Origin of the sequence: Parafrigoribacterium humi (assembly GCF_040227205.1) — a bacterium.
GTDB classification, from domain to species: Bacteria; Actinomycetota; Actinomycetes; order Actinomycetales; family Microbacteriaceae; genus Parafrigoribacterium_A; species Parafrigoribacterium_A humi.
The window spans coordinates 57,672-115,342 of the sequence record NZ_JBELOA010000003.1; the positions used below are offsets into that span (position 1 = coordinate 57,672).

Sequence of the window (57,671 nt, forward strand, 5' to 3'; positions counted from 1 at the left end):
GCGAATAAATGGAACGCTTCTGGCGCATCCACTTTCGGCCGGACGCAACGGGGTCCCAGAGCACCAGTCCGGCCGGTTCAGGATCCAGCGCCGCCGCCAAGGAGGCCACCAACGCTCCGCTGCCGAGTCCGACGTAAGCGACCGACGTGCAACCGACACCGAGAAGAGCGTGCACAGCCTCGCGCGCCCCGCGCTCGAACGAGTTCGTGTCGAGCGGCACCGTGGAATCGCCGAAACCAGGGTGCTCGTAGCGGATGACCGGGAGCCCGGATGCCGCGATCTGGTCGGCAAGGTAGCGGAGGCTCCGGTACGCAACCATGTAGTCGTACCCGATGGGCGGACAGATGACCACGCCGGTGGAGGCGGCGTCGCGAGGCACATGAACCGTCGCGAGGACGGCCCCGTCGTCGAGCCATGTGTCGAATATCGTCACCGGGGTGGGCGACGATGCCCGAGTTGCAGGTCTGTGTGTCGACACTATTGAGGTCGTGCTCCGAGTCGCAGCTCGGTGAGGACTGCCGCGGGCCACGAATCCACGTTCGTGCCGTGAGTGCGAATCAAGGCGAGGACGATGCGTTCAAGACCCCACCCGAGGCACGCACTGTGTGCGGGAGTGCCACCGGGATTCTTGATGTCGAAGGCTGTACCGAAATGGTCCCCGTGCTGGTTGGCTGAGGCGACCGCGGTTCCTTCGTCGAGGTCGCCGTAGATCTTCACGACGACTTCGAGCTTTGCTTCATCGGCGATCTGGTTGCGAGCGAGGAATCGCCCCGTGCGGCCAAAAAAGGGATCGTTCGCGGCAACCAGTTGGGCATCGAGGCCGAGCAAGCGAAGGCCCGCAATCTGGCGCTGGCACATGTCGTCGCGAAACGATCGCGCTGCGGCTGCGTCACCGGCGAAGACGAACTCCTGCATGCGGAAGACCTGCAGGCGCATCGGATCTCGAGACGGCTCGTGTCTGAAGCAGAAGCCCGTGAGATCGAAGGTACGACCACCTTCCGGCAGAGTTCCACGCAAGCGCTCGTAGAGGGGGTGGCAGACGGCGGGCACGAGAGCGGTCTCCGCCGGGCTGAGCCAGGAATCCCAGGCCTGGCCCTCCGCGCGGGCTGCAACGAGTTTCTCGTGTTCTGCGGGGGTGCCGAAAAACCCGTTGACCGTTGCGCTGAGCTGCGGGAAAGACACGATGTAGTCAGTTTTCTCAAACTCCGCACGCGAGATGACCGGGGCAAACCTCAGTCGCTCGGCGTGCTGGTCGGAGTACTGACGCGCCGCGTGTGACCTGACCGCGTCGACCAGGTCGTCGAAGAGGCCGGAGCGACCATAGAGTCCAGGCTGGCCCGCATCGACGAGCAGGCCTGCCGCAAGGACCTCAGCGCGAAACTCGTCACGAGCGACATCGAGTTCACTGCGTGATTCGGCCGATTCACCGTGCGCCATACTCGCCTCGCTCATTCGGATGTGTGCTTACGCTGCATCAGTGAAAGCTGGGCATTATTTGCCAGGATTCGATCATTATTCACCATGACTGCTGTGCCGTAGGCATCGCGCAGAAGTCGGCCGAGGCTGAGGTCGGAGTCCTGGCGATAGCCGGCGATCCCCGCGACCAGCATGGCCTTGGAGACAATGTCGATGACAGCATCCGAGGCCGTGATCTTGAGGGCGTTGAAGGCAATCGCCGACCCGATAGAAGTCAGCGAGCGGGAGTCGTCCCTGCGACTGTCAAACGATCGGGTAGCATCCGCGACGACCGAATCAAACGCTGACATCGCGCCAAGCAACTCGGCGAGACGAGTTGCCGCGGGAGGCAGGGTGCCGATCGTCTTGCGAGCAGCGCTCTGCACGGCACGCGTGGCACGGTCAGCAGCCGCGTGCGCGATACCGAGCCACACGGATGCCCACAGCACATGCGAGATCGGCAGCATCGTCTCCGCCGAAATGGTGGCGTACTCGACGGGAAGCACGTGGTCGACAGTGACCTCGGCCTGGAGTTCAAAGCCGGGAGAACAGGTTCCGCGGAAGCCGAGCGTGTCCCACTGGCTGATCTGCCTGAGCGTTGTACTCGCCGCAGGACAGATCACGAGAACCTGGTCCGACGGGGCAGCATCGGCAGCTCGTCGAGCAGTCGCGAGCACGAAGTCGGCGTGGGCGCCATACGAGATGACCGGCGCGGTCTTCGCCAGGGTCACTCGGTCACCATCGTGGACCTCGACGGCACATCCGCTCTTGCGCGTGTCACCGCCGATGTTGATCTCGGTGGTTGCCGAGGCAAAGAGCGTTCCGTCGTTCACGAGACTCTCGAGTGCGCTGCGCGCCGCAGGAGAGTCTCCCCCGTGCCGGATCACGCAGGCGACCTGGATCTGATGCATGGCGAAGATCATTGCGCTGGAGGCGCAGGCCTCCGCGAGGATCATGGCCACCTCGCCCAGCTCAGAGACGGCAGCGCCCTCGCCGCCGAGATTCGATGGCACCGCCGCCGAGAGCAGCCCGGATTCCCGCAATGCGGCAATTGTCTCGTGGGGAAAGCGCGCGTCGGTATCGACATCCCCGGCGTGCTCTGCCGCAACGAGTGCAACGCGACGGGCGCGCTCGGAGAGCGAACCCGTGTTATGTGTGGAATCGCTCGCGAGCGCACTCATCGGGTGGCCCCCGATCCCGTGCCGACGATGCCCTGAACGACGGCGTCGAGAGCGGCGATGGTCGCAAAGGTGTCGCGCCTGAGCAGGTCGTCGGAGAACTCGATGCCCAACTCATCCTCGAGCGCCAGCATGACGTTGACCGTCGCGTGCGAGCTCAGGCCGGCCTGGTACAGGTCATCGGTATCCCCGATGTCACCGATGGACTTCGTCAGGTGCCCGTATGTGGCAAGTGCGTGTCGAATGATTTCATTCATGGTTCGAGAGTCCTTTCGGCTGAAGATTGTGAGTGCGGTGGCGATCGCGCGTCCCGTGTCATGACCAAGTGAAATCGAGATCCTGCCGATGCCCTGCGCCGAAGCCGCGTCTTTGGCGCGGCCGTGCAGTCTCACCAGGGGCGCTCCCGTTGGGGCGGTCGCGATCTCGATGTCTCGGTAGGGGAGAGCGGATGAGGATGGGAGCCGCAAGACTTTCGCAACGGCCTCCTTGCCAGCAAAACGCGCTGCCAATCGTTCGGATATCCGCGCGCTCTGACGGAGTTCCAGCGGGGTGAACAGGCGGTTCAGGTAGCGATCGCCAAACGCGGCAACCGACTCTTCGAGGACGGACACCGCGAACAAGTCCGTCCCGACTCGGGTCAGCGGGAGCATGAGGTGTGTCCCCTCGATTCGGGAAACATCAAGCCGTTCGGTCAACTTGACAGATTTTAATCATAGACCGATACGTCTCGCCGGTTCATAGCACAGCATGCCCCATTCTGAGGGACACACACGAGCGGGACTTCGACTCGACAGCGCATGTCGCGGCGGGAACGGTCTGGTGGAGCCGCCTGTCAGAATCGAACTGACGACCTTCTCATTACGAGTGAGATGCTCTACCGACTGAGCTAAGGCGGCGTGTGCTCGTTGCCGAGCGCACAGCAAGAAAGCTTAGCCGATCCGAGCGGGCGCACCGTCACCGAGTGGCACGCGGCGCATCAGGTCAACAATGCGGATCGGATTCCGGCACTGTGCCGTCGACCAGGAAGTCGTCCACAGCGTTGTTCACGCACGAATTCGACTTGTTGTACGCCGTGTGGCCCTCGCCCTTGTACGTGACGAGGTGACCGTTCTGAAGCTCCTTCGACACGTTCACCGCCCACTGATACGGGGTCGCCGGGTCATTCGTTGTGCCCACCACGAGAATCGGCGCAGACCCCTTCGCCGCGATCGGAACCCGATCGCGAGTGGACTGGAACGGCCACTGGCTGCAGGTGTCTCCGTACGACATCTGGGGGCCGAACACGGGGGCAAGCTGGGCCAACTTCGCGGCCTCCGCGCGCAGGGTCGCGGCGCTGCCATCCGTCTTGTAGTCCAGGCAGTTGATCGCGATGAACGCCTCGGTCTGGTTGTCTGCGTATGTACCGTTCTGGTTGCGGTCGTTGTAGCTGTCCGCGAGCTGAAGCGCGTAGTCTGCGTTGCCCTTCATGACATCCGTGAACAGCTCACTGAGGTAGCTCCAGTTGCTGCGGCTATAGAGGGGAAGGATGATCGCGCTGAACATCGTGGCGCTGCCGACCTCGCGACCGTCCGAGCCACGGAGCGGGCTGGCGTCGAGGCTCGTGAGCAGCGCACGGATCTTCGTGAGCGCCGCGTTCACCCCGCTGGTTCCTCGGCCTGAGAACGGACACTTTGTTCCGGTGATGCAGTCGGCCAGGTAGGCCTTCAGCGCGTTCTCGAACCCCTGCGCCTGCATCGCCGTGACCTGGAAGTCGGTGGTTGCCGGATCGACGACGCCGTCGAACACCAGGCGTCCGGTCTTCTTCGGGTAGAGCTCTGCGAAGGTCGACCCGAGGAGCGTGCCGTAGGAGTAGCCGAGGTAGTTGAGCTTCTTGTCGCCGAGGATGGCGCGCAGCAGGTCGAGATCCCGCGCCGCGCTCACCGTATCGACGAATCCGAGCAGCTTGCCCGTGTATGTGAGACAGTCCTCGCCGAACTTCTTCGAGGTCGCGTTCTGGGCGGCGAGCCAGGCATCCGATCCGATCGTGCCCGGCGTGATGTCGTACAGGAACGCATCCATGTCTTTGGGGTTCTCGTAGCACTTCACCGCGGATGACTTGTTGACGCCGCGGGGGTCAAAGCCGACGATGTCGTAGCTGGCCTTGAGCTTCGCATCGACCGCGTAGTCGAGGCTGTCTGCCACGAAGGAGTAGCCGGATGCGCCCGGGCCGCCCGGGTTCACGAGCAGCGACCCGAGCCGGTTGCCTGTCGCGACGTGCCGGATCAGCGCGAGCTCGATCGAGCCGTCCGACGGGTGCTCCCAGTCCATCGGGGCCGTCGCCGTCGTGCACTGGAATGCGCCCTTCTCACAGCTCTTCCAGGTCAGCACCTGCGCGTAGAACGGCTTCAGGTCTGGAGCGACCTTCTCCTTCACAGGAATCGAGGTGGTCGGAACCTGCTTCGGCAGGAACGCGGACACGCACCCGCTCAGTGGCAGCACCACGGCGACCGCGACGGCGACAATCGCCAGCCGCACACGATTCCTCACGAACTCGCCCCGCCCGCCCGCGCCGTCGTGCGCGTTCTCGTGACCGCGATGAGCATGGCCTCGAGGGCGAGCGTGGGGTTCACGTTGCCGTCGATGCGGCGACGAGCCGTGGCAATGGCATCCATCACGGCGAGGATCGACGCGGGCGAACTCGACCCTGCCGCGTCCGCGAGCCGCGCGTGGATGCTGAGGTTGATCGGTTCGAGCGGCGACCCCAACTGCATGAGCAGCACGTCGCGGTAGAGCGAGAGCAGGTCGACGAGGATGCGGTCGATACCGTCACGCAGGCTCCTGGTGGCCCTGCGCTTCTGATCGTCCTCGAGTGCCTTGAGCTGGCTGCGCAGCGCGGGCGGGATCGTGCCGCCCGGAGCGATGCCGAGCGAGCGCAGGGCCGCCTCGCGTTCCTCCGCGTCCTTCTCCTCGGTGATCGCCTTGGCATCCGCCCCGGCGAGTTCGATGAGGCCCGCCGCGGCGACAACGGCATCCGACACCGAGCGGATGCCGAGTGCCATGTCGAGGGTCTTCTCGCGTCGCTCCCTGGCCTCGGCGTTGGTTGCCAGGCGATGTGCCATGCCGATGTGGCTCTGGGCTTCGCGCGCCGCCCGGGTGGCGGTCGGCAGGTCGACGCCGTCGCGGCGGGAGATGAGCTCTGCGACATCGTCGACGGATGGCACGCGCAGCCGCACGGTGCGCACGCGCGAGCGGATGGTGGGGATCAGATCGGCCTCGCTCGGCGCGCACAGGATCCACACGGTGCGCGGCGGGGGCTCCTCGAGCGCCTTGAGCAGCACGTTCGAGGCGCGCTCCTGCATCCGATCCGCGTCTTCGATGACCATCACGCGGTACCGACCGAGCGACGGGGAGAACTGTGAACTCGAGACGATCCCCCGCACATCATCCATCTTGATGATGACGCCCTCGGTGCCGAGCACGCCCAGGTCAGGATGTGTGCGCGCGGCCACCTGGCGCTCGGTCGCGGCGTCGCCGTCCGCCCCGGCCGGACTCAGCAGAGCGGTCGCGAAGGCGAAAGCGAGATTGGAGCGGCCGGAGCCTGGAGGCCCGGTGATGAGCCAGGCGTGGGTCATCGCGGACTCGCTGATGGAGGTGTCGGCGGACGAGTCTGCAGCGGCGGCCTTGAAGACCGCGATCGCCTCGGCCTGGCCGGTCAACTCATCCCACACGGTCACAGGCCTAAGCATAAAGGTCGCGGCTGACGGCTGGTCGCGCGCCTGTCATTGCGCGCCCGCTCGCGCCCGTGCTCCCGTCGCGCTCCGTGCTCCCATCGCGCCCCGTGCATCCCGTCGCATCCCGTTTCTGGCCCCTTACGCTCGATCATCGCCCAAATGAAGGAGTGGAGCGCTCCCACGCAGGAGCCACCCACGGAAACACGGGGCTCCGCCGCGGCAACTCCTTCATTTGGGCGGCAACAACCGCGATACACAGGGCGAGACGGATGCGGGTGCGCGAGCGGGGGAGGGGGAGCGGAGAGAGAGTCGCGGGCTCGGTCAGCGGGCGAGCAGGGGCTCCACGCGGACGCGCACGGCAGCGGCGATGGACTCGACCGAGTCGGTGGCGTCGAGCACGAGGAAGCGCTCCGGCTCCGCGGCGGCCAGCTCGAGGTAGCTCGCCCGAACCCTGGCGTGGAACTCGATCTTCTCCGCCTCGAGGCGGTCGTAGCGCGTGCGCGCCCGGTCGAGCCTCGCCCGCCCGACGCTCTCATCGAGGTCGAGCAGGATCGTCACGTCGGGAAGCAGCCCCTCGGTCGCCCACAGCGAGAGGTTGCGCACCTCCGCGCCGTCGAGGATGCGCCCTGCGCCCTGGTACGCGACCGACGAGTCGAGGTAGCGATCCTGGATGACGACCTCTCCTCGCTCGAGCGCGGGCCGCACCTTCGTCGCGATGTGGTGTGCTCGGTCCGCGGCATAGAGCAAGGCCTCGGCACGAGGGGCGATGTCACCGCGGCGGTGCAGCACGATCTCCCGCAGCTCGACGCCAAGGTCTGTGCCGCCCGGCTCGCGCGTGCGCATCACCGTGTGACCCGCATTCGTCAGCCAGGCGGAGAGCAGCTCCGCCTGGGTCGACTTCCCCGAGCCGTCGCCGCCCTCGAGAGTGATGAACAGACCGGATGCCGTGCCGCCCATGAGCGCTACGCCGCAGGCTTCTTGGGCGCGGCCTTCTTTGCCGCAGGCTTCTTCACCGCCGCCTTCTTGGCTGCGGGCTTCTTGGCCGCGGCCTTCTTCTTGGGCGCAGCCTTGGCCTTCGGCTTCGCCGGACCCTTGGCGCGCTTGTCCGCGAGCAACTGCACGGCGCGATCGAAGTCGATCTCCTCGACGGTCTCACCGCGCGGGATCGTGGCGTTGGTCACGCCGTCCGTCACGTATGCGCCGAAACGGCCGTCCTTGATCCGGATCGGTTTGCCGCTCTCCGGGTCGGCCTCGAATTCCTTGAGGGCGCTCGACGCGCGGCGCCCACCGTACTTCGGCTGCGCGAAGAGTTCGAGCGCGCCGGCCAGGTCCACGTCGAAGATCTGGTCTTCTTCCGTGAGCGAGCGGCTGTCTGTTCCCTTCTTCAGGTACGGGCCGAACTTGCCGTTCTGTGCCGTGATGTCTTCTCCGGACTCCGGGTCTTGTCCGACGACGCGCGGCAGGCTCAACAGCCGCAGCGCGGTCTCGAGGTCGATCGTGGCGAGATCCATGGACTTGAAGATGGATGCCGTGCGCTGCTTGGGCGCTGCCGACTTCTTCGCGGGCTTCTTCTTTGCCTTCGGCGCATCCCCCACCTCGCCGGTGGCCGCGTCGACGACAACGGGCTCCTCGTCCGCGACCTCGGGCTCCGGGTCGACCTCGGTGACGTACGGGCCGAAGCGACCGTCCTTCGCCACGACGTTCTTACCGTTCTCGGGGTTGACGCCGATCACGCGATCCACGACCACGGGCGCGTCGATGAGCTCCTGCGCCTTGGTCGCGGTGAGCTCATCCGGGGCGAGATCCTGCGGGATGTTGACGCGGCGAGGCGTCGCGCCCTCTGCCGCCGTGGCATCCGCGACCTCGAGGTATGGGCCGTATTTGCCGATGCGCAGGGTGATGTCATCGGTGAGCCTGATCGAGTTGATCTCGCGCGCGTCGATCTCACCGAGATTGTCGATGACGGTGCGCAGGCCGTCGTGGCCCTCACGACCGAAATAGAAGCCGGTGAGCCACTCGACGCGGTTCTCGTCTCCCCCGGCGATGCGGTCGAGGTCGTTCTCCATCTCGGCGGTGAAGTCGTACTCCACCAGCTCGCCGAAGTACTCCTCGAGCAGGCGTACGACGGAGAACGCGATCCAGTTGGGAACGAGTGCCTGGCCGCGCGGGGTGACGTAGCCGCGGTCGACGATGGTCGAGATGATGGCCGCGTAGGTGGACGGGCGGCCGATGCCGAGCTCTTCGAGCTTCTTGACGAGGCTGGCCTCCGTGTAGCGCGGCGGCGCGCTGGTCTCGTGGCCCTTGGCCTCGATCTCGGCGACAGTGAGCGTCTGCCCCTGCGCGAGCGGCGGCAGTTTCGCCTCGGTCGGCTCCGCCGACGCGTTTCGCTCCTCGTCCTGGCCCTCTTCGTAGGCCTGGAGAAAACCGCGGAAGGTGATGACCGTGCCGCTGGCCGCGAACTCGACCTGGCGGCCATCCGCGAGAGGGCCTGCTGCGATGGAGACGGATGCCGTCGAGCCCTTCGCGTCGGCCATCTGCGAGGCGATGGTGCGCTTCCAGATGAGGTCGTAGAGCTTCCAGTCGTTGCCGCGCAACACATCCTCGAGCTGGGCGGGCGTGCGGAAGGTGTCGCCTGCCGGGCGAATCGCCTCGTGCGCCTCCTGGGCGTTCTTGCTCTTGCTCGCGTAGGCGCGGGGCTTCTCGGGAACCGTCTCTGCGCCATACAGCGAACTCGCCTGCGAGCGCGCGGCGGAGACGGCCTGCTGCGAGAGGTTGAGCGAGTCGGTACGCATGTAGGTGATGTACCCGTTTTCGTACAGCCCCTGCGCAACGCTCATCGTCTGGCGAGCGGAGAAGCGCAGCTTGCGCGCGGCCTCCTGCTGCAGCGTCGAGGTGCTGAACGGCGCGGCCGGGCGCCGCGTGTACGGCTTCGACTCGACCGAGGTGACAGTCACAGACACGGCGGGGTCGCGAAGTGCTTCGCTCAGGGCGTTCGCGGCCTGCTCGTCGAGGGCCACGGCATCCGGCTTGCCCGACCCAGCGGACTTGAGCTGGCCGTGGTCGTCGAAGTCGCGGCCGGTGGCAACCCGAACGCCGTCGATGCGCGCGAGCTTGGCATCGAACCGGGCCGAGTCGGATGTCGCGAGCAGCGCCGAGAGGTCCCAGTAGCTGGCGGCGGTGAATGCCAGCCGCTCGCGCTCGCGGTCGACGACGAGGCGGGTGGCGGCGGACTGCACGCGCCCCGCGGAGAGCCCTGGCCCGACCTTGCGCCACAGCACGGGCGAGATCTCGTACCCGTAGAGGCGGTCGAGGATGCGCCGGGTCTCCTGCGCGTCGACGAGCGCGGTGTCGAGGTCGCGAGGGGTCTCCCTCGCCCGCTGGATGGCATCCTTGGTGATCTCGTGGAACACCATTCGCTTCACGGGGACCTTGGGCTTCAGCTCCTGCAGGAGGTGCCAGGCGATGGCCTCTCCTTCGCGGTCCTCATCAGTTGCGAGGTAGAGTTCGTCGGCATCCTTGAGCGCACGCTTGAGCTCTGAGACCGTCTTCTTCTTCTGGTCGGAGACCGCGTAGTACGGCTCGAAGCCGTTCTCGACGTCGACCGAGAATTTGCCGAGAGAACCCTTCTTGAGCTCCGGCGGGAGGTTCTTGGGCTCGATGAGGTCGCGAATGTGGCCAACGGAGGCGAGCACCTCGTAGCCGTCCCCCAGATACTGGGCTATCGTCTTCGCCTTGGCAGGCGACTCGACTATGACCAGCTTCTTCGTACCTGGCACCTGTTCCCTCGTGTCTGTTTTCTCTGTGCGGTGTGATGGTTTACGGCGTGGCAAAGCTTTGTTCAGCATACGTTCGCCGCCCGTGGCCCCGCGTTACCGGATGGTGTCGGGAATGATGCACCGACAGGCACACCCTACACACAGAAATACCACGCACCCCTAATTTCGGTCTGCCGAGGCCGGCCCCGCCGTCGCGGTCGCCGGCACCGAGAAACCCAGTATCGGGATGCTGAGCCGCACCGTGACGACGGCACCGTCCACCTCGCAGCGCGCGAGTTTCGCCCCGTTCGCCGTGGCGAGGGATGCCGCAGCAGCGCAGGGAATGCCCGGCACCATGCCGAGGGCGACGCTCGCGCCGGCCAGCGCTGAGGCATCGGCCGCGGATGCCACTCGCTGCTTCGCGGAGAGCACCGCATAAAGAGGAGTGGACATCGCCACGAGCCCGAGCATCGCCGCGACGATGGCGACGGCGAGAACGGACCCGGAGCCGCGGTCGCGGGCCGGGCGCCGGCGACTCGCTGACCCGCCGCTCACTGGCATAAGGTTCACTGGCCCAACGTTCACTGGCCCGCCGCGAGCGCGCAGCTCGCGGCCTCGACGCGCACCGCAGCAAAGATGCCTGCGGGGCCGGATGTGGCCAGCCGAACGCAGACCATTCCGCCGCGGTCGGTGCGCTCGAGGTGCGCTCCCCTCACGAGCTGGGCTGCGCGAGCGTACGCGGTGCCTGCGCCCTCGCCGCGGGACAGGATTCTTGAGGCCGCGGCAGCGGCATCCTGCAGCCGCAGTTGCTGCGAGACGAGCTGCACCCCGCCGAGACAGCAGGCGAGCACGAGCAGCACGGCCGGGATTACGGTGGCGAACTCCGCGGTGACACTTCCGCGCTCACATGGGGCGTCGTCGTGGCCATCGCCGACGCGGCCGCCCGTGCGACGCAGCCGTCCATCGTGCCCGGCCCGCTCAGCCGGCGAAACTGAGCGCATGGTGCACGAGATCCGTCAGCATCTGGCGCACGGCATCCGAGCGCAGGATGACGACGAGCAGGCCCGCGAAGCCCACCGCGGCAAGGATGGTGATGGCGTACTCGGCCGTTGCCGCACCGGTATCGTCGCGGATCCGGCGCGCGGTGCCGAACCCGCGCGCGGTGCCGACTCCGTGCGCGGTGGCGACTCCGTGCATCCATTTGGTGACTGTTGACATGGTGACCTCTCTTTTCGGGGGGGGGATCCCAGTTTTGCCAACAGCCGCGAGCGTGAGAGCGCCTTCGGCAGATCGGTGGAAACCCCGCGCGAGACGAGCCCTGTGGATGAGAGGCGGGCCCACTCCGCGCCCGGTGTCCGCACCATCCGGTGGCCCCCACCTCTCAGCCCGAACCTGTCTCTCCTTCCTCAACCCTCCCGCTCGGCCTGGCGACGGTAACGACGGAGATTTTGCGACACGCCGCCGAAACGGGCCGTTTGTGGCGGCGTGTCGCAAAATCTCCGTCGTCAGCGATGTCAGGCCCCGGCAGGGGCAGGCGTGACCTGGATGGCGCACCCGAGCGCGTAACTAGAAGGTCGCGACCGTCGAGGAGACGATCGCGATGAGTAGCGGCGCGACGCCGAGCAGCATAAAAGAAGGAAGGATGCAGAGCCCGAGCGGGAGCATAAGCGTCACCGCCAGGGTTGCTGCGGCCCGCTGTCCCGCACTTCGGGCGGTGCGCCGCTGTTCCTCGGCCTCACTCCGCAGAAGCTCCGCCGCGGGCACTCCCGCCCTGCGCGACAGCGACAGCACGTCATCGATCGCCGCGGAGTCGGATCCCACCCCGAGTCCACAATCCTCTTGAGCTTGCGAGACCACGGATGCCGCACGATCGAGCGACCCGCCACCCGAGACCGCGATCGCCATGAGGTCGAGTTCGAGCCCCGGGGTGCTCAGCACCGGTCGCGCGCGGGCCACGAGTCGGTGATTCCAGGAGCGGGCGGCAAGAAGCAGTGCCGTGCCGAGCGCCAGGCAGAGCCAACCGGGCACGGTCGTGAACAGGACGCCAAGGGTGTTGAAGCCGAGCGCCAGGCCGAACAACACACCGATGACCGGCAGTACCATGACCATCCGTGCCGTCGCGACGGGACCGGCGAGCGCGACGGAGATGTCGCGCTCCGTCTGCGCGAGATCACGCAGCGACGACGCGAACTGGCGCAGCGATGGGGCGAGCGAGGCACCGGCATCGCTCGCGACCTGCCACGCGGCCGCGAGCCCTCGCCAGGCCTGCTCGTTCAGCTGGGACAAGGGCGTCTCTCGCTCGGCCTCGGTCGCCGAGATGAGTGACGGTGCCACCGGCTGCCCTGCGAGCGCCTCGTCGGCGACCGCCCGCAGAATGCCTGCATCGCCGTCCTGCACCAGGTAACCCCATCCCGCCGCGGGCACGACCCCAGCCGACAGCAACACAGCAAGGCGCTGCACGACCGAGGCGACCGCCTCGAGGCCGGATGCCGCGTCGGCGCGTTGCTTACGCATCCGAATCCACCACACACAGGCGATCACGGTCGTCGAGCGCGAATCGGCCGAGCTGCGCGAGCCGACGCATTCCGTCGCCGCGCTCGACATGCAGCACCGCTCCGATCGCGCTCACGGTCTGCCGCGCGATGGCGGAGGGCGAGAGCCCGGCCAACGCGCCGAGCGCTTCGATCCGCGCGGGAACGTCCGCGAGCGAGTTGGCGTGCACCGTGCCGGCTCCCCCGTCGTGCCCGGTGTTCAGCGCGGCGAGCAACTCACGGATCTCTGCTCCGCGGCACTCTCCGAGCACGAGCCGATCCGGCCGCATCCGCAGTGCCTCGCGCACGAGCCTCTCCAGGCCGAGCTGTCCCGCGCCCTCGAGGTTGGCCTGCCGAGCCTCGAGCGAGACGAAGTGCGGATGCGCGACCCGCAGTTCCGCGACGTCTTCGATGGCCACGATGCGCTCGCTCGGCGGTGCCGCACCGAGCATCGCTCCGAGAAGGGTGGTCTTGCCACTGCCCGATGCCCCGCTGATGAGCACGTTCTTGCGCGCCGCCACGAGCTCCTCGATGGATGCCCTCGGAATGAGACGGAAGAACCCGGCTTCGTCGAGCTCCGCCAGCCCGAGCCGCCGCGTGGACGGCAGGCGGATCGAGAGCAGCGTGCCGCCCGTGGAGATCGGCGGCAGCACGACGTGGATACGAATGCCGTCGTGCAGCCGCACATCGACGCACGGCGTGGCCTCGTCGATGTGACGCCCGCCTAGTGCGATCAGACGCACGGCAAGCGCTCGCAGACCCGTCTCGTCGAGGCCGATGGGCGCACGGCGCTCAAGACCGCCGCCCCTGTCGACCCAGAGGTCGTCTGCTCCGTTGGCGAAGACATCCGTCACGCCCGGCTCCGACATCAGGGGGGCAAGCTCCGCAAAGTCGTCGAAGAACGGCGACGCGCGAACAGTGCCCGCGGATGCCGGGACGACGGACCGCTCCACACTCTCTGGTACGGCGAGCGGAGCATCGGGACGGCGCGCGACGAACCGGTCTCCGTAAGTTTCGAATGATGACACCGGACGAGGCTAATCAGGCCGTGGCGTCCGCTTTCCGGCGGTGGCCGCACCAGTGAAGAACCCACGCTTTCGCGCGACTGTGGAGGACAAGAGCATGCCCGGCAGGAACACCCGTTAAACAGAGAGGGGCGGCGCCTGTTGGGGGGAACCGGCGCCGCCACAGCAGCGCTGGATTGGGGGGAATCACTGCGCGCTACTAGTCAGATTCGCATCCGACGCGATTCAGTGTACCGTACCCCGCCGTCAACACAATGGCAGAGTTACGCAAGTTTTCTGGTAAACGCTTACCTCAGGCGAACTCAAGCACCAGTTCGACTTCGACCGGCGAATCGAGCGGCAGAACGGCGACCCCGACCGCGCTCCTGGCGTGCGCTCCGGCCTCGCCGAACACCTCACCGAGAAACTCCGAAGCGCCGTTGATGACGCCGGACTGTCCGGTGAAACTCGGGTCAGAGGCGACGAAACCGACGACCTTGACGACTCTCGTGACCCGATCGAGCGAGCCGATGACGGATGCCGCGGCCGCGAGCCCGTTCAGCGCGCTGATGCGCGCGTAGGCCTTCGCGTCCTCCGCGGACACCTCGGCCCCCACCTTGCCCGTGGCCGGAAGCACCCCGGCCGTCGACGGAAGCTGGCCGGAGGTGAAGACGAGGTTGCCGCTGACGAGCGCTGGAACGTAGGCGGCGACGGGTTTGGCGACCTCGGGCAGCACAAGTCCTAGCTCGGCGAGACGATCTTCGATCTTCGACATCAGGCGTCCTCTTTCTTTTCGCGTTTGAAGTAGGCGACGAGACCGCCCTCGGGGCCGGTGACGATCTGCACCAGTTCCCAGCCCTCAGAACCCCAGTTATTGAGGATCGCGGTCGTGTTGTGCACGATCAGCGGGGTGGTCAGATACTCCCATTGGGTCATCACGGCATCCGTTCAGCTTTGCAGCGCTCTTCACCCATTACCCTAGACGCTATGTCTGCCCAAAAATTGAAGCCCTCCGGCGTGCTCGGCGGCGTGGCCGGATTCCTCGGCTTCAGCGTGCTCGCCGGAGTGCTCGTGACGGCCATGGTCACCCCCGCACTTGCCGTGACCAGTCTCGCCGCGAACAACACGATCGGTGTGTTCGAGAATCTTCCCGACTACATCCAGATCGGGGCACAGTCGCAGCAGAACGTCATCTACGCGATGCGCGATGACAAGCCCGTGCAGATCGCCACGATCTACAAGCAGAACCGCCAGGAAGTCACCTGGGATCAGGTCTCCCCCTTTCTCAAGCACGCTGCGGTAGATGGCGAAGACCGCCGATTCTATGACCACGGAGGCGTCGATGTCCCGTCGGTCATCCGTGCCGTCATCAAGAACCAGACGGATGCTTCGGCCGGCCAGAGTGGAAGCTCTACCCTGGACATGCAGTTGGTGAAGAACATCCTCGTGCAGCAGGCCGTCGCCGAAGCCAAGACGCCGCAGGAACGCACCAAACTCATCAACGAAGTCACCCAGGCGACGTACGATCGCAAGCTCAAAGAGATGAAGCTCGCGATCGGTCTCGACAAGAAGTACACCAAGAAGGAGATACTTCTCGGCTACCTCAACATCGTCGGAATGGGCTCGAACACCTACGGTGTCGAATCCGCTGCGCAACAGTACTTCAGCGTCTCCGCAAAAGACGTCACCCTTGCTCAGGCGGCGAGCCTGATCGCGATCGTGCAACAGCCGAGCCTGCAGAACCTGAGCAACCCGAAGTATTATCCGGCCAACAAGCTGCGCCGCGACCAGATCCTCGACGCGATGCTGGAACTGAAGCACATCACCAAGAAGCAGCACGACGAGGCCATCGCGACCAAGATCGAGGACGAGGTCAAGCTGAGCCCTCCGAGCAACGGATGTCGCAGCGCAGTGGTGGCGAGCGCGAAGGTTGTCTGTGACTACGTGACGAAGGTCATCACGAGCGATCCCGTCGGCGATGCCGAAGCCAACCTGAGGGCCGTGAAGGCCAAGCCAAACGCCACTCAAAACGCCATCGCGCAAGCCACGGAACAGGTCTCGCTCGCCAAGGCCAATGCTGCTCCATACCTCACAGCTCTCGGTTCGACCGTCGCCGAGCGCAGGGCCAATTGGGACAAGGGCGGCTACAAGATCTACACCTCGGTCGATCTCAACCTGCAGGATACGGCCCAGGGCGCGCTCGACACCTGGGCTCCTCCCACAGAGGCGCGCTTCGACCTCGGCGCGGCCGCGGACACGGTCGAGGCGGGCACGGGTCGAATTCTCGTGATGGCGCAGAACAAGATCTTCGATGATGCCGGCGTGGTTCCTGGAGCCCCGGTCGATAAGAGCAGGACCGCGCTCAACTTGAGCACGGATCACCCGTACGGAAACTCGAACGGTTTCGAGACCGGCTCGACCTACAAGGTGTTCGACCTGGCCAATTGGCTTCAGAATGGCCACGGACTGAACGACCTGGTAAACGGTTCGGGTCCGCAGACCTATAAGCCCTCTGACTTCACGGCCCCGTGCGACCCGGGCGCGATTCCCGGGGCCCCGTTCCCGTTGAGGAACGACGGCAACTCTCGCGGCGGCACCATGACCGTCAAGCAGGCCCTCATCCGCTCGGTCAACAACGCCTTCATGAACATGGCCAAGCAATCGGATCTGTGCAGCATCCGCGACACCGCCAAGAGTATGGGCGCGCACCGCGCCGACTTCAAGACCGATCTCACAGTCAACCCGTCTGCCATCCTGGGAACCAATGAACAAGCACCGCTGACCATGGCGGGTGCCGTCGCGACGATCGGAGCGGGCGGGCTGCACTGCACCCCGATCATCGTCGACAAGGTCGTGGACCCCAACGGGAAAGAGCTGCCGGGGCAGGCCAAGACCTGCAACCAGGCGCTGACCCCCGAGGTCGCTGCCGGAGTGGCGAACGCCATGATCGGAAGCATGACGGGCGGCACCAGCAGCCCCGGAAACCCCCGAGACAACGTGCCGATCGGCGGTAAGACGGGAACCTCGCCCACCACCCACCAGGACTGGATCATGGGAACGACCACCAAGACCGGAACGGCCGTCTGGACGGGCAACGTCACCGGGAAGGCACCGCTGAGGAACTACACCAATCCGATCACGCACTCGAACTACTACACGACGTCGCGCTTCCAGATATTGAAGGCCGTGATCAAGAGCGCCAACACCAACCCGGCCTATCGCGGCGGTGCATTCCCCGCAGCTTCGGCGGCGATGCTGGGCGGAGAGTCCGCGACGGTTCCGTCGGTGATCGGCCAGACCACGGAGAACGCGAAGGCACTTCTGGAAAGTCTGAACTACGTCTACGCGGATGGTGGTCCCGTTGCGTCAGCGTTGCCCGCCGGCCAGGTCGCGAGCACGGATCCGGCACCGGGTGCCAAGACCCCGGTCGGCGCAACGGTCACCGTCTACACGAGCGACGGAACTCTGGCGACAACCATGCCGGATGTGATCGGCAAGAATCGACATGATGCCATGGCGATGCTGACCTCGCAGACCTACGGCTTCAGTGCCAGCAATGTCACGGTCGTGTGGGTGGCAAGCAGTGGCAATGCCCCGGTTCCTGGGGACTTCTGTAAGGTCATGGCGTCGAATCCCACGGCGGGTGCGGCAGCGGCGAAGACCGATCCGGTGACGCTCAACATCGGCACCGGGCTACCCGCGAGCGATCCAGACGCGACGAAACCGCCCTCTGGCCCCGGCTGTAATCCATGAGCCGATCCTCTCGCGCGGCTACCGCAGCACTGGCTGCGGTAGCCGTCGCGGGCCTCGGCACGCTCGCTTGGGGAACGCTCGTCGAGCGGAATCGCTTCACGTTGCGACGTGAGGTGATGCCAGTCCTCGAACCTGGTGCACGCCCGCTCACGGTGCTGCACATCTCCGACCTCCACATGGCGCCGTGGCAGCGGGCGAAGCAGGAGTGGATTCGCGGCCTAGCGGCCTATGAGCCCGACCTCGTGATCGACACAGGGGACAACCTGGGGCACGAGCGCGGGATCGACGGGATCGAGTACGCGCTCGAGCCGTTCCGCGGCGTCCCCGGCGTCTTCGTCAACGGCTCCAACGACTACCACGGGCCGATGCTCAAGAACCCGTTCACCTATTTCACCGGCCCCTCGGAGAAGAAGCACGAGCCGGCCAACCTCGACACCCGGCGCATGGAGTCGTTCTTCGAGTCGCTCGGTTGGCTCAATCTCAACAACACCGCCAGGGCGATGTCGATCAAGGGGTCGCGGCTCGAGTTCGTGGGTGTCGGCGACGCCCACATCGGCTGGGCGAGGCTCGAGAAGCTGCCGGGGGCGATGGACGAGATGCGAGAGAACGTGGGCTGGCAGGACGAGCCGAACGGCCCGGAGCCGGTGACCATCGGCCTCACCCACGCGCCGTACCAGGTGGTGCTGAACTCCTTCGTGAACCACGGTGCAGAGGCGATCTTTGCCGGGCACACGCATGGCGGACAGGTGTGTGTGCCGGGCTACGGCGCCCTCGTCACCAATTGCGACATCCCGCGCGAGCAGGTGAGGGGTCTCAGCGTGTGGCGGCACGCCCGTCGTTCCGCCTATCTGAACGTCTCCGCGGGCCTCGGAACCTCGATCTACGCACCCGTTCGTTTCGCCTGCCCGCCCGAGGCGAGCCTCGTGACTTTCATCGGTCGAGATATCAGCTATTCTTGATGAGGTTTCGGATGCGTCGCAGGACTCATTCGAGGCAGGTCCTGGCAACAGGGCGATCGGGGTGTGGCGCAGTTTGGTAGCGCGCTTCGTTCGGGACGAAGAGGTCGTGGGTTCAAATCCCGCTACCCCGACAAAAAAACAAGATGCCCTCATCATCGCGGTGAGGGCATCTTTTATGTGTCGCCGCGACACATTCACAGCATTCAGCGGAAGGGGTGGAATCCCCATGGCTATATGGGAATGACCAGCCTCAGTGCCTCGAGCCGCTCTGATTCGGTTTGATATCCGGTGGCAAGGATGCTAATCCTCAGAGAGGAGAGGTTTAAAGTCGGCCACACTTGACTCCTGGCTGCCAGTCCTTTTCACTATGCTCGGGGGAACACATGCGCGGTCCACGTATTCTGAATTCTGTCCGGCTGGGAGCAGGTGCCGGCACGGCGCTGGCGCTCGGAGTGGTATTGAGCCTCTTCGCGGGCGCCGGGGCCAACGCAGCGAGCCCCACCCCGGTGGATCTCGGAAACGCGACGAGCTTCGCGGTATTGGCCGGAACAGAGGTGACCAACACGCTCACGACGACGGTCAGTGGAGATATCGGGGTCAGCCCGGGGTCATCGGCGCCAGGTTTTCCTCCCGGGATCATCACGAACGGAAACCTGCACGTCACCGACGTTCCTGCAGCCAGTGCCCAGGCGGCGCTCGGGACCGCATACGACAATGCGGCCCTCGCCACTCCCGCGACCAACCCCGTACCCTTCACCGACCTGTCCGGAATGACTCTCGTACCTGGGGTCTACTCGGGCGGAGCACTCGGCAACACCGGCACCCTCTCTCTCGATGCCGGAGGCGACCCGAACGCGGTGTGGATCTTCCAAGCCAGCAGCAGCCTCATCACCGATTCCGGCAGCACCATTTCATTCGTGAACGGGGTCGGCAGCGCCTGTAACGTTTTCTGGCAGGTCACGAGTTCCGCCACCCTGGGCTCCAACTCGACCTTCATCGGAACCATCATGGCCCTGACGTCGATCACTGCCACCACGGGTGCAGCCGTCGAGGGTCGCCTGCTCGCACGCAACGGCGGTGTGAGCCTCCAGGGCAACTCCATCACTGTTCCGGCCGCCTGCGCGGGCACGATCGCTCCCGGAGGAACCAAGACATCTTCCACTGTGGCTGCCCCCGGCGCGACCCCGGTGATTCCACCCGCGGCGAGTCGCGCGGACGAGTTGGCCGCCACGGGCGCGAACCCCACCGGCGGACTGCTGTTCGGCGGATTCCTCGTAATCGGCGGAGCAGCGATGCTCTTGCTACGCCGCTACCTGACTCACGCGAAGTCGGCGTCGGGGCCCGAGCTGTAGGCGCTCTCCGGAGCGTCGACGAGGATGCGGCGGCGACCACTGCCGAGGGTGCCACCGCTCTCCTCGAGGTAGCAGGAGCCGCAGAGGGACTCGTAGGTGACATCCACGCCGTCGATGGCGACCTGGTCGCCGTCGAAGATGAACTGGTCACCGACCTTGCGGGCGTTGAACACCGCCTTGCGACCACAGCGGCAGATCGTCTTGAGTTCCTCAATCGAGTGCGCGATCTCGAGCAGTCGCCTGCTGCCCGGGAACGCCACCGTCTGGAAGTCGGTGCGGATGCCGTAGGCCAGCACCGGAACGCCCTCCTCGATCGTGATGCGCAGCAGGTCGTCCACCTGCGCCTCCGAGAGAAACTGCGCTTCGTCCACGAGCAGGCAGCTCACGTCGAGACCGGTCTCGCGCTGCACTCGCGCCCGCCGCTTCGCGAACTCTGCCAGCACATCCGCCTCGGGCTCGAGCACGAAGTCGACGTCGCGGCTCACCCCCAGGCGCGACACGATCGCAGCGTCGCCCTTGGTGTCGACCTGCGGCTTGGCCAGCAGCACCTGCTGCCCGCGCTCCTCGTAGTTGTATGCCGCCTGGAGCATGTTGGTGCTCTTGCCGCTGTTCATCGCTCCGTAGCGAAAATAAAGCTTTGCCACTACTGCAGGTATCCGTCCTCGGCTGCCCTGCGGATGAGATCCGCTTTCTTGCTCGCCGGTCTGTTGGCTTTGGCGTACTTCTCGCGCACCCGGCGCAGGTAGGTCTTAGCCGTCTCGTATTGCACGTTCATCTGCTTGGCAACCTCGACGGTGCTGAACCCGGTCACATACAGCTTAAGCGCGTCGATCTCCCCCGGGCTGAGCTTCGGCCGCGATTCGGTCACAGCCCCTACGGGCAGGGGTCGCCAATCCTTCTGGAGCTCGTCATCCGAGTGCACGCCCATGACCTTGCGGGCCGCGTCCATAACCTCACGCATCGGCAGGGACTTCGACAGGAACACGGATGCGCCGGCCGCGAGCGCGCGCTCCTTCGCCTCCCGCGTGTCCAGGCTGCTCAGCACGATCACCTTGGCGCCAGCCGCGCGACAGGTGCGCACACGGGCCTCGATCGACACCGGCTCCTTGAGCTGGAAGTCGATGAAGACCAGCTCGGTCGGGAAGTTGTTGCTGTGCACGAGCTGCAGCCAGGTGTTCGCGCTCAGTACGAGTTCGAAGTCCGGGGCGTTCGCGTGGATCCAGCTACTGAGAGTGTCGAGCAGCACTTCGTGATCGTCGAGCAGTGCCAGACGAACGCGATGGCCGGTATATTCCGGCGCCTTGGTGCTAACGCTGTTGCTCATACGACATCCTTAACTCCAGTCGGGACTGGCTCAATTCAATATGAAGGTCGGAGAAGACGACTCGCATCACTGCGAAGTATGGGGCAAGAGCGGTGCGTACGGCATAGTCGGGGCTGTCTACCGCCGCCGTGAGCACGCCGACACACTTGCCGCCCCTGCGTGCGAAATCAAAGCGAAGGCTCTGGTGATCGAAGCCCGGCTCGTCGAAGAGGGCGACCAGGAGCGCGCGCATCGCCGTGCGTTGTCTCGTCGTGATCATCGGCGCAAGGCGATGTGGATCGTGCACGAAGCCGGCGACGTGTCCTCGCTCGCGTCCATAGCCGGTGTGCTCGACGACCTGCTCGAGCCAGCTACGATCCGCCTCGGCGACCATGAGGCCGCGGATCGAGTCCGCAATCATCGCCGCGCGCTCGCGATCGGCGATCGTCACCTCGCCGCGCGAGAGGACCTCCGTGAAGAAGGGCAGCACGTCCTTGTTGAGGATGGTGACCCGATCCTGCTGCACCGATCGAACGATGCCCGCGCGAAGCTGGGTGGTCATCCGCCTGGTCGCGAGCTCGGCACGGCTCTGCCAGCGCTCGAGAGCCGACACGAAGCTCGCGCCGAAGACAGCGGAACCGAAGCAGATGGCGAGCATGGGCGTCACAGCCGCGATGACGAGAGCGACCGGCGGTGCCGGGATGCTCAGGGTCGGAACCTCGAGCAGCACCAGGAAGCCGAGGTAGATCGCAGCGAGGCTTCCCGCGCCGGCGAGCTCGCGACTCGGGCGATACAGCGACAGGGCGAGCAGCAGGATGCCGAGCGAGACGGGCGCCCAGTCGTCCGCCACGTAGCGATTGGCTCCCCAGCTCGCGGCGACGGACAGCGTGGCCGACCCGAGCGCGAAGAGGTGGATGAAGAAGTGCGTTGTGGCGGTCAGCGGCGCGCGGAGCGGAGCGGACTGGACAACGAGGATGCAGCACGCGACCGCGAGAAGCACGAGCGCGAGAGCGGCGAGCACCGGGTAGCGGAGGTGGTCCGGCTCCCTGAGCGTCATCGCGAGCGCGTAGACGAATGCCGCGACCGCCGCTGCAATGGTGACGGGGCGCATCCCGGTGACACCTGCCGGGTCGAGCTGCTGCCTCGTCCGTTCACGCCTGAGGGTCACGCCGACTCCTCCACATCTTCTGTCGCCGGATTCGCACTGACGGGAACCCGGATCATGATCGACGTCCCACGGCCGGGGGTCGACCAGACCTGCACGCTGCCCTCGACCGCTTCGATTCTCCTGCGCACCGAGTTGCGCAGGCCCAGGCGGTCCGCGCCGGTCTCGGCCTCCGTGAAACCCTTGCCGGTGTCGACCACCATGACCGAGACATCCGTGTCCGAGCCGTAGACGGCGACCTCGGCCTGGGTCGTTCCCGCGTGCTTGAGCACGTTGACGAGGCACTGTTTGACGGCGAGACCGAGCGCCACCGAGCTCTCCCTGTCGAGTTTCGCCACCGACGCGAGGTCGCCCGTCGACTCCACCTCGAGGCCCATGAGCCTGCTCTCCTGGATGGCCGCGTAGAGCCCACTGCTGCGCCAGTCCGTGCGCGCCTGGGCGTCCACCGCGGCCGAGTTGTCGCTCAGCCACTCCTCGCCGATCAGGATCTCCAGGTCGCGCTCCATCTGCTGCCGCAGCGCGACGGGCAACTCGGCGGCCTCGGTGTTCGCGATCGCCGCGAGGTGGCTCAAGAGGGTGTCGTGCATGAGCGCGGCGGCCTTCGCCTCGATTCGATAGCGCAGTGCGGCAATCTGCTCGTCCCTGGCCGCTCTGTGCAGTCGTGGCTGGGCGCGCCAGGAACTGCGACGTCCGACGTCGACGAGCACGAGGATGGCGAAGAGTGCGAGCAGGCTCAGGAATGTCAGCTGATCGAAGGCGAGCACGCCACCGGATTCCAACATGGCGGCGCCGACGGCGACCTCCGCGATGAGGTACCCGGCGGTTGCCCATAGGACGCCGACGACAAGGCCCGCGCCGGACCCGCCGACCATCAGCAGCGCGATCTTGGGCAGGGCGAACGGGAATCCGCCGCTCGTCACACCGGGCACGGCCTGGGAGTAGAAGGTGATGGCCCACCAATACACGCCCGCGCCGCCGACGACAAGATAGCTCACGGAGGAGAAGGTGGTGCGGGAGCGGTCATTGAGCCACAGCAGCGCGAGCAATGGCATCAGGGCGAGTGCCGCGGGCCAGAGCACCGGGTCGGTGTTGCTCCACTGGAAGATGAGCACAAGCAGCAGCGCGCCGGCGAGACAGGTGAGCGCGACAGCGTGCTGTCCCTTGGCAAAAGCACGGCTGAGCGCCTGGGGGGCGAGGTGGGCCGGGATACCGAGTGACATGGGCTCCCTCCCTTTCGCCGTGGGGAAAGTATGACATCTTTTCACTCAGCCATGTACCCCGTTTTATGCAGAGAATCCGCGCATCCCCGGGAATTACGCGCTTTTTGTGCCCCATTACCCCCGAATTGAGGGCATCGCCGCGCGAGCGAAATGACCTCGGGATGCCGTTTCAGGTCGGGGTCAGAACAGAGTCGGAGTCGCGACGGCACCGCCCGCAGCACGTCTGACCGCGGCCGATTCCTCCGCGATGAGCGATCCGGCCTGCGCGGTGCCCGCCCTCCCAAGCGTCCTCGAGCGCACCGCCCCCGTCGCCGGGTCCGGCGCGCCTCGCTCCAGCCCGTGACTGCGGATGAGTGGCTTGATATTCGCGGCGAGCCACTTGCGGTACTCCCCCGGCGCGTAGGCTCCTCCGGCGTAGAGCGCGCGGTAGCGGTTGACCAACTCGGGGTGGGCATCTGCCAGCCACAGCATGAACCACTCTTTGACGCCGGGGCGCAGATGAAGCGCGGTGTAGAGCACCGAGCTGGCACCCGCATCCCGAATCTGGCCGAGCGCTCGCTCGAGGTGCGCCCGGGTATCCGTGAGATACGGCAGGATCGGCATCATGAACACCGAGCATGGCAATCCGAGCTCGCGCGCGGCCTTCACCGTCGCGAGCCTCGCCGCGGTCGTCGGCGTTCCGGGCTCAACGGACTGCTGCAGCTCGTCGTCGTAGATCGCGACCGACATTGCGAGGTCGACCGGCACCATGCTGCTCGCCTCGGCAAGCAGTGGCAGGTCGCGTCTCAGGAGCGTGCCCTTGGTGAGGATGCTGAACGGCGTGCCGCTCTCGGCCAGCGCCGCGATGATGCCGGGCATGAGCCGGTAGCGCCCCTCCGCGCGCTGGTACGGGTCGGTGTTGGTGCCCAGGGCAACCGGATGCCGTTGCCAACCCGGCTTCGCCAGTTCCTTTGCGAGCACCTCGGCCACGTTCACCTTCACGATGATCTGGCTGTCGAAGTCCTTGCCGGAGTCGAGCTCGAGGTAGCGGTGAGTGGGTCGAGCGAAGCAATAGGCACATGCATGACTGCAACCCCTGTAGGGGTTGATGGTCCAGCCGAAGGGCAGGGCCTTGCTCGAGCCGGGCACGTGGTTGAGCGCGCTCTTGGCGAGCACCTCGTGGAAGGTGATGCCGGCGAACTCCGGCGTCTGCACGGAGCGCACGAACGACGACAGTTTAGCGAGACCGGGCAGGGCGGAAGGCTGCTCCGCCGCTAATTCCTGCCCGCTCCACCGCATCCATGTATTCGAACATGTGTTCGAACGTCTGTCAAGCGGTGGCCGCTGCCTCGCGGGGATCAGTCCAGATTCAGCGCCTTGCGCGTCGCCGCGATGGTCTTCTGCGCGAACTTCGGCTCTGGGGCGAGCTGCTTGCCGTAGCTTGGGATCATCGTCTCGAGCTGGGGCCGCCACCCCTCGATGCGGTCGGGGAAACAACGCTTCAGCACGTCGAGCATGATCGGCACGGCAGTGGATGCCCCGGGTGAAGCCCCGAGGAGGCCGGCGATGCTGCCGTCGGCGGAGGAGACGACCTCGGTGCCGAACTGCAGCACGCCGCCCTTCTTGGGATCCTTCTTGATCACCTGCACGCGCTGGCCCGCCGTGATGCGATACCAGTCCTTCGGGTCTGCATTCGGCATGAAGGCCAGCAGCTCCTTGAACTTCGTGGACTTGCGCGCGGCGAGCTGCCCGATCAGGTAGCGCACGAGCGAGAGGTTGGATGCGCCGGCCACGATCATCGGGATGATGTTGTGCAATCGGATGGTGGCGAACAGGTCGAACCAGGTGCCCGACTTCAGGAACTTGGGACTGAACCCCGCATACGGCCCGAACATGAGGCTCGCCTGGCCGTCGACGACGCGGGTGTCGAGGTGCGGAACCGACATGGGCGGAGAGCCGACCGCCGCCTTGCCGTAGACCTTCGCGTGGTGCCTGGCCACGACATCCGGGTTATCTGTGCGCAGGAACTCGCCGCTCACCGGGAAGCCACCGAAGCCGCGGGCCTCGGGGATGCCGGATTTCTGCAGGAGGTGCAGCGCGCCACCGCCCGCGCCGACGAACACGAAACGCGCCCGCACGGTATGGCGAGCCATCCCGATCTCGTGCTTGACGCGCAGCTTCCACAGCTCGCCCTCGCGCGAGATATTGAGCACGCGCTGCTCGGTGTAGAGGCGCGCGCCAGAGCCCGTGAGGTAGTTCAGCAGCCCGTGCGTGAGCGCCCCGAAGTTGACGTCGGTGCCCGCCGGGATGCGCGTGGCCGCGAACCGCTGGGACTTCTTGCGCCCCGGAATCATCGCGGGCACCCACGAGCGGATGACCTCGGGGTCTTCGCTGTATTCCATGCCGGCGAACAGGGGGTTGCCTTTGAGCGCCTCGAACCGCTTGCGCAGGTACCTGACGTTCGCGTCGCCGGTGACGAAGCTCATGTGCGGCACGGGGTGGAGGAACGCCTGCGGGTCGGGCAGCAGGTCCCTGCCGACGAGGTACGACCAGAACTGCCGCGAAACCTGGAACTGCTCGTTCACGGCGACGGCCTTGGAGATGTCAATCGTGCCGTCCGGCAGCTCCGGGGTGTAGTTCAACTCGCAGAGGGCAGAGTGCCCGGTGCCCGCGTTGTTCCACGGGTTCGAGCTCTCCTGGGCGACATCGCTCAGGGTCTCGAAGATCTCGATGGACCAGTCGGGCTGCAACTGCTTGAGAAAGGCGCCGAGGGTGGCACTCATGATGCCACCGCCGATCAGCGCAACGTCAATGGGGGTAGCTGAAGGACTCACCACTCCACTTTAGCCGCGGACGACTGCCCACTCGGGCGCGATGGCGGGGCCCCAAGGGTGCAAGAAGAAGGAACTTTAAGCTTTTTGGCCCGGATAGAAGGAACTTTCACACCGATGCGCGCTGAAGTTCCTCCTTTCCTGTGGTCGACAGCGAGCGCCTCACGCCGAGGCGGTACCCGGATGAACCTGAGTCGGCGCTACGCGGTGGCGAGGCGGTCGGCCGCGACGAGCTCCGCAATCTGCACGGCGTTGAGTGCCGCCCCCTTGCGCAGGTTGTCGTTGCTGATGAACAGGGCGAGTCCGCGACCGTTCGGCACACCCTCGTCCTGGCGGATGCGACCGACGTAGCTGGGGTCGGTGCCTGCGGCCTCGAGCGGGGTCGGGACGTCCGTGAGCACGACACCAGGGGCATCCTTCAGAAGCTCCTTGGCGCGCTCAACCGACAGTGGCGAGGCGAACTCGGCGTTGATCGAGAGCGAGTGGCCGCTGAACACGGGCACGCGAACACACGTGCCGCTGACCAGCAGATTCGGCAGCTCGAGTATCTTGCGGCTCTCGTTGCGCAGCTTCTTCTCTTCGTCGGTCTCGAACAGGCCGTCGTCGACGAGGTTGCCCGCGAAGGGCAGCACGTCGAACGCGATCGTCTTGGTGAAGGTCGTGGCCGCGGGGAAGTCGACGGATGCGCCGTCGTGCACGAGTCCGATCGCGTTCTGCTCGATCGCGGCTGTCGCCTGGGCGAGCAGTTCCGCGCCGCCAGCGAGACCCGCGCCGGACACGGCCTGGTACGTGCTCACGATGAGGCGCTCGAGGCCGGCCTCGGCATCCAGGACCTTCAGCACCGGCATCGCCGCCATGGTGGTGCAGTTCGGGTTCGCGATGATGCCCTTGCGCGCCTCGGCGATCGCGTGCGGGTTGACCTCGCTCACGACGAGGGGCACGTCGGGGTCCATGCGGAAGCCGGAGGAGTTGTCGATGACGAGCACGCCTGCCGCGGCGAACCGAGGCGCCTGGGCCCGCGACGTCGTTGCGCCGGCCGAGAAGATCGCCACGTCGAGCCCCGTGGGGTCTGCCGTCGCAGCATCCTCCACGACGATGGCTGCACCCTTCCACGGGAGCGTTGTGCCCGCGCTGCGGGCCGAGGCGAAGTATCGGATCTCGGCGACCGGGAAGTCACGCTCCTCCAGGAGGCGGCGCACGACAGCGCCGACCTGGCCGGTGGCGCCGACGACGCCGATTCTCACACCGCTCTGCGCGGGTTTCACATTCTGCGCCGGCTCGCTCATCGTCCCGTACCTCCGTGCACTACCGCTTCTTCTTCACCGTCGAGACCGAACGCGGTGTGTACCGCGATGACCGCCTCGTTGACGATGTCTGCCCTCGTGACCACCGAGATCCGGATCTCACTCGTGGAGATCATCTCGATGTTGATGCCCGCCTCGAACAGGGCGGTGAAGAGCTTGGATGAGACGCCAGCGTTGGTGCGCATGCCCGCTCCGACCACCGCGAGCTTCGCGATCTGGTCGTCGTACTGGAGGGAGTCGAAGCCGACGTCTTCCTTGCGGCTGTTGAGCACCTGCATGACGCGGGCACCATCCGCCATCGGGAGCGTGAAGGAGATGTCGGTGAGGCCGCTCGACTTGGTCGAGACGTTCTGCACGATCATGTCGATGTTCGCCTCTGCCGTGGCGACGATGGTGAAGATCTGCGCGGCCTTGCCCGGAACGTCCGGGATGCCGACAATGGTGATCTTCGCCTCGCTCAGATCGACGGACACCCCCGTGATGATTGCCTCTTCCACGTTGTCTCCCTCTTGGGTGTTGAGGACGAGCGTGCCCTCGTGATTATTGAACGACGACCGCACGTGCAGCGTGACGCCATGCCGCCTGGCATATTCCACCGCGCGAATATAGAGCACCTTGGCGCCGGCCGCGGCGAGCTCGAGCATCTCCTCGCTCGTGATGCGATCCACCTTGCGCGCGTTGTGCACGATACGGGGATCGGCGGTGAAGATGCCGTCGACGTCGGTATAGATCTCGCAGACGTCGGCCTTGAGCGCCGCGGCGAGCGCGACGGCAGTGGTGTCCGAGCCGCCGCGACCGAGGGTGGTGATGTCACCCGTGCTGCGATTGAAGCCCTGGAAGCCCGCGACGATCGCGATGGCATCGGCGTCGAGCGCGGCACGGATGCGGGTGGGATTGACCTCGACGATGCGCGCGCTGCCGTGCTTGGCATCCGTCATCATCCCGGCCTGGCTGCCCGTGTATGACCGTGCCTCGTAGCCCTGACTCTTGATGGCCATGGCGAGCAGGGCCATCGAGATGCGCTCGCCCGCGGTGAGGAGCATGTCGAGCTCGCGGCCGGACGGAAGCGGGGACACCGAGAGCGCGAGGTCGAAGAGTTCGTCTGTGGTGTCGCCCATCGCCGACACGACGACCACGACCTCGTGGCCGGCCTTGTGCGTCTCGACGATGCGCTTGGCGACGCGCTTGATGCTCTCCGCATCGGCGACGGAGGAGCCACCGTACTTCTGCACGATCAAGCTCACGTGAATCTCCCGGGGAATGTCTTGGGCTGGGCTGGGTTCTTTCAGGGCCTCATCGCCCGCCTCGACCCGCATCAGAACGGGTCGAACGGCTAATTCTATCGGCAGCAGGCGCGGATGACGTTCGGTCGATGCCCGTGGCCTCAGGCTTTCGCGCGACGCCTGGCCACGATGACGAACACCACCCCCAACACCAACACCAGCAAGCCAACGATGAGCTGTCCGGCGGGGGCCGACCCGGTGTCGGGGAGCTCGGCTGCCCTTTGCCCAGAGTTCGGCACGATGAAGGTCGCCGAGGTGGTGCTGGAGACACCGAGTTGCTTGACCGCGTTGAAGGTGGCGAAGACCTGGCATGCCTTGCCGCTCGTCGTGATGTCGGGACTCTGATTCCATGCGAGATGAAGTCTCGATGCGGGCAGCGCGGACGCGGAGACGGTCATCGTGCCCGCCGCAGTCGAGGTCAGGCACAGGAGCACATCGGCTGCCACCACCGGGTCTCTGGGAGGCAGTGTGAGCACACCGTTCGACAGGGTCGCACCGGCAGTACCTCCACACACCGCGAGGTCACCCACCACCCCCGAGGTTGCCACCGTGATGGGCTGACCGTAGAGATTGGTGGACAGGGTCATCGTCACCGAGTCACCCACCTTCCCAGCCGATGACCCCCCGAAAGACAGCGTTACCGACGGGGCATCCGGGATGAGCGCGAGCAGCCGGGCCTGTTCCGCCGAGTTCATATTGTTCTGGCAGGCCACCTCGCGCTGGACCTCAGTGCCGACGGCAGGCTGGACGATCGGATCGCTGATGCACCAGATGAGGGTCTGCAGTGCATCGCGCTGATCCGTGGCTGTGGGGCCGGTGGCATCCGCCACAGCCTCGGTGACTCCGTCCCAGCCATACGTCGTGCCTTGCACCCCTGTGTCGTCATAGCTGTGCCCGTTCTGGATCAGATAGGCGATGAGCTTCTCCTTGTCGGCGCTGCCAGGATCCAGCCTCGAATTGCCCGTCAGGGCATCCAAGCCGTGGAGCGGAGAGCCCGCTTCGCCGACGAGACCGCCGTCCACCGCCGTTCCTCCGCACACCTCCGAGTGGATATCGGTGCAGAACATCCACTCAGAGACGGCTCCAGAGCCGGCGACGTAGCGCGTGCCGCACAGCGGAGGATACGCATCGGTCGGCGAGCCTCCGTACGGGTCGTACAACACGACGACCTTGCCCGCGTTGTAGTCGGCGAGCCTCTTGCCGAACACAAGAGTCGTGTCGACAACGGCATCGCTCGTGTCGGTGGGGTCGAACTCGGTGTCCCCGGCGCACTTGGGCGCGTTGAAGGGCGCACCCACCTGCGTGGGCGGCACGTCTGCGACCGAGACCATTGCGCCCGTGGGCAACAAAAAGGTGACGAGCACAGCCACCGCGAGCCCACTACCGGCTACGCGGAACCCCCGAAAACCCCGATCCGACGCCGAGTATCCATTTCCACACCCTCAAAGAGAGTATCACTCACGGAAGAAAACGGACGGTATCCGTTATGAGAGAGGGCACGCGAAGAGGCCGATCATGGCGCCAACATGAAAAAATCTAGTCGGTGACGAGCCGTCGGCCTTCGAACGCGCGGCCCAAGGTCACCTCGTCGGCGTACTCGAGATCGCCGCCGACGGGCAGACCCGAGGCGAGGCGGGTGACCTTGAGTTCGAGGTGCATGAGCATGCGCGACAGGTAGGTCGCCGTGGCCTCGCCCTCGAGGTTGGGATCGGTCGCGATGATGACCTCGGTGACCGTACCGTCCGCGAGACGCTGCATGAGCTGCCGGATGCGCAACTGGTCCGGTCCGATGCCGTCGATGGGACTGATCGCACCGCCGAGCACGTGATAGAGGCCCCGGAACTCGCGAGTGCGCTCGATCGCCACGACATCCTTCGCCTCTTCGACGACGCAGATTGTCGCGGGTGAGCGGCGTGGGTCACGGCAGATGTTGCACTGCTCTTGCTCGGTGACGTTGCCGCAGATCTCGCAGAACCGCACCTTCTCCTTGACCTCCATGAGCACCTCGGCGAGGCGGGTCACGTCGAAGGTCTCGGTCTGCAGGATGTGGAAGGCGATGCGCTGCGCAGACTTCGGCCCGATCCCGGGGAGGCGCCCCAGCTCGTCGATGAGCTCCTGGACGATGCCCTCATATCCCGCCACGAACTAGCTCTCCCTCGGGGCGACCCGGGGAGCGATCGCCTGCTCCTCGATGAAGCTCGCGCCGAGGATCTCGCGCACGACGGATTCACCGTAGCGGTCCTTGTCGTATGCGGGCTTCTCGGGTTGCGGTGCCTGCTGTTCGGGCGGGACGGATGACACGGGCTGCGCTTTCGCGCCGGGCTGCGTCTTCGGCCTGCTTGCGGAGTCGCCCTTGGGTGAGCTCTTGGGCGTGACCTTCGGCGCGCTCTCCGGTTCCGCGCGCACCGGCCTGGTCTCCGGCTCGGAGTCTGAGACCGGTGCCGTGTACCAGGTGTTGCCGTCTGGGGCCGGCGACTCGACATCCGGTTCAGTCGGCTCCGGCGCGTCATCCGGTTCGGCGAGCCTTGCCTGAGTCTGTGCTGTCGGGGCCGGGCCGGATGCCTTGGTCGTCTCGACTTTCGCGAGCAACTTCGGGGTGAAGCCGAGAACGTCGAAGACGGCCTTCTTGAGATAGTCGCCTACGCCTTCACCCGGCATGGTCTGCTGCTTCAGTGCGTCGACATCGTTCTGGCTCTGGAACGACAGGACCAGGATGCCACCGTCGCGCAGTTCGAGCGGTTTGGCCGTGAAGACGACCATCCACGCGGTGCGCTTGGCCTTCTGCACCACTTCGAGAATCTCGGGCCAGGCGTCTTTCACCTGTTGGAGGGTGACCTCCGCCGGTGTCGTCGGAGCTGGGGCTGGGCCACCGCTTGGTGAGGTCTCGACAAGCTCGACCGGCGGAACCATTGGCGTGGGTCTAGGCGCGACAGGCTTCTGCTGCTCGGCTTGTGCCGTCAAAGGCGGCTCTGCGGGTGCAACCTCTGATATGGAAGGCGCACTTTCTCCAGCCGCGGCCATCGGCTTCTCCGTAGCATTCGGAACCGACGAAGTAACCCGGTCAGCGGAGACCGCCGCGGAGGCGGGGGTGTGGTGGGCCTCTATGGGCGGAGCCTTCGCGGCGGTCTCCGCTGACCCCCCGCGTGACTCGACTGCTGATGGCCCGTCGGAAACCCCGATGCGCCGCTCCAGACGTTCCACGCGGGCGAGCGTTCCGCGCTCCGAGTCATCGCTCGCGGGAACAAGCACCCGCGCGATCATGAGCTCGAGATGCAGGCGCGGGGAGGTCGCCCCGGTCATCTCGTTGAGGGCGGCGCTGACGACATCCGCTGTCCTGGAGAGTTCGGCGACGCCGAAGAGCGCGGCCTCCTTGGCCATGCGGTCGAGCTCGTCCTGTTGCACGCCGCGCAGCACGGCCGCAGCGCCCTCGCCGGTCGCGGCCACGACGATGAGGTCGCGCAGCCGTTCGAGCAGGTCCTCGACGAATCGACGCGGGTCCTGGCCGGTCTGGATGACGCGGTCGACGCCGGCGAATGCGGTGGCGGCATCCGCGGTCCCGAGGGCCTCGATCACGTCGCCGAGCAGCGCACCGTGCGTATAGCCGAGGAGTGCGACGGCCCGTTCGTACTGCACGCTGGAGCCCTCCGAACCCGCGATGAGCTGGTCGAGCAACGAGAGGGTGTCTCGCACGCTGCCGCCGCCGGCGCGCACGACGAGGGGAAGTACGCCGGGCTCGACATCGACCTTCTCGCTCGTGGCGAGCTGCTGCACGTATTCGAGCATCTGAGCCGGGGGCACGAGGCGGAACGGATAGTGGTGTGTGCGCGAGCGGATCGTGCCGATGACCTTCTCGGGCTCGGTCGTCGCGAAGATGAACTTGACGTGCTCCGGCGGCTCTTCGACGATCTTGAGCAGCGCGTTGAAGCCCTGGGGCGTCACCATGTGCGCTTCGTCGAGGATGAAGATCTTGTAGCGGTCGCGGGCCGGGGCGAACACGGCTCGCTCGCGCAGGTCGCGGGCGTCGTCAACACCGTTGTGGCTGGCGGCGTCGATCTCCACGACATCCAGCGATCCGCTGCCCTCGCGGCTCAGCTCGACGCAGCTCGCACACGTGCCGCACGGGGTGTCGGTCGGACCTTCCGCGCAGTTGAGACAGCGCGCGAGAATGCGGGCGGATGTCGTCTTGCCGCACCCGCGCGGACCACTGAAGAGATAGGCGTGGTTGACCCTGTCGTTGCGCAGCGCCGTGCGGAGCGGATCGGTCACCTGCGACTGCCCGATCAGCTCGGCGAATGTCTCTGGCCGATAGCGGCGATATAGGGCGGTGACCACGCACTACAGCGTACCGGCGGCGGCTGACACGCGCTTGCCGGGCGCACCTGGCGGGGAGACTGACCCCGAGGTGGGCGAGGCGTCTGCGGTGGCTCGTTGCACGGCAATTACGGAGGAAATGCGACACGCCACCGAAAATGGCCAGATATCGCGGCGTGTCTCCGGATCTCCGTAATTAGCTACGCGGACGGGAGGAGTGGGAAGGTCGGCGGGCGGGGTGGGAGGGATGGGCGGGCATCCGGTCTGCTCCTCACCAGCACGGTCGGCTCGCGGGCTGTCCACCGACCCGGCGAAGCAGCCCCGGGGCCTGCCGAGCGTCACCAGACTGGCCGGATGTCCTCCTCGATTCTCTGCAGACTCGGACACGTCGCGAGTGTGGCCCAGCTTCGCGACATCGGACTCACCGAGGCCCGCGTGCGCGCGGCCATAAGCCGGGGCGAAATCGTCCGCCTGCGACGAGGCACGTACGGATGCGCGCACCTCGACTCCCTGACGGCGAGTGCCGCGCGCGTTGGTGGCGCCGTGACATGCGTGTCGCTCCTGCGCGAGTCCGGGGTGTGGGCCGGACACGGGATGCGTGCGCACCTGCAGCTCACGCCGAAGACGTCGCACGTGTCGCTCGAGTTCCTCACGGCGGACGGAGTCACACCGCGCTTCCACTGGGAACGGCCGCGGTTCGGCATGGAGACGCCCTGGCGAGCGACCAGGATGCAGGCGCTCTGGCAGGCCATCCGATGCCTCGACGAAGAGAATGCGATCGCAGCGCTCGAGTCCGCCATCCACACCGGCTTCCTCCCACTCGACGACATACTGCGACTGTGGCAGCTCGCACCGCGCCGCTTGCACGAGTACTGCCCCGACCTGGTGCTGATCAGCGGATCGGGCAACGAGACGGTCGTGAGGCTGCGGCTGCAGCGAGTGGGATACCGCGCGGAGCCGCAGGGGGCGATTCCGGGGTTGGGCCACCAGGACCTGGTCGTAAACGACTGCCTCGGGCTTGAGATCGACAGCAGGGCCTGGCACGCGGGTGACGAGCAGCGTGCGATCGACCTCGACCTCGACCGCGACCTGCACGCCGCGGGGCTCGGGCGTTCGACCATCCGCATCCTGCCCGCACACATCCACTCGAGCTGGCCACAGACTCTCGCGGTGATCGAACGCGCCGCTGCGGATGCGGCACGCGATCTGGAACGGCGGCGCGGGCGTGTCGTCGCGAGGGTTGGGGAGTGCTTCTAGTCGGGATCTGCCACCGGGCCGACCACGGCAATTACGGATGGATTGCGACACGACGCCGAAAACGGCCGGATTCCACGGCGTGTCTCCCGATCTCCATAATTAGCTGCGCGGGCGGCCGGTGGGGGTGACGGGATGGGAGTGGATGAGGCCGGGTCAGGGGGCGACAGCGGCAACGGTCTGGCGCGCGATCTCGAGCTCCTCGTTGGTGGGGATGACGAGCACGGCGACCGGGGAACCCTCCGGCGAGACGTAGCGGGCCTGCTTCGATGGGGACGCGTTGCGCGCCGGGTCGACCGAGATGCCCAGGAACTCCAGGCCCGCGAGGACGCGCGCACGCAGATGCACGCCGTTCTCGCCGACACCGGCGGTGAACACGAGCGCGTCGAGGCCGCCGAGCTGGGCCGCGTAGTTGCCGATGTATCCGCGGATGCGATGTGCGTAGACGGCGAGCGCCAACTCCGCCGCCGCGTCGCCGGCAACGGCCGCGTCGTGCACGTCGCGCATGTCGCCGGTACCGGTCATCCCGAGCAGGCCGCTGTGCCGGTTGAGCAGGTCATCGAGCTGGTCGAAGTCGAGGCCGGCCACCCGGTGCAGGTGGATGAGCGCGGCCGGGTCGATGTCGCCGGAGCGCGTGCCCATGACAAGGCCCTCGAGCGGCGTCATCCCCATGCTCGTCTCGACGGACACCCCGCCGTCGACGGCACAGACGGATGCTCCGTTGCCCAGGTGCAGCACGATCGTCTTGAGCTCGGCCAGGGGTCGATCAAGAAACAGTGCCGCCTGCTCGGAGACGTACTTGTGGGAGGTGCCGTGGAATCCGTAGCGCCGAACACCGTGCTTCTTCGCGAGCTCGGCCTCGATCGCGTAGGTGAACGCGGACTCCGGCAGCGTGTGGTGAAAGGCGGTGTCGAACACCGCGACGTGCGGTACGTCCGGCAGGGCCGCACGGGCGGCACGGATGCCGAGCAGGTTCGGCGGGTTGTGCAGTGGCGCGAGCTCGTTGAGCTCCTCGATCTGGTGCACCACCTCGTCGGTGATGAGCGTGGCCGAGGTGAACAGGGACCCGCCGTGCACGACGCGGTGGCCGACAGCGGCGATCTCGCGGTCGGTGCCGAGCGTCGCGAGAACCTGGCGCATCCCCGCCTCGTGATCCGGGATCCCGGAGCCCGGTTCGCCCACCCGCTCGAGCAGTCCGCTCAGCACGGCGGTCTCGGTGTCGAGGTCGACCAGCTGGTATTTGATGGATGATGAGCCGGAGTTGACGACGAAGATCTGGGTCACGCGGTGTCCTTGGTCCCTTGTGGAGTGTTCAGAGCCGCCGGAGGGGACGATGCGCCAGCATCGGGCAACCGTGCCGGCGAGGAATGAGGCCTCACTGCGTCCAACGTTACTCGCAGGCAGGGTGGCGCGCGGAACGAGCCCGCGTATCGAGACCGACCTGCGGGCTACGCGAGGCGACCGTCCTCCAGCTGGATGGCCAGGTCGGCCCCGGCCTGCACGCTCGGGTCGTGCGTGGAGATGATCGCGGTCATCCCCTCGGTCCGCACGACAGAACGCAGCAGTTCCATCACCGCGACGCCCGTCTCTGCATCGAGTTGGCCGGTCGGTTCATCCGCAATGAGCAGGCGTGGCGAATTGGCCAGCGCCCGCGCGATCGCCACCCGCTGCTGCTGCCCACCAGACAGCTCCGACGGCCGCTGCGCCGCGTGCGCGCTCAGGCCGACGAGCTCGAGCAGCTCGGCCACGCGCTCCTCGCGCTGCCGCGGATCGGTCTTGCGCAGTCGGAGCGGCAGCCCGACATTCTCGCTCGCCGAGAGCATCGGGATGAGGCCGAAGGTCTGGAAGACAAAGGCGATCTGGTCCCGGCGCAGAAGCGTTCGCGCCTTTTCGCCCAGCGCGCTCACCTCGATCCCGTCGACCACGACCGTGCCGCTCGTGGGCTCGTCGAGGCCGCCGATGCAGTTGAGCAGCGTCGTCTTGCCCGAGCCCGAGCGGCCGACGAGAGCGGCCAGGGCGCCGGCCGGGATGCTGAACGACACATCCTGCAGCGCGTGGACGTCGCCCGCGGCCGAACGGTAGCTGCGCGAGAGGTGCTCTGCCGTGACCATGTCCGGCACGACGAGGGCGTGGCGTCCGTGCGTGGACGCGGCTGTGTCTGTCACTTCTGGTCCTCCCCTGCGGAGTCTGGTACGGGCCCTTCTCCACGGTCGACCGCAGGCTTCGTCGTGCGCTCGGCGACCGGCCACACGCCCAGGTGATCGGGCTCCAGCTCGATTCGCACCCGATCCCTCAGGCCCAGTGAACTGCGGTAGGCGGCAGGAACCTGCAGTCGGCCCGCGCGGTCGAGCACCGCGAACTCCTCCGCGACCGTCTCGGATGCACCGTGTTCGTCGACCGTGACTCGCCGAAGCACCTCGGATGAGGTGCGGCCGTCGCGGATGGCCACCGTGCGCTGCACCTGGCCGGAGACCTCGGCGTCGTGGGTCACGATGACCACCGTCGTGCCGAAGTTCTCGTTTGCCGCGCGCAGCGCCGCAAACACGTCGTCGCCGCTTGCCCGGTCGAGTTCTCCCGTCGGTTCGTCCGCGAACAGCACCTGCGGCCGGTTGGCGAGCGCCACCGCGATGGCGACCCGCTGCTGCTCTCCCCCGGAGAGCTCGCCCGGCCTGCGGCGCGCCTTGTCCGCCATCCCCAGCGCGTCGAGCATCTCGGTGGCCCTGCGCGCCCGCTCACTCCGGCGCACGCCCGCGAAGGCCATGGGCAGCGAGACGTTCTCTGTGGCGCTGAGGTACGGGAGCAGGTTGCGCGAGGTCTGCTGCCAGATGAAACCGACCACGTTGCGACGGTAGTTGAGACGTTCGGCCGCGGTCATCCGCAGGAGATCCCAGCCCGCGACGCCCGCGCGACCGGCGCTCGGCGCATCGAGCCCGGAGAGCACATTCAGCAGGGTCGACTTTCCGGAGCCCGAGGCGCCGATGATCGCGATCATCTCCCCCTCGTTCACGAGCAGGTCGAGACCTTGCAGCGCCTGCACCTCGATGCTCTCGACCTGGTAGATGCGCACCACGTTGTCGCACACGATGAGTGCGTCTGCACCGTACTCGGCGCTCGTCGCAGCAAGGCCCGGGGCTGTCATGGTCGTCATACCGTCTCTCCCACTCGTAACACTTCACTGACTCGGTCACGCCTGCGCAGCAGGACTTCGACGAACACCGCGACCGCGACAACAATCACACTCGCCACGACCAGCCAGAGGATGAACCACCATGACACGGTCGTCGCGGGCGCGTACAGCCCTCCCGACAGGGTGATCAGGCCGAGCGCCGGCCCGAGGAACAGCACGATCGCCAGTCCGGAGGCCACGCCGCCGATGACCGCGGCGATCGCGAGGGGCGCCAGTTCTGCCAGCGCGAGCCACCATCCGAGCCCCAGCGGCATCCCGAGCGTTCTCACGAGCGAGAGCGAACGCGCTCGCTCTCCCGCCCCGGCCAGCACCGTCGCCACGAGCGCGACAAGTGCCAGCAGGCCGAGCGCCCAGGCGGACATGTTCAGGATGTTCTGCACGCCCGAGACCATGGCCTGGCCGTTCCAGGAGGTGATCCAGCCCGCGCGGGTGTGGACCGTGGCGTGCGGGATGTGCGCATCGGCGACCGCCCGGGTTGCACCGGCTCCGACGACGAGCAGCGAGTCGGCGGTCACCGTCCTCGACAGCATCGTCGACAGCGACGCGAGGTCGACATAGACGAACGGCCCGTCGAGGTAGCCGTCCGGGCCGGCACCCGTGTCCCCGATCACGCGTACAGGGATGTCGTGCTCGCCCACCGACATCGTCATGTCTTTGGTCTTCACCTTGTTCGCGAGCTCCGGGCCGACCACGACGGGCAGCCTGCCGTCCGGCGTGCCCGCAGAGGCCAGTTCGCGCAGCGCACCCGATGCCGACGCCTGCGCGAGCCCCGGAATCCTCGGCAGCGCGTGCACGACATCCGGGTAGCCGTGATCGACCGCGAGCATCGTGACGATGACGCTTTCGCTGCTCAGGGCGAGATGCACGTTGATGTTGGACAGGAACGACGCCGCGGCGTCGACACCCGGCGCGTCCGCCACCCGCGCGACCTGCGCCTCGCTGATTGCCCCGTCGACTCGAACGTCGGCTCCGACACGCTGCCAGGCCGCATCCTGCTGGCCGGACCGCACGGTCGCGCCGATGAGGGCGCTCGCGGCGGTCAGGGCGACGGCGAGCGTCAGCGCGAGCAGCGGCAGAACCGTCACGGAGTGGCGCGCGCGCACCGCACCGAGAAGGCCGAGCGGGCCCCGGGTGCGCCTGCCGAGGAAGCCCGCAAGCCGCACGGGCCACGGGTAGATCCTCAGCGCGACGACGGTGATCGCGGCGGAGACCAGCAGCGGAGCGGCCGAGAGCAGCGGATCGATCCCCGCTGTCGTCGTCTGCAGCAGCCCGCGGGACCGCAGGCTGACCACGGCGGCAACCGCGAGCGCAATCACGAAGGCCTCCACGGTGATGCGCCTGGCGAGGTCGCGCCGCTGCCGCTCGAGGCGTTCCCGACGCTGCACAGAGGAGGTGCGCCTGACCCGAGAACGGGCGATGAGAGCGGATGCCTGCACCGGCGCCGCAAGCGCCTGGGCGACGATCACGCTCGCCAGCACTATCGGCTGCGCCACCGGACCCGGGGCGACGATGGCCGCCACCGCGAGCCCCAGCGCGACCGCAACGGCACAGGCCAGCACGGATTCGACGATGAAGCGCGCGACGATCGCCGACGCGGCCGCTCCCCTGGATCGCTGCAGGTCGATCTCGCCCGCGCGCCGGGAGACCAGCAGTCTCGACAGCAGGATGAGCACGGCCAGCGAGACCCCGAGTATCCCCACCAGCACCACGGAGATCTGGGAGGTGGCAGCCCTCGCCTGGCTCGCATAGCCAACCAGGGCATTCGCGAACGGGGAGTTGACGTCCAGCGTCGCGTTCGACGCGGCCACGAGCGTCGAACTGTTGGCGACCAGTGCTTCGATCGCCGAGCTGACGGCCTCAACGGAGTCCCCCGTGAAGGCGGCGGGATCGAGCCGCACCCGCACGGTTCCGTCAAAGGGAGTGAGATAGAAGCCGGCAGCCGCGTTGATCCCATTCGGTTGCGCGAGAACGATGACTTCCGTGGACGGGAAGGCGGGCGTGGAGCCCGCGTGCGGGTTCCAGACGGCCGGCAGATCGCTCCACACCGACGGATTCGCGTGGTGACCGTTCTGCGTGACGATCCCCGTCACGACGACCCGGAGCGGAGGTGAATTGCCCGCGACGTTCGGGATCGGCACGGTCACGACACTGCCGACGTCGAGCGAGCTGGCCTTGGCCGCCTGCTCCGACAGCACGACTCCGATGGGATCACCGCTCGGAACCTCGCTCGTGGGCGGGAATGTGCCCTTGACGATCGACAGCTCGCCGAGATTCTGCGGGTTCAGCATCGCCATGCGGAACTTCACACCGCTCGCGGTCAGGCGCGGCTCGGCGTCGTGCGCGATGAGGCTCGCCTGCGGCCCGAGCACGGTGACGACGTGACCGGCGGTCACCTGACGAATTGCGCGAGGCAGTCTCTCAATGGCGTCGCTGGCGATCCCGGCGAAATCGCTCGGATAGACGATGCGGAACTGGTCGGACGGCCGCTGGACGCCGACGAGGCTGTGGATGTGGATGTCCGCCAGGCTTCCCGCCGTGGCGACCGCTTCTCGCGCACCGGCGTCGACCGTGCCCGTCAGCAGTCGCGGGCCCGCGAGCGCGAGCACGATCGTGATCGCGGCGAGCAGCGTCCACGCCACGAGCAGCGGCGCATCCCTTCGTGCCCGACGCCACAGCAGGGTGGGTCCGAGGGCGACCGCGGAGCGCAGCCTCGTGGCGAGGCGCGCTGCTGCGCTGTCGGCGCGCGTCATTCGTTCGCTCCCCGGAGGATCTGGGCCGGATCGGCCGTCTTCTGCGAGCCCGCGATGCTCGCGACGATCACCACGAGCGCAGCGACGACCACGCCGATGAGCGCAAGCACCTGCAGCCACGGGATGACGACGAGCACGGAGGGCACCGTCGGTGTCCCGTCAGGCGAGACCGTGATCACGGGGCCGACGAGCCATCCGACCACCACGCCGAGCGCGACTCCGAAGGCGGTGCCGAGCGCGCACAACATGAGCGACTCCGCTCCGATCAGGGTCACGAGCATCCGCCGTGAGAGTCCGACGGCACGCAGCTGGGCGAACTCGGTGTGCCTGGATCTCATCCCGGCGGCCGTGTGCATCGCGAAGCCGATCGCGGCCAGCAGTGCGGCACCGAGAATGGTGAGCCAGAGTGCCGCCTGCGCGGAGACCCGCATCGGATCCTGCTGCAGGGTGAGCGCGATCGCTTCGCTGCTCTGGGCGGCCGCCACGCCCACGCGCTGGGGGTGGGCATCCAGGTACGCCTGTCCGTGACCGGCGGGCACGTCGACCCACCACTCGTCGACGACGGGATCAGAGATGCCTTCCTGCAGAAGTGCGCGCGCGAGCGACTGCTGGTCGACGACAATCGTGTCTGCCTGGCTCGGGTCGAGGCCACCGTTGTCCGCCGCGAGATGCACGGTGCTCCGACTGCCCGGGATGAGCGGCGTCGTGCCCTCGACGATGATGCCGAATTGCCCGTCAGGCATGACCACGGTGAGTGGCACCCCCCGCTTCACGCCCATGTGCTTCGCGAGGCCTGCCGACATGACCGCGGGCATGTACCCCTCCGGGTTCCAGCCGGTGAGAACGAACTGCACGGCCTTCGCATTGACCGTCACCGGCACGATCACGCCGAGCCTGAGCTGCCAGCCCTGCGGAACGTTGATTGTCGACGGGTCATCGGCGAACGGGTCGGAGCTGTGTCCGTACCATTTCTGGTCGCTGCCGAGTTTCAACGGCACCGAGGGCAGCGCGGCATCCTCCGCCGCGTCGATCGGTGACGCCTCGAGCGAGACGAGCCCCTTGACGAGGATGTTCACGGGCGTGTTGTCGCCTCCGCCGTGCGGCCAGAGCGCGTCCGGATCCGTCACCATGAAGTCCGACTGCAGTCCGACGAAACTCAGCGGGACCGCGATCGTCGCGCCCTTCGGCAGCGTCGGGAAGGTCGCCTCAACCCGGTGTTCGCGCCCGTCGACCGGAACGAAGCCGAGGTCGACCGTGCTGAGCAGGCCGTGGGAATCCTGCAGGATCGCGTGCATGCGCGCGGAGACCCCGGGGATGGTGTAGTCGGCGTTTCCGATCTGGATCGTGGCGGCGAGGCCGACGGCGTCCCCGGCCAGCGGCACCGCCGTCGCAGTGTCCTTCGGCGGCGTGACGACGCTGCGAATCTTCGCACCGCCCTCGGTCACGAGCCTGCCGCGGTCGAGGTAGCCACGCGCCGTGGAACTGAGCCCCAGCACGAGCGCGTTCGTTCCCGTCAGGGCGTCGCCCACGGCATCCGTGATCACCGGGCCGGAGGCGGCCACCGTTCCAAGACGACGGATGGCCGGCTGCGGCGTGCCGATTGCCCCGGCAGAGAGCACCCCCGCCTCCGCGCCACCCAGATGGTCATCCGCCGGCACACGCACGGGCGCCCCGACGGTGAAGTCGGCCTGGTCCACCTGGGACTGCCGCCAGGTGGCGAGGAAGGTCTCCCCGAAGGTGCCCACGGCGAGCGCGAGGGTGAGAAGCAGCACGGATGCGGTGAGCCGCCTCGGCCTCCGCGCGATCTCCCAGATCGTGAGCGCGCCCAGCGCGGCCCTCGAGCGCTGCCCCACCCGCCCGAGCAGCCGCGATACCAGCGGGATCAGCCGAACGGCGAGCAGCGCACCGGCGAGCACCATGATCGCGGGCCCGATGACCAGGATCGGGTCGACCGAGAGAGACGCCGTGTAGTTCACCGGCGAGCGGTAGACCAGCAGCTGCCAGAAGACGATGACGGCCACGACGACGAGTGCCAGGTCGAACCCCGAGCGCATCATGCCGGAGGCACGAGACTGGCGATGCCTGCTCGGGTCGTCGGCGAGGAACCTCTTCCCGCGCCGCATCATGGGTGCAACCAGGATCACGACGAAGAGAATGGCGACTCCGGCGGCGACCGCCCAGACGAGCGGTGGCAGGCCGACATCCGCCGTCATCCCCGCGGCGACCATCGGTGGCTGCGCCGCGAGCACACGATACACGAGACCCGCCAGCGGGGGACTCACCATGGCGGCGATCACACCGATGCCGAGCGCTTCGAACACCGCGAGGCCCAGGAGCTGGCCGTCAGAAGCCCCCCTCGCGTGCATCGACTGGCGCTCGTCCGCTCGCGCCTCATTCGACAGCCGACCGGCCTGACCGAGCGTGACCAGCGCGAGCCCGAGCAGCAGCAGGCTCACGACCACGACGGTCGAGCGCATGACGATCAGTGCGGACGCGATCTCACTCGCGCCGTCGCCCAGGGTGCTCGAGTACACGACGCTCGAGGCCACGAGCCCGATGTTCTGCCTCACGGTGTCGTTCGCGTCCTTCAGCCGGTCGACGAGCGGGGCAAGCTGGGAGACCGTGATCCGGTCGAAGTCCGGGGCGTAGCGGATGTCGAGCGAGCGCACCGGAAGCGCGGCGGTCGCGAGCACACCCGGCGCCACCACGACCGGGCCGAACGCGTTCGTCGGCGAGTAGGTGGAGACATCCGGTGTGGCGAATCCGGCGATGTATCCCGCACCGTCCAGCGCGTCGCGAGCCCAGTACGCGCCCTTCGGCTGGATCGCCGTGTAGATGCCCACGACCTTCGCCGTGGTCACGATGGTTCCTGAGGTCGTGGCGAATTCACTGCCGACCGCGAGCCCGAAGGCCTTCGCCGCCGACGTCGGGATGGCGACGGGGACGCGCGTCGACGAGTCGCCGGCGGAGGGCCAGTCCCCGGTCTCGAGCCTCGCGTGCGAGGTGATGGCATCCAGCTCGCCGAAGTAGCCCAGCGCCGGAACCGCGCCGCTCAGCTGCGGAACGGTGAGGAACTCCGAGCTGGCGATGACGCTCACGGAGGATGTCGCCGCGTCCCCGAGCACGCGATCGACCGCCTTGTCCGCGAGCGCCGTCACCTTCGTGGTGGCGATCTGCGGTCGGAACATCCGGATGTCGATCACGGACTGCTCTGCGGGCAGCTTGTGGAACGCGGCCCTCACGCCACCCTGCTCGGTGGCGAACATGAGGAGGCCGACCGAGGTGACGAGGGTGCAGGCGATGATTGCGATGACCGTCACGACCGTGAGGAGTCGCCAGTTGCCGCGCACTCGACGCGCGGTGAGACTCAGGAGCCACAGGGGCAGGGTGCCGCGCGTCATCCCTTGCTGTCGCAGACGTACGCGCTCATAGACCTACAGTGTCCCGGTTTCTGCCGGACGGCGGCCCGCCCGCTCGGGCAATACTAGCGACACGCACGCGGCCGAGCGCCACCCTCAGATGGCGGCCTGGATGGCGGTGATCGCGACGGTGTTCACGATGTCCTGCACTAGCGCCCCGCGGGAGAGGTCGTTGATCGGCTTGTTCAGGCCCTGCAGCACCGGCCCGATCGCCACGGCGCCAGCGCTGCGCTGCACCGCCTTGTAGGTGTTGTTGCCGGTGTTCAGGTCGGGGAAGATGAACACGGTTGCGCGGCCCGCGACCACGGAGTCCGGCATCTTCGACCGGGCGACGGATGCGTCCACGGCGGCGTCGTACTGGATCGGCCCCTCCACGAGAAGGTCTGGCCTGCGCGCGCGCACGAGCTCCGTCGCGGTGCGCACCTTGTCGACGTCCGCGCCGGAGCCGGACGCCCCGGTCGAGTACGAGAGCATCGCGATGCGCTGGTCGATGTCGAACTGGGCCGCCGTGGACGCGGAGGAGATCGCGATGTCCGCCAGCTGCTCGGCGTTCGGGTCGGGGTTGACGGCGCAGTCGCCGTAGACCAGGACACGATCCTCGAGGCACATGAGGAACACGCTCGAGACGACCGAGACATCCGGCTTCGTCTTGATGATCTCGAAGCCGGGGCGAATGGTGTGCGCCGTCGTGTGCTGGGCGCCGGAGACCATGCCGTCCGCGAGGCCCAGGTGCACCATCATCGTGCCGAAGTACGACACGTCGATCATGGTGTCGCGCGCCAGCTCGACCGTGATGCCCTTGTGCGCGCGCAGCCGCGCGTATTCCACCGCGAACTTCTCCCGCAACTCCGGATCGAGCGGGTTCAGGATGTCCGCGGCCGCGATGTCGAGACCGAGCCCAGCCGCGCGCTGGCGGATCTCCGTCTCGTCACCCAGGATCGTGAGCCTGGCAACCTGCCTGCGCAGCAGCGTGCTCGCTGCGCGCAGGATGCGGTCATCCGTGCCCTCCGGCAGCACGATGTGCCGCTGGTTCGAGCGCGCGCGGTCGAGCAGGTCGTACTCGAACATGAGCGGGGTGACCACGTCGGAGCGGCTCACCTCGAGCCTCTCGAGCAGCAGTTCGCCGTCGACGTGCTGCTCGAACAGGGCGAGCGCCGTGTCGAACTTGCGCGGGGAATCCGCAGCGAGCCGCCCGCGCGCCTTGGTCACGACGCGCGCGGTGTCGTAGGTGCCGAGGGAGGTGCGGATGATGGGCACGGTCGACCCGAGCCCGTCGATGAGCGACTCGATCTGCGGCAGCAGGTCGAATCCGCCGTTGAGGATGATGCCCGCGATCGACGGGAAGGTGTCGGCCGCGTGAGCCATGAGCAGCGAGAGCAGAACGTCGGATCGGTCGCCCGCGACGATCACGACACCGCCCTCGATGAGTCTGGTGAGCACGTTCTCCATCGACATGCCCGCGATGACGACCCCGAGAGACTCCCGCTGCAGGAGCGCGGGATCCCCCTTGATGAGGGTGCCGTCGCAGGCCTCCATGAGCGAGGCGACGCTCGGCGCGATGAGGAACGGGTCTTCGGGGATCGCCCACACGGGGATCGGCTCGCCGCCGGCCGCGCCACGGTGGCCGTCGCGGTCGTGCACGGACGCTGCGCTCAGCGCCTCGACGATCTCGTCGAGTTTGCCCGGCTCCGCACGGTTCGCGACCACGCCGACCACGCGGGCGTGAGCGGCGTCCAGCTCCTGCATTGCGAGACCGAAGACCTGCCGTAGTTCGTCCGCGCTGCGATTGCCCGTCTCATCCGATTGCCCGCCGAGCACGAGAAGCACGGGAGCACCGAGGTTGGCCGCGATGCGCGCGTTGTACGACAACTCGGTCGGACTGCCGACGTCGGTGTAGTCGGAGCCGAGGATGACGACGGCCCCGCACTGCCGCTCGACCGCCTTGAAGCGTTCCACGATGCGGGAGAGGGCGGCATCCGGATCGGCGTGTACCTCTTCGTAGCTGACGCCGACGCACTCCTCGTAGTCGAGGCCGACGCCGTCATGTCCGAGCAGCAGTTCGAGCACGTAGTCGCGTTCGGCGCTGGAGCGCGCGACGGGGCGGAAGACGCCCACTCGTTCGATCTCGTGACTGAGGGTGTCGAGCACGCCGAGGGCGATCGTCGACTTGCCCGCGTGACCTTCCACTGAGGTGATGTAGATGCTTCTGGCCACGCTCCCAGCCTACGTCGCCGGTGTCCCACTTGGGGGTCACCGGAGATCGCCCCGAAGGCTCCGCCCATAGAGGCCCACCACGCCCCCCTTCGGCGCGATCTCCGGCGACCTGAGCAGCCTGCATGAAAAGAAGGCCGTGGTGCAGCTGGGGCTTAACGGCGAGGACCCCTCGCGCACCCGCCAGAGCCCGGTTACCCTTGCTACGTTTCCGTCCTGGGGGAGTTGGCCTGGATGGCGCCACGCGAGGAGCCTCACCTAGTTTACCGGACATCCGCCGTGACTTGCGTGCCGCATCCCTTCGGCCTCCGCAGGTAGCTAACGACGGATGAATTGCGACACGCCGGGCAAAACGACCCGCCTACGCGGCGTGTCGCCCAAATATCCGTCATTAGCTACGCGCCGGGGTGCGGATGGACGACGAGTCGACATTCCGGCCGGTCGAGTAGGCCGCAACGAAGGAGCAGCCGTATCGAGACCGGAACGTGGTGCAGGACCATAGAAGAAACCGTTGCCCGTGAGGTCTCGATACGCGAGCTCGTACCTCGCGCGCCACTCGACCAGCCTTAATAAGCCGTCGTCGGGGATCGCGTCGAACGCGCAAACCCAGCCGAGGGCGAGGGGTGTCGGGTTTCTCGCGAGTTATGAAGGGTTCTGACGGCCACGCTTTTCGGCCGTCGAGAGCTACCGTCGTCGGGGATCGCGCCGAAGGCGGGGGCGTGGTGGGCCTCTATGGGCGGAGCCTTCGGGGCGATCTCCGACGACCCCGCCGCCACTACTGCGTGACGCGGATGATGCCGGACGCACCCTTCTCGGCATCCGACATGATGTGGCTGACGAAGCTGTAGTCGCCGGGCTCGTCGAAGGTGAGTTCCACAAAACCGCCCTGGGCGGGCTGGAGGGCGAGCGCTTGGGATCCTCCCGTGCCGGTGCTTCCGCCGCCCCGCAAGAGGTAGTCACCCTCGAAGAACACGGTGTCGAACTGCCCGCCTACGACATGGAACGAACTCGGCCGATTGGGTCCGGCATCCAGAACCCAGATGCGCACCCGGTCGCCCGCCTTCACGGTGAGCGGCGCGTAGCGGTACTGGTCGGCGTAACCATTGAACGTGACCAGGTCGGGTATCTCGGTCTTGACCCTGGAGTAGTCGGCGATCGCCTTCTGGGCACCGAGGTAATACTCGCCCTGCACGAGCACGAATTCCTTGTCGACCGGGTCAAGGCCGGGCGGGTCGATGATGACGACGCCGTACATGCCGTTGGCGATGTGCAGTGACATGGGCATCGTCGCGCAGTGGTACAGCCAGATGCCCGAGCGCGTCGCGGTGAAGCGATACTCGAGCGACTGGCCTGGCGCTATGTCTCGCATGGGTTTGTCTGGCGACAGGGCCCCGGCGTGGAAGTCGATGGAGTGACTCATGCTTCCGTCGTTGACCAGGGTGATGTCGAACACGTCGCCGACCTTGCCGTGCAGCACGGGCCCCGGTGCGGTGCCGTTGTAGGTCCACAGCTTCTGGGTGATGCCCGGGGCGACCGCGCGCTGGATCTCCGAGACCGTGAGCGTGAGCTTGTGCACTGTCGCGGATGGCGCAGGCGGCAGCGTCGCATCCCTCGCCTCGAATCCCGGTCCCGGCTTCTTCGCCAGGTCGATGTCTTTGGCGGCGGACGGTCCGTCCGCTGTTCCGGTCATCCCGGGCATGTTCGCCATGTCGTGGCTGCCGGAGTGGCCGGCCGAGTCGCCCACCGAGTCCCCGCCCTTCGACGCGTCGGCCGAGTTCGACCCTCCGGTCGCGACGATCTTCATGACCATGCCCATGAGGCGATGGCCGGCGACGGAGCACCATCCGTCGATGTCGCTCCCGATGACCCCGGCGTCGACCGTCGCGCTCCTGCCCGGTGCCAGTCGGCCAGAGGTGACACCCGTCGCGAGCGTGAGGTCGTGGATCTGGTCGTCGATGTTCTTGAGCTTGATCACGAGCTTGTTGCCGACGGGCACCTCGACGGTGCTCGGCGAGAAGCGCATGTTTTTCATGGTCATGCTCACCGTGGTCGTCTGGCCGGTCGCGGCGGCCCCGCCGGAGGGCACGCCTACGGAGAGGCCGGTGGCCGCGGGGTCGAGGGTGACTCCGACGGTCATGGCGAGGATGAGCGCGCCGGCGGCCACCACCAGGGAGCCGCTGTGGCGCGCGGGGGCGACCGGGGCATCCGACCGCTGCATCGCATCCGCACCGCTCGGCGCCTTGCGCGAAGCGACGACCGCGCGCACGGCCAGCGGCAGGAAGCTCAGGAGCACGCCGAAGACGAGGAGCGACATGACGACGCGCACGAAGCTCGAGGTGGGCAGCAGGTAGATCACGATGCCGAGGTTCAGCACGACGGCGCGGAACATGCCGCCTCGGTTCAGTTCGAGCGCCGAGCGCCTGGCCGCCTCTGGGCCGCCCCCGAGCACGACGGGCAGCAGGTAGCTGAGCGCGCCGAGCAGGATCTGCGCGGCGAAGCCAACCGCGAACGGCCCGACCAGCCAGGCCAAGCGATCGCCCGCATCCGCCCAGTTCGAGGCCGTGGCAACGAGGATGCCGAGCGCGAGCGAACACGCGACGAACCAGCCGAGTGCGGCAGCGAGGCTCCACGCTGCGAAGCTCGAGCGGGTGGCCCTGCGCGCCTGCGCGACCGCCTCGACGAGCACGATCACGATCCCGGCGACGTAGAGGACCATGGCCGCGACGACCCCGATGCGCAGGTCGGCGAGCACGAACAGGCCGAACAACAGAACACCGCCGCACAGGAGCACGAGCGCGCTCCTGGCTGTGCCGCTGGCCGCGTCGGATGCCCGGGTGCCGAGCACGGTCGGCCAGAGCAGGATGAACGTGCCCACCACGGTGAGCCCCACCCAGCCGAGCAGGTTGAAGGCGATGTGCGCGGGGAACAGCCGGTCGTGCAGGCTGTCGGGCAGCCCGGCACGTGCCATGATGATGCCGAGCGTGACCCCGATCGCGAGGAACACGGCCCCGGCGATGTAGAACCGCACGAGAGAAGCGAACCTCGCGGGGAGCCTGCCCCGCATCTGCAGGCCGAGGATCGTCGCGTGGACGAGCGCGACCACGCCGACGAGGATGCCACCGACGAGCACGAGAGGCCACCATCCGCTGACGATGCCCGCGACCACGAGGCTCGCGCCGATCGTGTGCCCGACCAGCCGCATCCCGTGCGAGACGCGCCCGCCCGGCGCCGGTCTGCGCAGGAGCGAGTCGGCGAAGTGCTGGCTCCAGACCAGGATTGCGGTGCTGATGGCACCGAGCAGCAGCAGATGCACCATGAGCCAGGTGCCCGACGGCACGAAGCGATGCACGATGACGATGACGCCCGCGGCGACAAGCCACAGCGCAACGAGTCCGTTCATCAGCAGGTACCAGCGCCTGCGAGACAGGGTTCCGCTCACTGTGCGGGCCCCTCAGGGGTCGCTGGTTCAGGAGTCGCGGTCTTCGGCGCGTTTGGGGTCTTCGGCGCAGCGCTCGGCTGGCGCTTGAGCGGGTTCTTCTTCGGCGGCCCGAGAATCACCGAGGTCACGGCGAGCACGACGAACAACAACAGCGCGGTCTCGTTGAGCGCGCCGCCCCACTGCACCGCCACCGGCAACTCGCGCACATCCCCGACCACCCGCAGGACGAGCGAGACGTGCAGCAAGAGCACCGGGATTCCGAGGAACGGGCGGTACGGCAGCGGTTTGCGCAGCACGGCGGGCAGGATGACCGGAGCGTGCGCCATGATCATCGAGATCACGAAGCCGAGGAACACCGAGTGCACCACGGCGTCATACGCCCATCCGGAATCCACCCGTCCCATGAACAGCCAGATCCCGGCCGCGACCACGAGCCAGATGTAGCCGCTCAGCAGGCATGCCGCCATGTACCGCGGCAAGCCGGTCGAGCGCACGAGTCTCGTGGCGACATCGAAGCGGAACAGCCACGCCACAAGCGCGATGAGCGAAAGCGACAGCAGCGGATACGCGACGGCCGGCCAGAGCGGGCTGAGAGCGGCGGATGCCGCGAGCGCGATCGCGACGCCGAGTCCCAGCCGCTCGACACCGATCGTCACGAGCGGGGAGATGCGCGCGAGCTCCAGCCGCTCCCCCGCGATCGTGAGCACGAGGAACGACACCATGCCGGGAACGAGGGATGCGACGGCCGTGCCGCTGAGCCACAGCACGGTCGCCGAGAGTCCGGAGAGCGCGCCGAGCACCTGGATGGCCGTGGCCGCCGCAGCCTGTCGCCGCCAGACCACGAAATAGATGCCCAGCAGCGCGGCCATCCCCACAACAAGCATCGCCTTGCCCGTTTCGACCGGCAGCGGCGAGAGCATCACGAGGCTTCCGAGCCCCAGCAACCCCGGAGCGGCGAACCCCCACCACCGCCTCGCGGCCACCGCACGCTCGAGCACGATGAAGGTTCCGACGAAGCCGAACACCATGAGCGGGGCATGCAGCTGCGGAAGTCGGTCGAGGGTGAGTGGTGCGTGCAGGCCCAGGAGCAGCAGCGCTGCATCGAGACCCATGAGCAGCGCGAGCCCGCCCGGAATGAGAAACGCCAGTCGGACGAGGGAGCGGTCGAGAACTGGTCTGGTGGACGAGGACGCGCCAAAGGCGCTGCCCGTCGACCGCACGGGAGAGGTCACTCTTCGATCGTACTGCCGAGGCTGAAACGAGCGCTGTGGTCATCCCGTATGCTTTACGTTGGTCGTCGTCGCGGATGCGGCAACAACCACCCAGGAGAATTCGCCTAGTGGCCTATGGCGCACGCTTGGAAAGCGTGTTGGGTGCAAGCCCTCGGGGGTTCGAATCCCCCATTCTCCGCCAAGGCTCAGAAGCGTGTTGGGTGCAAGAAGTCCAACCGGGGGTTCGAATCCCCTCTTCTCCGCCACCGCACTATCGTCAGCACAACGGCTGGGGGAACGCATGGCACGCAGGCACGATCATCAGAACTACGCCGTGCGTGTCAGCCCTCGCAGCTCTCTTGTGCGCACGGGAGTGCTGTCCTATGTGCTGCTCTCGCTGCCGCTGTTCGGCGCACTCTATTTCCTCGGTGCACCCAGGGGAACCTGGCCGATCGCGCTTCTCGTGCACGTGATCACCATCGTCGGAGCCCTCGCGAGCTACAACATTTATCGCAGGATCTTCATCGGAGTCACGCAGACCGAGGTGCACGAGCGCAGCGTGCTGGGCGGCACCACCGTCACACCACTGAAGCAGATCCGCTCTGCCTCACTCGTGTCCACCTATCGAAGTGCGTCGACCGAAACGACCGAACAGCTCATCCTGTGCGACGAGCACAAGCAGCGCCTGGTGCGGATGCGCGGGGCGTTCTGGACGACCTCCTCGATGCGCGAGGTCGCCGCGGCCACCCGCGTACCGCTGGAGGAGTCGACGGACCCCATCACCGCGCAGGTGTTCTTTCAGGAGTACCCGGGGAGCGCGTACTGGTTCGAGAATCGGCCCGTGATCACCGGGATCGCCATTGTGGTGACCCTCGGTGCGATGCTCGGACTCGTGCTCGGCCTCATGGCGCTCATGGGCATCCCCACGGGCAATCCACTCTGACGATCACGCCGCCACAGGCCTCAGGAACGCGGCGGCGCCGTTGATTCTCGCTGCACGAGAAGCGGCGCATCCACCGTCTCCTCCTGTACGGCGTGACTCTTGTCGATCGTCGTGAGCAACCGGTTCATGAGGGTGCGACCCTGTTGTTCGTAGTTGATGCGCACGGTCGTCAGCGGAGGCTGGAAGTACGCGGACTCCGGGGTGTCGTCGAAACCCGTCACGCTCATGTCCTCCGGCACGGAGACGCCGCGCTGGGCAAGCGCTCTCAGCATACCGAGCGCCATCTGGTCGTTGGCGGCAACCACTGCGGTCACCCCCGCATCCAGCGGGAGTTCCATGCCCGCTCGGAACCCGGACGCCGATGACCAGCTGCCCTCGATCGTTCCGGCCGAGACGAGCCCGTGCTCCGCAAGCGCGGCGTTGTATGCAGCCACGCGGTTACGTGACGCCCACCACTCGAGCGGGCCGGATACATAGAACAGCTTTCGATGCCCGAGCGCGACGAGGTGATCCACGATCTGGTGCATGCCGGAGTCGCTGACGCTCGTGTGGGTCGCGGCGGCGGCCAGGTCGACATCCGTCTCCATCAGCATGGGCACGGAGAAGTCGGCGCGCTGGATGCGGTCCGAGAGCAGGTCCATCGGCGCGAACGCGACGATGCCCGCGAGATCCTGCGTGCGCAGCACACTGAGTGCCTGCTCCACCGCGGTGTCGTCCCGGGGGTCGAGGGTGACGATGTCGAGAAGGTAGCCGGCGTGCCTCGCGGCGTCGCTCGCGCCCTGGATCGTCTTGCTCGGGCCCACCTCGAGCAACTCGTAGACGAGGGCACCGATGCGCTGTGAACGGCTGGTCGCGAGCGAGCGAGCGGCGAGGTTCGGCCGGTATTCGAGTTCGTCGAGCGCGGCCTGAACCTTCGCCCTCGTGGCCGGCCGGATGCCCTCATAACCCTGCAGCAGACGGGAGACGGTCTGGTGTGACACGCCCGCGCGGCGCGCCACGTCGTAGATCGTTGCTGGCCGTTCCGCGGGGCGTTCGGAGGCGCGCGAGGGCAGGGTCATGACTGCTCCCCCTCATCTCTCCTCGCGTACCACCAGACGGCGATAGTTAAGGTTACGTCGCTACACGGCCGATCACTGCGCTATCGGTCGCGCCACTCCGTTCGATGCACTGACCGTAGCCCCACCGGGCACCCGCGCGAACCAGGAGCCGGAATAGCCGGAGCTGACCCGCACATCGGCGCCGTCACGCTCGACGCGGAACTCGGCGGTCTCCCCGGTCGGGGTGGTCACCGTGATGGTGCGCGGCTCATCCCTCGACGAGGGATAGACCTCGATCGTGATTCCATCGAGATAGTCGTAGTCCGGGCGGTCGCTCCTGGCGCCGATCGGCAGCACAGCAGCGTCGCGTACATAGAGCGGAAGGGTGTCGTAGCCGTGCTGCTCGCTGCGCCATCCCGGGCCGGTCACGCGATCGCCGGTGAAGTAGTTCGTCCAGGTGCCCGCGGGCAGGTAGAACTCGGCGACACCGTCGGCACTGAACACGGGGGCGACCAGAAGCTCGCCGCCCAGCATGTACTGGCGGTCCAGGTATCCGGTGGCCGGATCATCCGCGAACTCGAGCTGCATCGGCCGCAGCACCGGGGTGCCGACGCGGGATGCCTCGAGCCCGGCCGCGTAGATATACGGCATGAGCGAGAGCTTGAGCTTCGTGAACCGGCGGGTCACCGCGACGGCGCTCTGGTCGCTCGTGTCTTCGGTGCCGTCGGGCAGAACGTCGAAGGCCCACGGCACCCGGTAGGAGTCCGAGCCGTGGAAGCGGCTGTGGCTCGACAGCAGGCCGAAGGCCGTCCAACGCTTGAAGACCCCGGCATCCGGCGTTCCCTCGAAGCCGCCGATGTCGTGGCTCCAGAATCCGAACCCGCTGAGCGCGAGCGATAGCCCACCGCGCAGTGTCTCTGCCATGGACTCGAAGCTCGAGGTGGAGTCTCCACCCCAGTGCACGGGCAGGCTCTGGCCGCCCGCGGTCGCCGAGCGCGCGAAGAGCACCGCGTCGCCCGTGCCGCGCTTCTCCTCGAGCACGTCGAAGACCACGCGGTTGTAGAGCTGCGTGTAGTAGTTGTGCATGCGCTCGGGGTTCGAGCCGTCGAAGTAGTCCACCTCGAGCGGGATGCGCTCTCCGAAGTCTGTCTTGAAGGCGTCGACGCCCTGGTCGAGCAGTACCCGCAGCTTGTCCTGGTACCAGGCGGCGGCATCCGGGTTGGTGAAGTCGACGAGCGCCATGCCCGCCTGCCAGAGGTCCCACTGCCAGACGTCGCCGTTCGTGCGCTTCACGAGGTAGCCCGCGGCCTTCGCCTCGGCGAACAACGGCGAGCGCTGGGCGATGTACGGGTTGATCCACACGCAGACGTGCAGGTTCTTCTCGTGCAGCCTGGCGAGCATCCCCTCCGGATCGGGGAAGGTGCGGGAGTCCCACTCGAAGTCGGTCCAGTTGAACTCGCGCATCCAGAAGCAGTCGAAGTGGAAGACGCTGAGCGGCAGGTCGCGCTCGGCCATCCCGTCGATGAAGCCGCCCACCGTCTTCTCGTCGTAGCTCGTGGTGAAACTCGTCGAGAGCCACAGCCCGTAGGACCACGCAGGAACGGATGCCGGACGCCCGGTGAGCGCCGTGTACCGTTCCAGGATCTGCTTGGGGTTCTTCCCCGCGATGACGAAGTATTCGAGGGACTCGCCCGCCACCGAGAACTGCACCCGCTCGACCGCCTCGGAGCCGACCTCGTAGGAGACGTGGCCGGGGTGGTTGACGAAGACGCCGTAGCCGCGGTTGCTCAGATAGAACGGCACGTTCTTGTAGGCCTGCTCGCTCGAGGTGCCGCCGTCGGCGTTCCAGATGTCGACGGATTGCCCGTTCTTCACGAGCGGCCCGAAGCGCTCGCCGAGACCGTAGATGAGCTCGCCGACCCCGAGCGAGAGCTGCTGGTGCACATAGGCATCGTGCAGCGTGGCCGAGGTGCCCGCGCGCGCGTTGCCGATCGGAGCGCCGTCGACCTGGGCATCCGCAGACAACTGCAGGTAGCCGATCGACTTGTGCCCGCCGGAGGTGAGCACGCGGTCGCCGGTGCTGAAGCTCAGGTTCCAGGGGGCACCGGCCGAGATGGTGGCCGTGATGTCACCGCTCACGAGCGTTCCGCCCGCCTCGGTCACGGTCGCGACGCCGTGCCCGTCCTCCGCGCCGACGAGCTCGAAGCCGAGCTGGTCCTTTCCGCCCTGGAAGTGCTCGAGCTTCACGCCGATGATGCCCGGGAGCGGAGAACTGAGGGTCACGGTGACGACCGGCTGGTTGAGCGTGTCCCCGCGGGACGCGATGACCTTGGTCGGGGCGGTCACGACGAGAGAGTTCTGCCCTGACCAGATGTCATAGGCCTCCTGCGCGTAGAGCGCGGTCACGCCGGGGCGCAGCTGCCAGAAGCCGTCGGTGAATTTCATATGCGTGTGTCCGTAACTACTTGACCGCGCCTGCGGTGATGCCGCGGGTGAGGGTGCGCTGGAAGATGAGGAAGAAGATCAGTGTGGGGATGAGACCGAGCAGCGCGGAGGCGCTCGTGGTCGTGACATCCATCAGTCGGTCGCCCTGAAGCACGGCGATTGCCACCGGCACGGTCTGGTTGTCGTTGCTCACCAGGAAGGTCAGCGGAATGAGGAACTCGTTCCAGGTCCAGATGAAGAAGAAGATCACGAGCACAGACAGCGTCGGCCGGCTGATCGGCACGATCACGCGCCAGAGGATCTGCCAGCGCCCGGCACCATCGAGCGACGCGGCCTCGAGCAACTCCTTGGGGAAGGTGCCGTAGACCGACGACAGCAGATAGGTGCCGAACGCGCTCTGGATGACCGTGAAGATGATGATCACCGACCACACGTTGTCGTACAGTCCGACCTGCTTGAACATGTAGTACAGCGGGTAGAGCAGCGCCTCCTGCGGGATCATGTTGGCGAGCAGGAACAGGATGATGATCCAGGTGCGGCCGCGCACCCGTCCGATGCCGATGGCGAAGGCGTTCAATACCGAGATGAGCACAGCCGCGATCGCGACGACGCTGCTGATAAGGAAGCTGTTCCACAGCTTCTCCGGAAAGTTGACCCGAGTCCAGAAGTTCTCGATGCCGTGGAAGTACAGCTGCGCCGGCAAGGTGAGCGGGCCGGAGCTCGCGTAGTCGGTCGGCGACTTGAACGAGTTGATGAGGATGATCAGGAACGGCACCGCGATCAGGAATCCGATGACGATCGCGGCGGCGAGAATGAGCCAATCCGCGACGGTGCGCTTCGTCTTGCGCTTGTGTGGCACGGGCATCCGCGCAGGCTGAGCGGTCTTGCGGTCGAGGGTTGTCGTACTCATCGGGTTCCACGCTCCGAACGCTCGACGACGTTTTGCGCCTTGATGAAGATGATCACGAGAACGATGATCACGAGGGTGAGAGCGGTCGCGATCGTCGCGCCGTAGCCCACCTGCTGGTTCTGGAAGAACTCGCTGTAGGAGTAGTAGCTCGGCACGATGGTCGAGGTGCCCGGCCCGCCCCTGGTGAGGATGTAGATCGGGCCGAAGACCTTGAGTGCGGCGATCGTGCAGGTGAGGGCGACCACGAAGATCTCCGGGCGGATGATGTTGACGGTGATCGCGCGGAATCTCTGGAACCAGCCGGCGCCATCCAGTTCCGCGGCCTCGTACAGCTCGGGGTCGACGCGCTGCAGCGCCGCCATGAAGATCACCACGGGGTAGCCGAGCTGCACCCACACCATCACGAACATGATGCTGATGAGCGCCGTGTCCGGGCTGCCGAGCCAGTTGTGCTGCAGGCCGCCGAGGCCGACCGCCTTGAGCACGATGTTGAGTGCGCCGTTCTCCGGCCGGAGGATCCAGCCGATCACGATCGCAGCGACCGCGATGGGGAGAATCTGCGGCAGATAGTAGGTGGCGCGCAGGAAGCTTGCCAGCCTGCCGCCGAACTTCTTGCCGATGAGGTCGAACAGCATCGCGGCCAACAGCAGGCCGAGCAGGGTGGGCAGGATGACCATGGCCACGATCATCCAGACGCTGTTGAGGAACGAGGTCCAGAACTTCGCGTCCTGCAGCAGGTCTGTCCAGTTCTCGAGTCCGATGAACACGGGTGGCAGGATGCCTCGCCACGAGGTGAAGCTGAGGTAGATGTTCCACACCAGCGGAATCAGGATGATGATCGTGAACAGCACGAAGCCGGGGATGAGGTAGAACCAGAATCCGCCGTTGCCTCGGCCCCGCCCGCTGTGGGGCAGGAGCGAGTCATCCGGGCGCCTGGTGTCGCGGGGCTTCCTGCTGGCGCGGGCCGGCCTCACGAACGGGACGGTGGCCATTGCTGCTCCTCAGCTGTTGTCTGGTGGTGGTGAATGGATGCCGGGCAGTGCCGGGACGACGCGTCGCCGCCCCGGCCCTGCCGCATCCTGAGAGCCGGAGTCAGTGGCCCTTGGTGATGGCGTCCACGCCGGTCTGGTACTCGCCGCCCAGCTCGGAGAGAACATCCTTGCTCGACTTGGTGCCGTTGACGAGCTCCTGCAGACCGGCGTTCAGCTGGTCATAGAAGGTCGGCGTGGGCCAGTCGGGGTAGAACCCGATGCCGTCTTGGCCGGTCAGAGTGTTGAAGTTCGCAATGAGCTCCTTGCTCTTCGGATCGGTGATCGCCGAGGCATCGGCCGCGACCGGAATGCCGCCGCTGTTGCCCATCAGGTTCTGGATCTTCTTGCTCATCGTGATGTCGATGAACTTGTAGGCCAGGTCCTTGTTCTTGGAGTTGGCCGGAACGACCCAGATGTTGCCGGAGGAACCCGGAGCCATCTTCGAGCCCGGGAAGAGGAAGGTTCCCCAGTCAAAGCTTGTCGCCTGCGTGGTGAAGCGGTTGTACCACCAGCTGCCCGAGTAGAAGATCGGGTACTTGCCGCTGATCCAGCTGGTGCCGGCGTCTTCAGCCTTCAGCCCTGCGGCATCCTTGCTGATGTAGCCCTTGTCGACCCAGTCCTTGATCGTGTTGGCGGCGTACGTTAACTCGGGGCCAGTCCAGTCGACCTTGCCCTTGTAGAGCTGGTAGTCGTCGACCCAGGAGCGATCGGCCTTGCTCAGGGCGAGCTGGTAGAACAGCT

The 57,671-nt window shown here is 66.8% G+C and carries 44 protein-coding genes, 3 tRNA genes, 1 other RNA gene and 1 pseudogene (2 of these 49 cut by a window edge); 7 read left to right on the plus strand and 42 right to left on the minus strand.

The features are described from left to right. The 17 genes and pseudogenes from ABUA28_RS07100 to ABUA28_RS07180 form a co-directional block, all read right to left on the minus strand. Positions 1-433 carry the 5' end (the start) of a hypothetical protein gene (locus ABUA28_RS07100; RefSeq protein WP_349903346.1) on the minus strand. The gene continues 1,223 nt to the left of window position 1, outside the view, so 433 of the gene's 1,656 nt are visible here — the first part of the coding sequence; the start codon lies at positions 431-433; its stop codon lies beyond the left edge, outside the window. A gap of 44 nt (positions 434-477) precedes the next feature. Next, the gene (locus tag ABUA28_RS07105; RefSeq protein ID WP_349903347.1) at positions 478-1,452 is read right to left on the minus strand and encodes an amino acid--[acyl-carrier-protein] ligase; all 975 of its coding nucleotides are present in this window, start codon (positions 1,450-1,452) and stop codon (positions 478-480) included. Further along, positions 1,449-2,636 carry an acyl-CoA dehydrogenase family protein gene (locus ABUA28_RS07110; RefSeq protein WP_349903348.1) on the minus strand — a complete coding sequence of 396 codons (1,188 nt, stop codon included), beginning with the start codon at positions 2,634-2,636 and terminating at the stop codon, positions 1,449-1,451. The genes ABUA28_RS07105 and ABUA28_RS07110 overlap by 4 nt, the downstream gene beginning before the upstream one ends. Then, positions 2,633-2,890, minus strand: a complete 258-nt coding sequence (locus ABUA28_RS07115; protein ID WP_349903568.1) for an acyl carrier protein — start codon at positions 2,888-2,890, stop codon at positions 2,633-2,635. The genes ABUA28_RS07110 and ABUA28_RS07115 overlap by 4 nt, the downstream gene beginning before the upstream one ends. A 42-nt stretch (positions 2,891-2,932) precedes the next feature. Beyond that, positions 2,933-3,283: pseudogene (locus tag ABUA28_RS07120) on the minus strand (holo-ACP synthase); the annotation flags it as partial. A 170-nt stretch (positions 3,284-3,453) separates the two neighbouring features. Then, positions 3,454-3,529 (minus strand) — tRNA-Thr (locus ABUA28_RS07125). Between the two features lie 85 nt (positions 3,530-3,614). After that, complete coding sequence (locus ABUA28_RS07130; protein ID WP_349903349.1) at positions 3,615-5,147, minus strand: alpha/beta hydrolase; 1,533 nt, start codon at positions 5,145-5,147, stop codon at positions 3,615-3,617. 8 nt (positions 5,148-5,155) lie between these two features. Further along, positions 5,156-6,358 carry a DNA polymerase III subunit delta' gene (locus tag ABUA28_RS07135; protein ID WP_407075424.1) on the minus strand — a complete coding sequence of 401 codons (1,203 nt, stop codon included), beginning with the start codon at positions 6,356-6,358 and terminating at the stop codon, positions 5,156-5,158. A 306-nt stretch (positions 6,359-6,664) separates the two neighbouring features. Then, complete coding sequence (tmk, locus tag ABUA28_RS07140) at positions 6,665-7,300, minus strand: dTMP kinase (RefSeq protein ID WP_349903351.1); 636 nt, start codon at positions 7,298-7,300, stop codon at positions 6,665-6,667. Between the two features lie 5 nt (positions 7,301-7,305). Next, positions 7,306-10,119, minus strand: a complete 2,814-nt coding sequence (topA, locus tag ABUA28_RS07145; protein ID WP_349903352.1) for a type I DNA topoisomerase — start codon at positions 10,117-10,119, stop codon at positions 7,306-7,308. A 159-nt stretch (positions 10,120-10,278) separates the two neighbouring features. After that, a complete protein-coding gene (locus ABUA28_RS07150; protein WP_349903353.1) occupies positions 10,279-10,653 on the minus strand; it encodes an Rv3654c family TadE-like protein in 375 nt (124 codons plus the stop codon). A 26-nt stretch (positions 10,654-10,679) separates the two neighbouring features. After that, positions 10,680-11,099 carry a TadE family type IV pilus minor pilin gene (locus tag ABUA28_RS07155; protein WP_349903354.1) on the minus strand — a complete coding sequence of 140 codons (420 nt, stop codon included), beginning with the start codon at positions 11,097-11,099 and terminating at the stop codon, positions 10,680-10,682. Then, on the minus strand, positions 11,077-11,316 hold the full coding sequence (locus tag ABUA28_RS07160) for a DUF4244 domain-containing protein (RefSeq protein ID WP_349903355.1): 240 nt from the start codon (positions 11,314-11,316) through the stop codon (positions 11,077-11,079). The genes ABUA28_RS07155 and ABUA28_RS07160 overlap by 23 nt, the downstream gene beginning before the upstream one ends. A gap of 348 nt (positions 11,317-11,664) precedes the next feature. Continuing rightward, positions 11,665-12,612 carry a type II secretion system F family protein gene (locus tag ABUA28_RS07165; protein ID WP_349903356.1) on the minus strand — a complete coding sequence of 316 codons (948 nt, stop codon included), beginning with the start codon at positions 12,610-12,612 and terminating at the stop codon, positions 11,665-11,667. Next, positions 12,605-13,657: a TadA family conjugal transfer-associated ATPase gene (locus tag ABUA28_RS07170; RefSeq protein WP_349903357.1), complete on the minus strand. Its 1,053-nt coding sequence runs from the start codon at positions 13,655-13,657 to the stop codon at positions 12,605-12,607. Before ABUA28_RS07170 ends, ABUA28_RS07165 begins: the two co-directional genes overlap by 8 nt. Before the next feature lie 289 nt (positions 13,658-13,946). Beyond that, on the minus strand, positions 13,947-14,408 hold the full coding sequence (locus ABUA28_RS07175; protein WP_349903358.1) for a RidA family protein: 462 nt from the start codon (positions 14,406-14,408) through the stop codon (positions 13,947-13,949). Beyond that, complete coding sequence (locus tag ABUA28_RS07180) at positions 14,408-14,569, minus strand: DUF4177 domain-containing protein (protein ID WP_407075425.1); 162 nt, start codon at positions 14,567-14,569, stop codon at positions 14,408-14,410. Before ABUA28_RS07180 ends, ABUA28_RS07175 begins: the two co-directional genes overlap by 1 nt. Before the next feature lie 51 nt (positions 14,570-14,620). Here ABUA28_RS07180 and ABUA28_RS07185 point away from each other — a divergent pair, with 51 nt between their 5' ends. The 4 genes from ABUA28_RS07185 (at position 14,621) to ABUA28_RS07200 (ending at position 19,697) form a co-directional block, all read left to right on the plus strand. Further along, positions 14,621-17,386, plus strand: a complete 2,766-nt coding sequence (locus ABUA28_RS07185) for a transglycosylase domain-containing protein (protein ID WP_349903359.1) — start codon at positions 14,621-14,623, stop codon at positions 17,384-17,386. Further along, positions 17,383-18,345 (plus strand): metallophosphoesterase, encoded by a 963-nt coding sequence (locus ABUA28_RS07190; protein WP_349903360.1) that lies wholly within the window; start codon positions 17,383-17,385, stop codon positions 18,343-18,345. The genes ABUA28_RS07185 and ABUA28_RS07190 overlap by 4 nt, the downstream gene beginning before the upstream one ends. Positions 18,346-18,402: 57 nt before the next feature. Beyond that, positions 18,403-18,476: transfer RNA gene (locus ABUA28_RS07195), tRNA-Pro, on the plus strand. 327 nt (positions 18,477-18,803) lie between these two features. Further along, positions 18,804-19,697 (plus strand): ice-binding family protein, encoded by an 894-nt coding sequence (locus ABUA28_RS07200; protein WP_349903361.1) that lies wholly within the window; start codon positions 18,804-18,806, stop codon positions 19,695-19,697. Here the strand turns inward: ABUA28_RS07200 and ABUA28_RS07205 are convergent. From ABUA28_RS07205 to ABUA28_RS07255, 11 genes are all read right to left on the minus strand, one after another. Beyond that, on the minus strand, positions 19,664-20,341 hold the full coding sequence (locus ABUA28_RS07205) for a thymidine kinase (RefSeq protein ID WP_349903362.1): 678 nt from the start codon (positions 20,339-20,341) through the stop codon (positions 19,664-19,666). The genes ABUA28_RS07200 and ABUA28_RS07205 overlap by 34 nt on opposite strands. After that, positions 20,341-21,021, minus strand: a complete 681-nt coding sequence (locus ABUA28_RS07210; RefSeq protein WP_349903363.1) for a LuxR C-terminal-related transcriptional regulator — start codon at positions 21,019-21,021, stop codon at positions 20,341-20,343. The genes ABUA28_RS07205 and ABUA28_RS07210 overlap by 1 nt, the downstream gene beginning before the upstream one ends. Continuing rightward, positions 21,005-22,168: a hypothetical protein gene (locus ABUA28_RS07215; RefSeq protein ID WP_349903364.1), complete on the minus strand. Its 1,164-nt coding sequence runs from the start codon at positions 22,166-22,168 to the stop codon at positions 21,005-21,007. Before ABUA28_RS07215 ends, ABUA28_RS07210 begins: the two co-directional genes overlap by 17 nt. Further along, positions 22,165-23,385 carry a sensor histidine kinase gene (locus ABUA28_RS07220; RefSeq protein ID WP_349903365.1) on the minus strand — a complete coding sequence of 407 codons (1,221 nt, stop codon included), beginning with the start codon at positions 23,383-23,385 and terminating at the stop codon, positions 22,165-22,167. Before ABUA28_RS07220 ends, ABUA28_RS07215 begins: the two co-directional genes overlap by 4 nt. Before the next feature lie 180 nt (positions 23,386-23,565). Next, positions 23,566-24,663: an Rv2578c family radical SAM protein gene (locus tag ABUA28_RS07225; protein WP_349903366.1), complete on the minus strand. Its 1,098-nt coding sequence runs from the start codon at positions 24,661-24,663 to the stop codon at positions 23,566-23,568. Between the two features lie 59 nt (positions 24,664-24,722). Next, positions 24,723-26,198, minus strand: a complete 1,476-nt coding sequence (locus ABUA28_RS07230) for a malate:quinone oxidoreductase (protein WP_349903367.1) — start codon at positions 26,196-26,198, stop codon at positions 24,723-24,725. A 197-nt stretch (positions 26,199-26,395) separates the two neighbouring features. After that, complete coding sequence (locus ABUA28_RS07235) at positions 26,396-27,481, minus strand: aspartate-semialdehyde dehydrogenase (protein ID WP_349903368.1); 1,086 nt, start codon at positions 27,479-27,481, stop codon at positions 26,396-26,398. After that, positions 27,478-28,743, minus strand: coding sequence for an aspartate kinase (locus ABUA28_RS07240; RefSeq protein WP_349903369.1), 1,266 nt, complete (start codon positions 28,741-28,743; stop codon positions 27,478-27,480). Before ABUA28_RS07240 ends, ABUA28_RS07235 begins: the two co-directional genes overlap by 4 nt. A gap of 140 nt (positions 28,744-28,883) precedes the next feature. Beyond that, entirely contained in the window at positions 28,884-30,152 is a 1,269-nt protein-coding gene (locus tag ABUA28_RS07245) for an LPXTG cell wall anchor domain-containing protein (RefSeq protein WP_349903370.1), read from the minus strand. 166 nt (positions 30,153-30,318) lie between these two features. Next, a complete protein-coding gene (gene recR, locus ABUA28_RS07250; RefSeq protein ID WP_349903371.1) occupies positions 30,319-30,924 on the minus strand; it encodes a recombination mediator RecR in 606 nt (201 codons plus the stop codon). A 3-nt stretch (positions 30,925-30,927) separates the two neighbouring features. After that, entirely contained in the window at positions 30,928-33,114 is a 2,187-nt protein-coding gene (locus ABUA28_RS07255) for a DNA polymerase III subunit gamma and tau (RefSeq protein ID WP_349903372.1), read from the minus strand. A gap of 333 nt (positions 33,115-33,447) precedes the next feature. Here ABUA28_RS07255 and ABUA28_RS07260 point away from each other — a divergent pair, with 333 nt between their 5' ends. Beyond that, complete coding sequence (locus tag ABUA28_RS07260) at positions 33,448-34,350, plus strand: type IV toxin-antitoxin system AbiEi family antitoxin domain-containing protein (protein ID WP_349903373.1); 903 nt, start codon at positions 33,448-33,450, stop codon at positions 34,348-34,350. A 153-nt stretch (positions 34,351-34,503) separates the two neighbouring features. On the opposite strand, the gene ABUA28_RS07265 is transcribed toward ABUA28_RS07260, so the two are convergent. The 9 genes from ABUA28_RS07265 to ABUA28_RS07305 form a co-directional block, all read right to left on the minus strand. Next, complete coding sequence (locus tag ABUA28_RS07265; protein ID WP_349903374.1) at positions 34,504-35,631, minus strand: acetate/propionate family kinase; 1,128 nt, start codon at positions 35,629-35,631, stop codon at positions 34,504-34,506. A gap of 164 nt (positions 35,632-35,795) precedes the next feature. Next, entirely contained in the window at positions 35,796-36,512 is a 717-nt protein-coding gene (locus tag ABUA28_RS07270; protein ID WP_349903375.1) for an ABC transporter ATP-binding protein, read from the minus strand. Continuing rightward, positions 36,509-37,495: an ABC transporter ATP-binding protein gene (locus ABUA28_RS07275; protein WP_407075426.1), complete on the minus strand. Its 987-nt coding sequence runs from the start codon at positions 37,493-37,495 to the stop codon at positions 36,509-36,511. The genes ABUA28_RS07270 and ABUA28_RS07275 overlap by 4 nt, the downstream gene beginning before the upstream one ends. Continuing rightward, complete coding sequence (locus ABUA28_RS07280; protein ID WP_349903376.1) at positions 37,492-40,284, minus strand: hypothetical protein; 2,793 nt, start codon at positions 40,282-40,284, stop codon at positions 37,492-37,494. The genes ABUA28_RS07275 and ABUA28_RS07280 overlap by 4 nt, the downstream gene beginning before the upstream one ends. After that, positions 40,281-43,685: an FtsX-like permease family protein gene (locus ABUA28_RS07285; protein WP_349903377.1), complete on the minus strand. Its 3,405-nt coding sequence runs from the start codon at positions 43,683-43,685 to the stop codon at positions 40,281-40,283. Before ABUA28_RS07285 ends, ABUA28_RS07280 begins: the two co-directional genes overlap by 4 nt. Before the next feature lie 114 nt (positions 43,686-43,799). Continuing rightward, positions 43,800-45,917, minus strand: coding sequence for a phosphate acetyltransferase (gene pta / locus ABUA28_RS07290; protein WP_349903378.1), 2,118 nt, complete (start codon positions 45,915-45,917; stop codon positions 43,800-43,802). A gap of 157 nt (positions 45,918-46,074) precedes the next feature. Then, an RNA gene (gene ffs, locus ABUA28_RS07295) (signal recognition particle sRNA small type) lies at positions 46,075-46,171 on the minus strand. Positions 46,172-46,689: 518 nt separating this feature from the next. Continuing rightward, positions 46,690-49,353, minus strand: coding sequence for a multicopper oxidase domain-containing protein (locus ABUA28_RS07300; RefSeq protein ID WP_349903379.1), 2,664 nt, complete (start codon positions 49,351-49,353; stop codon positions 46,690-46,692). After that, positions 49,350-50,585 (minus strand): hypothetical protein, encoded by a 1,236-nt coding sequence (locus tag ABUA28_RS07305; protein ID WP_349903380.1) that lies wholly within the window; start codon positions 50,583-50,585, stop codon positions 49,350-49,352. Before ABUA28_RS07305 ends, ABUA28_RS07300 begins: the two co-directional genes overlap by 4 nt. Before the next feature lie 93 nt (positions 50,586-50,678). On the opposite strand from ABUA28_RS07305, the gene ABUA28_RS07310 reads away from it, so the two are divergent. Together ABUA28_RS07310 and ABUA28_RS07315 are read left to right on the plus strand one after the other, a co-directional pair. Continuing rightward, positions 50,679-50,766 (plus strand) — tRNA-Ser (locus ABUA28_RS07310). A 99-nt stretch (positions 50,767-50,865) separates the two neighbouring features. Continuing rightward, complete coding sequence (locus ABUA28_RS07315; RefSeq protein WP_349903381.1) at positions 50,866-51,507, plus strand: hypothetical protein; 642 nt, start codon at positions 50,866-50,868, stop codon at positions 51,505-51,507. Between the two features lie 20 nt (positions 51,508-51,527). On the opposite strand, the gene ABUA28_RS07320 is transcribed toward ABUA28_RS07315, so the two are convergent. The 5 genes from ABUA28_RS07320 to ABUA28_RS07340 form a co-directional block, all read right to left on the minus strand. Next, on the minus strand, positions 51,528-52,565 hold the full coding sequence (locus ABUA28_RS07320) for a LacI family DNA-binding transcriptional regulator (RefSeq protein WP_349903382.1): 1,038 nt from the start codon (positions 52,563-52,565) through the stop codon (positions 51,528-51,530). A 72-nt stretch (positions 52,566-52,637) separates the two neighbouring features. Further along, on the minus strand, positions 52,638-54,989 hold the full coding sequence (gene yicI, locus ABUA28_RS07325) for an alpha-xylosidase (protein ID WP_349903383.1): 2,352 nt from the start codon (positions 54,987-54,989) through the stop codon (positions 52,638-52,640). Between the two features lie 16 nt (positions 54,990-55,005). Then, entirely contained in the window at positions 55,006-55,899 is an 894-nt protein-coding gene (locus ABUA28_RS07330) for a carbohydrate ABC transporter permease (protein ID WP_407075427.1), read from the minus strand. Further along, complete coding sequence (locus ABUA28_RS07335) at positions 55,896-56,891, minus strand: carbohydrate ABC transporter permease (RefSeq protein WP_349903384.1); 996 nt, start codon at positions 56,889-56,891, stop codon at positions 55,896-55,898. Before ABUA28_RS07335 ends, ABUA28_RS07330 begins: the two co-directional genes overlap by 4 nt. Before the next feature lie 100 nt (positions 56,892-56,991). Continuing rightward, positions 56,992-57,671: the 3' portion of an ABC transporter substrate-binding protein gene (locus tag ABUA28_RS07340; RefSeq protein WP_349903385.1), read on the minus strand. It continues 652 nt past the right edge of the window; the window shows 680 of its 1,332 coding nt (coding positions 653-1,332); the start codon falls outside the window, past its right edge; it ends in the stop codon at positions 56,992-56,994.

Excerpts from the sequence above, each read along its gene's own strand:
- ABUA28_RS07105 (WP_349903347.1), bottom strand. The coding sequence starts at position 1,452 with ATGAGCGAGGCGAGTATGGCGCACGGTGAATCGGCCGAATCACGCAGT.
- ABUA28_RS07110 (WP_349903348.1), bottom strand. The coding sequence starts at position 2,636 with ATGAGTGCGCTCGCGAGCGATTCCACACATAACACGGGTTCGCTCTCC.
- ABUA28_RS07115 (WP_349903568.1), bottom strand. The coding sequence starts at position 2,890 with ATGAATGAAATCATTCGACACGCACTTGCCACATACGGGCACCTGACG.
- ABUA28_RS07135 (WP_407075424.1), bottom strand. The coding sequence starts at position 6,358 with ATGCTTAGGCCTGTGACCGTGTGGGATGAGTTGACCGGCCAGGCCGAG.
- tmk (WP_349903351.1), bottom strand. The coding sequence starts at position 7,300 with ATGGGCGGCACGGCATCCGGTCTGTTCATCACTCTCGAGGGCGGCGAC.
- ABUA28_RS07155 (WP_349903354.1), bottom strand. The coding sequence starts at position 11,099 with ATGCGCTCAGTTTCGCCGGCTGAGCGGGCCGGGCACGATGGACGGCTG.
- ABUA28_RS07160 (WP_349903355.1), bottom strand. The coding sequence starts at position 11,316 with ATGTCAACAGTCACCAAATGGATGCACGGAGTCGCCACCGCGCACGGA.
- ABUA28_RS07165 (WP_349903356.1), bottom strand. The coding sequence starts at position 12,612 with ATGCGTAAGCAACGCGCCGACGCGGCATCCGGCCTCGAGGCGGTCGCC.
- ABUA28_RS07175 (WP_349903358.1), bottom strand. The coding sequence starts at position 14,408 with ATGTCGAAGATCGAAGATCGTCTCGCCGAGCTAGGACTTGTGCTGCCC.
- ABUA28_RS07180 (WP_407075425.1), bottom strand. The coding sequence starts at position 14,569 with ATGACCCAATGGGAGTATCTGACCACCCCGCTGATCGTGCACAACACG.
- ABUA28_RS07185 (WP_349903359.1), top strand. The coding sequence starts at position 14,621 with ATGTCTGCCCAAAAATTGAAGCCCTCCGGCGTGCTCGGCGGCGTGGCC.
- ABUA28_RS07190 (WP_349903360.1), top strand. The coding sequence starts at position 17,383 with ATGAGCCGATCCTCTCGCGCGGCTACCGCAGCACTGGCTGCGGTAGCC.
- ABUA28_RS07210 (WP_349903363.1), bottom strand. The coding sequence starts at position 21,021 with ATGAGCAACAGCGTTAGCACCAAGGCGCCGGAATATACCGGCCATCGC.
- ABUA28_RS07220 (WP_349903365.1), bottom strand. The coding sequence starts at position 23,385 with ATGTCACTCGGTATCCCGGCCCACCTCGCCCCCCAGGCGCTCAGCCGT.
- ABUA28_RS07225 (WP_349903366.1), bottom strand. The coding sequence starts at position 24,663 with ATGCGGTGGAGCGGGCAGGAATTAGCGGCGGAGCAGCCTTCCGCCCTG.
- ABUA28_RS07235 (WP_349903368.1), bottom strand. The coding sequence starts at position 27,481 with ATGAGCGAGCCGGCGCAGAATGTGAAACCCGCGCAGAGCGGTGTGAGA.
- ABUA28_RS07260 (WP_349903373.1), top strand. The coding sequence starts at position 33,448 with ATGTCCTCCTCGATTCTCTGCAGACTCGGACACGTCGCGAGTGTGGCC.
- ABUA28_RS07275 (WP_407075426.1), bottom strand. The coding sequence starts at position 37,495 with ATGACGACCATGACAGCCCCGGGCCTTGCTGCGACGAGCGCCGAGTAC.
- ABUA28_RS07280 (WP_349903376.1), bottom strand. The coding sequence starts at position 40,284 with ATGACGCGCGCCGACAGCGCAGCAGCGCGCCTCGCCACGAGGCTGCGC.
- ABUA28_RS07285 (WP_349903377.1), bottom strand. The coding sequence starts at position 43,685 with ATGACGCGCGGCACCCTGCCCCTGTGGCTCCTGAGTCTCACCGCGCGT.
- ABUA28_RS07315 (WP_349903381.1), top strand. The coding sequence starts at position 50,866 with ATGGCACGCAGGCACGATCATCAGAACTACGCCGTGCGTGTCAGCCCT.
- ABUA28_RS07320 (WP_349903382.1), bottom strand. The coding sequence starts at position 52,565 with ATGACCCTGCCCTCGCGCGCCTCCGAACGCCCCGCGGAACGGCCAGCA.
- yicI (WP_349903383.1), bottom strand. The coding sequence starts at position 54,989 with ATGAAATTCACCGACGGCTTCTGGCAGCTGCGCCCCGGCGTGACCGCG.
- ABUA28_RS07330 (WP_407075427.1), bottom strand. The coding sequence starts at position 55,899 with ATGAGTACGACAACCCTCGACCGCAAGACCGCTCAGCCTGCGCGGATG.
- ABUA28_RS07335 (WP_349903384.1), bottom strand. The coding sequence starts at position 56,891 with ATGGCCACCGTCCCGTTCGTGAGGCCGGCCCGCGCCAGCAGGAAGCCC.